Annotated in this window: 47 protein-coding genes and 1 pseudogene (2 of these 48 running past the window's edge); 32 read left to right on the forward strand and 16 right to left on the reverse strand. The window is 62.8% G+C overall.

All coding sequences use genetic code 11. The features are described from left to right. Positions 1–1174, reverse strand: the 5' portion of a protein-coding gene (locus JOY50_RS06940) for a S8/S53 family peptidase (RefSeq protein ID WP_243054977.1). The gene continues 536 nt to the left of window position 1, outside the view; only the first 1174 of its 1710 coding nucleotides appear in the window; the start codon lies at positions 1172–1174; its stop codon lies off the left edge, out of view. A 53-nt stretch (positions 1175–1227) separates the two neighbouring features. Then, positions 1228–2403, reverse strand: a complete 1176-nt coding sequence (locus JOY50_RS06945) for a hypothetical protein (protein WP_132841949.1) — start codon at positions 2401–2403, stop codon at positions 1228–1230. Between the two features lie 124 nt (positions 2404–2527). Between JOY50_RS06945 and JOY50_RS06950 the strand changes: the two genes are divergently transcribed. From JOY50_RS06950 to nuoN, 16 genes are all read left to right on the forward strand, one after another. Continuing rightward, entirely contained in the window at positions 2528–3292 is a 765-nt protein-coding gene (locus tag JOY50_RS06950; RefSeq protein ID WP_243054996.1) for a secretin N-terminal domain-containing protein, read from the forward strand. A 493-nt stretch (positions 3293–3785) separates the two neighbouring features. Then, positions 3786–5111 (forward strand): isocitrate lyase, encoded by a 1326-nt coding sequence (gene aceA, locus JOY50_RS06955; protein ID WP_012273289.1) that lies wholly within the window; start codon positions 3786–3788, stop codon positions 5109–5111. Between the two features lie 270 nt (positions 5112–5381). After that, a complete protein-coding gene (locus JOY50_RS06960) occupies positions 5382–6044 on the forward strand; it encodes a lysoplasmalogenase (RefSeq protein ID WP_243054978.1) in 663 nt (220 codons plus the stop codon). Positions 6045–6426: 382 nt separating this feature from the next. Beyond that, positions 6427–6840: an NADH-quinone oxidoreductase subunit A gene (locus tag JOY50_RS06965; protein ID WP_003251427.1), complete on the forward strand. Its 414-nt coding sequence runs from the start codon at positions 6427–6429 to the stop codon at positions 6838–6840. A 10-nt stretch (positions 6841–6850) separates the two neighbouring features. After that, positions 6851–7528 (forward strand): NADH-quinone oxidoreductase subunit B family protein, encoded by a 678-nt coding sequence (locus tag JOY50_RS06970; protein ID WP_012313769.1) that lies wholly within the window; start codon positions 6851–6853, stop codon positions 7526–7528. A 79-nt stretch (positions 7529–7607) separates the two neighbouring features. Next, the gene (gene nuoC, locus JOY50_RS06975; RefSeq protein WP_016498752.1) at positions 7608–9389 is read left to right on the forward strand and encodes an NADH-quinone oxidoreductase subunit C/D; all 1782 of its coding nucleotides are present in this window, start codon (positions 7608–7610) and stop codon (positions 9387–9389) included. Between the two features lie 2 nt (positions 9390–9391). Further along, entirely contained in the window at positions 9392–9889 is a 498-nt protein-coding gene (nuoE, locus tag JOY50_RS06980) for an NADH-quinone oxidoreductase subunit NuoE (RefSeq protein ID WP_012273294.1), read from the forward strand. Then, entirely contained in the window at positions 9886–11265 is a 1380-nt protein-coding gene (nuoF, locus tag JOY50_RS06985) for an NADH-quinone oxidoreductase subunit NuoF (protein WP_132841955.1), read from the forward strand. Before nuoE ends, nuoF begins: the two co-directional genes overlap by 4 nt. Positions 11266–11398: 133 nt before the next feature. Continuing rightward, entirely contained in the window at positions 11399–14113 is a 2715-nt protein-coding gene (nuoG, locus tag JOY50_RS06990; RefSeq protein ID WP_132841957.1) for an NADH-quinone oxidoreductase subunit NuoG, read from the forward strand. Continuing rightward, positions 14110–15117, forward strand: coding sequence for an NADH-quinone oxidoreductase subunit NuoH (nuoH, locus tag JOY50_RS06995; RefSeq protein ID WP_012273297.1), 1008 nt, complete (start codon positions 14110–14112; stop codon positions 15115–15117). The genes nuoG and nuoH overlap by 4 nt, the downstream gene beginning before the upstream one ends. An 11-nt stretch (positions 15118–15128) precedes the next feature. After that, a complete protein-coding gene (gene nuoI, locus JOY50_RS07000; RefSeq protein ID WP_243054979.1) occupies positions 15129–15677 on the forward strand; it encodes an NADH-quinone oxidoreductase subunit NuoI in 549 nt (182 codons plus the stop codon). 10 nt (positions 15678–15687) lie between these two features. Further along, positions 15688–16188 (forward strand): NADH-quinone oxidoreductase subunit J, encoded by a 501-nt coding sequence (nuoJ, locus tag JOY50_RS07005; protein ID WP_019470483.1) that lies wholly within the window; start codon positions 15688–15690, stop codon positions 16186–16188. A 3-nt stretch (positions 16189–16191) separates the two neighbouring features. Then, complete coding sequence (gene nuoK / locus JOY50_RS07010; protein WP_003251446.1) at positions 16192–16500, forward strand: NADH-quinone oxidoreductase subunit NuoK; 309 nt, start codon at positions 16192–16194, stop codon at positions 16498–16500. Further along, positions 16497–18350, forward strand: coding sequence for an NADH-quinone oxidoreductase subunit L (gene nuoL / locus JOY50_RS07015; protein WP_132841959.1), 1854 nt, complete (start codon positions 16497–16499; stop codon positions 18348–18350). Before nuoK ends, nuoL begins: the two co-directional genes overlap by 4 nt. Before the next feature lie 40 nt (positions 18351–18390). Continuing rightward, positions 18391–19923: an NADH-quinone oxidoreductase subunit M gene (gene nuoM, locus JOY50_RS07020; RefSeq protein ID WP_016498748.1), complete on the forward strand. Its 1533-nt coding sequence runs from the start codon at positions 18391–18393 to the stop codon at positions 19921–19923. A 7-nt stretch (positions 19924–19930) separates the two neighbouring features. Further along, on the forward strand, positions 19931–21400 hold the full coding sequence (gene nuoN / locus JOY50_RS07025; RefSeq protein ID WP_132841961.1) for an NADH-quinone oxidoreductase subunit NuoN: 1470 nt from the start codon (positions 19931–19933) through the stop codon (positions 21398–21400). An 81-nt stretch (positions 21401–21481) separates the two neighbouring features. On the opposite strand, the gene JOY50_RS07030 is transcribed toward nuoN, so the two are convergent. Continuing rightward, positions 21482–21745, reverse strand: coding sequence for an ogr/Delta-like zinc finger family protein (locus tag JOY50_RS07030; RefSeq protein WP_019470481.1), 264 nt, complete (start codon positions 21743–21745; stop codon positions 21482–21484). A 179-nt stretch (positions 21746–21924) separates the two neighbouring features. Here JOY50_RS07030 and JOY50_RS07035 point away from each other — a divergent pair, with 179 nt between their 5' ends. Continuing rightward, positions 21925–22317 carry a helix-turn-helix domain-containing protein gene (locus JOY50_RS07035; protein WP_132841963.1) on the forward strand — a complete coding sequence of 131 codons (393 nt, stop codon included), beginning with the start codon at positions 21925–21927 and terminating at the stop codon, positions 22315–22317. On the opposite strand, the gene JOY50_RS07040 is transcribed toward JOY50_RS07035, so the two are convergent. The 3 genes from JOY50_RS07040 to JOY50_RS07050 are packed head-to-tail and all read right to left on the reverse strand — an operon-like array spanning position 22314 to position 23275. Beyond that, a complete protein-coding gene (locus tag JOY50_RS07040; RefSeq protein ID WP_019470479.1) occupies positions 22314–22676 on the reverse strand; it encodes a hypothetical protein in 363 nt (120 codons plus the stop codon). The two genes, JOY50_RS07035 and JOY50_RS07040, sit on opposite strands and share 4 nt — an antisense overlap. Next, positions 22669–23016 (reverse strand): head completion/stabilization protein, encoded by a 348-nt coding sequence (locus JOY50_RS07045; RefSeq protein WP_132841965.1) that lies wholly within the window; start codon positions 23014–23016, stop codon positions 22669–22671. Before JOY50_RS07045 ends, JOY50_RS07040 begins: the two co-directional genes overlap by 8 nt. Before the next feature lie 10 nt (positions 23017–23026). Next, a complete protein-coding gene (locus tag JOY50_RS07050; protein ID WP_132841967.1) occupies positions 23027–23275 on the reverse strand; it encodes a helix-turn-helix domain-containing protein in 249 nt (82 codons plus the stop codon). 220 nt (positions 23276–23495) lie between these two features. Between JOY50_RS07050 and JOY50_RS07055 the strand changes: the two genes are divergently transcribed. Further along, positions 23496–25568: a TonB-dependent receptor domain-containing protein gene (locus JOY50_RS07055; protein WP_243054980.1), complete on the forward strand. Its 2073-nt coding sequence runs from the start codon at positions 23496–23498 to the stop codon at positions 25566–25568. 154 nt (positions 25569–25722) lie between these two features. On the opposite strand, the gene chrR is transcribed toward JOY50_RS07055, so the two are convergent. Further along, positions 25723–26283, reverse strand: a complete 561-nt coding sequence (gene chrR, locus JOY50_RS07060; RefSeq protein WP_138737528.1) for a class I chromate reductase ChrR — start codon at positions 26281–26283, stop codon at positions 25723–25725. Positions 26284–26439: 156 nt separating this feature from the next. Here chrR and JOY50_RS07065 point away from each other — a divergent pair, with 156 nt between their 5' ends. Beyond that, positions 26440–26658, forward strand: coding sequence for a hypothetical protein (locus JOY50_RS07065; protein ID WP_016488235.1), 219 nt, complete (start codon positions 26440–26442; stop codon positions 26656–26658). On the opposite strand, the gene JOY50_RS07070 is transcribed toward JOY50_RS07065, so the two are convergent. The 4 genes from JOY50_RS07070 to JOY50_RS07085 form a co-directional block, all read right to left on the reverse strand. Continuing rightward, positions 26642–28891 (reverse strand): Orn/Lys/Arg decarboxylase N-terminal domain-containing protein, encoded by a 2250-nt coding sequence (locus tag JOY50_RS07070; RefSeq protein ID WP_243054981.1) that lies wholly within the window; start codon positions 28889–28891, stop codon positions 26642–26644. The two genes, JOY50_RS07065 and JOY50_RS07070, sit on opposite strands and share 17 nt — an antisense overlap. 175 nt (positions 28892–29066) lie before the next feature. Beyond that, positions 29067–29825 carry a DNA polymerase III subunit epsilon gene (dnaQ, locus tag JOY50_RS07075; protein ID WP_132841973.1) on the reverse strand — a complete coding sequence of 253 codons (759 nt, stop codon included), beginning with the start codon at positions 29823–29825 and terminating at the stop codon, positions 29067–29069. 51 nt (positions 29826–29876) lie between these two features. Beyond that, positions 29877–30323 carry a ribonuclease HI gene (gene rnhA, locus JOY50_RS07080; RefSeq protein WP_016488238.1) on the reverse strand — a complete coding sequence of 149 codons (447 nt, stop codon included), beginning with the start codon at positions 30321–30323 and terminating at the stop codon, positions 29877–29879. 15 nt (positions 30324–30338) lie between these two features. Continuing rightward, the gene (locus tag JOY50_RS07085) at positions 30339–31112 is read right to left on the reverse strand and encodes a class I SAM-dependent methyltransferase (RefSeq protein ID WP_243054982.1); all 774 of its coding nucleotides are present in this window, start codon (positions 31110–31112) and stop codon (positions 30339–30341) included. 85 nt (positions 31113–31197) lie between these two features. Between JOY50_RS07085 and gloB the strand changes: the two genes are divergently transcribed. The 8 genes and pseudogenes from gloB to JOY50_RS07125 all read left to right on the forward strand — a co-directional run. Then, on the forward strand, positions 31198–31977 hold the full coding sequence (gene gloB / locus JOY50_RS07090; RefSeq protein WP_132841975.1) for a hydroxyacylglutathione hydrolase: 780 nt from the start codon (positions 31198–31200) through the stop codon (positions 31975–31977). A gap of 100 nt (positions 31978–32077) precedes the next feature. Further along, positions 32078–33508 carry a lytic transglycosylase domain-containing protein gene (locus JOY50_RS07095; protein ID WP_019470470.1) on the forward strand — a complete coding sequence of 477 codons (1431 nt, stop codon included), beginning with the start codon at positions 32078–32080 and terminating at the stop codon, positions 33506–33508. A 218-nt stretch (positions 33509–33726) separates the two neighbouring features. Further along, positions 33727–35556, forward strand: a complete 1830-nt coding sequence (locus JOY50_RS07100; RefSeq protein WP_202877136.1) for an extracellular solute-binding protein — start codon at positions 33727–33729, stop codon at positions 35554–35556. Further along, positions 35553–37388, forward strand: coding sequence for an extracellular solute-binding protein (locus tag JOY50_RS07105; RefSeq protein WP_243054983.1), 1836 nt, complete (start codon positions 35553–35555; stop codon positions 37386–37388). Before JOY50_RS07100 ends, JOY50_RS07105 begins: the two co-directional genes overlap by 4 nt. Before the next feature lies 1 nt (position 37389). Next, positions 37390–38463 (forward strand): microcin C ABC transporter permease YejB, encoded by a 1074-nt coding sequence (locus tag JOY50_RS07110; protein WP_016498730.1) that lies wholly within the window; start codon positions 37390–37392, stop codon positions 38461–38463. 1 nt (position 38464) lies between these two features. Next, positions 38465–39484 (forward strand): ABC transporter permease, encoded by a 1020-nt coding sequence (locus JOY50_RS07115; RefSeq protein ID WP_016488246.1) that lies wholly within the window; start codon positions 38465–38467, stop codon positions 39482–39484. 1 nt (position 39485) lies between these two features. Further along, positions 39486–41096, forward strand: coding sequence for an ABC transporter ATP-binding protein (locus JOY50_RS07120; protein WP_132841977.1), 1611 nt, complete (start codon positions 39486–39488; stop codon positions 41094–41096). 422 nt (positions 41097–41518) lie between these two features. Continuing rightward, positions 41519–41614, forward strand: a pseudogene (locus JOY50_RS07125) (DUF3077 domain-containing protein); the annotation flags it as partial. Positions 41615–41625: 11 nt separating this feature from the next. On the opposite strand, the gene JOY50_RS07130 reads toward JOY50_RS07125, so the two are convergent. Beyond that, positions 41626–42789, reverse strand: a complete 1164-nt coding sequence (locus tag JOY50_RS07130; RefSeq protein WP_132841979.1) for an ATP-binding protein — start codon at positions 42787–42789, stop codon at positions 41626–41628. Between the two features lie 192 nt (positions 42790–42981). Here JOY50_RS07130 and JOY50_RS07135 point away from each other — a divergent pair, with 192 nt between their 5' ends. The 5 genes from JOY50_RS07135 to JOY50_RS07155 all read left to right on the forward strand — a co-directional run bounded on the left by JOY50_RS07135 (position 42982) and on the right by JOY50_RS07155 (position 52011). After that, positions 42982–45912 carry an aminotransferase gene (locus JOY50_RS07135; RefSeq protein ID WP_243054984.1) on the forward strand — a complete coding sequence of 977 codons (2931 nt, stop codon included), beginning with the start codon at positions 42982–42984 and terminating at the stop codon, positions 45910–45912. A gap of 169 nt (positions 45913–46081) precedes the next feature. Further along, the gene (locus JOY50_RS07140) at positions 46082–46987 is read left to right on the forward strand and encodes a LysR family transcriptional regulator (protein WP_019470164.1); all 906 of its coding nucleotides are present in this window, start codon (positions 46082–46084) and stop codon (positions 46985–46987) included. A gap of 115 nt (positions 46988–47102) precedes the next feature. Further along, complete coding sequence (locus tag JOY50_RS07145) at positions 47103–48062, forward strand: hypothetical protein (RefSeq protein ID WP_138737534.1); 960 nt, start codon at positions 47103–47105, stop codon at positions 48060–48062. Next, entirely contained in the window at positions 48059–51244 is a 3186-nt protein-coding gene (locus JOY50_RS07150; protein WP_243054985.1) for a T6SS effector BTH_I2691 family protein, read from the forward strand. The genes JOY50_RS07145 and JOY50_RS07150 overlap by 4 nt, the downstream gene beginning before the upstream one ends. Before the next feature lie 44 nt (positions 51245–51288). Further along, the gene (locus tag JOY50_RS07155) at positions 51289–52011 is read left to right on the forward strand and encodes a DUF6708 domain-containing protein (protein WP_243054986.1); all 723 of its coding nucleotides are present in this window, start codon (positions 51289–51291) and stop codon (positions 52009–52011) included. A gap of 158 nt (positions 52012–52169) precedes the next feature. On the opposite strand, the gene JOY50_RS07160 is transcribed toward JOY50_RS07155, so the two are convergent. The 4 genes from JOY50_RS07160 to kdpB form a co-directional block, all read right to left on the reverse strand. Further along, positions 52170–52865 carry a response regulator gene (locus JOY50_RS07160; RefSeq protein WP_243054987.1) on the reverse strand — a complete coding sequence of 232 codons (696 nt, stop codon included), beginning with the start codon at positions 52863–52865 and terminating at the stop codon, positions 52170–52172. After that, complete coding sequence (locus JOY50_RS07165) at positions 52862–55516, reverse strand: sensor histidine kinase KdpD (RefSeq protein WP_243054988.1); 2655 nt, start codon at positions 55514–55516, stop codon at positions 52862–52864. Before JOY50_RS07165 ends, JOY50_RS07160 begins: the two co-directional genes overlap by 4 nt. Before the next feature lie 159 nt (positions 55517–55675). Further along, complete coding sequence (gene kdpC / locus JOY50_RS07170; RefSeq protein WP_132841991.1) at positions 55676–56227, reverse strand: potassium-transporting ATPase subunit KdpC; 552 nt, start codon at positions 56225–56227, stop codon at positions 55676–55678. Between the two features lie 10 nt (positions 56228–56237). Further along, positions 56238–57671, reverse strand: partial view of a potassium-transporting ATPase subunit KdpB gene (gene kdpB, locus JOY50_RS07175; protein WP_138737537.1) — the 3' portion only. The gene runs 621 nt beyond the window's last position; the window shows 1434 of its 2055 coding nt (coding positions 622–2055); its start codon lies off the right edge, out of view; the stop codon is at positions 56238–56240.

Consider the following 57671-nt stretch of genomic DNA (forward strand, 5'->3'; position numbering starts at 1 on the left):
GCTCTTTGCGCAGCCAGAGGAAGAACTCCTCAAGCAACTCCTCGTAGCCACTCATCGCCAGCCCGGAACGCACCAGCGAATCGACCTCATCACCGTTGACGTCGCGTGCGCCGACCCGGTGGATGCCCCAGCTCCAGTTCAGCACCCGCACGCCATCCTCGACCAGGTTGACCGATGCAGCGATGTTGGCGGTGATACCTGCATCCGAGTTGCGCTCTACAATCACCTCGAAGCCAGGGCTGTGCTTGCCCAGCCCCGGCAAAAAACCCTCACCCTGCGCGGCGAGAATGCCTGCGACATGGCTACCGTGGCTTGTCGGGCGATCACCGTCGCGAGCATACACACACGTCTGACCCTGTTCGCAGCCGCCTCGGTATTGGCTGAACCCCGGGGCGTCAAAGTCCACTTCACGCTCGATTACCCCGACCCGCACGGGCTGCACCGGCAAGCGCGAGGCGCCAATCCGTCGCTGGTAGAAATACAGCGCGTCCATGAAGCGGTTGGCGGCCCATTCATCCGCTTGGTCGATGGCCCTGGTGTCGCGGCCGCTGCCCTCTTCCCCACCCTCCGGGGCGGACTCCTCGACAATTACGGCATCCACGCTGACCTCACTGCCCATGCGCAGGATCATCGCGTCACGCTGCACCAGGTCATCCACCGGCAAGCGCAGCTGATAGACATTCAGCGGCGGTATGGCACCGACAACCTGGGCGCCGTATTTACCGGCAATGCGCCGGGCCTCGCCAAGGCCGTCGTGTTGTTCTTCGATCAACAGGCTGACCAGGTCGACATAGGTAGTCAGGCCATCCATGTTCTTCGCCACTTCGTCAGGCCCTGCGGCGACAACATGACTGCGCTGGCGGGTTAGCCATATCGGGTTGCTGGTGCGGCCATCATATTCCAGCCAAAGGGGCGCGCTGCGCTGGGCTTTTTTCGCCAGGTTCAGGGTAAGCCGGTCACCTTTGCGCTCGATATCGGCTGTTGGCAGTCGCACACCGCCCAGCCATACCTTTGGCACATCTGCACCGAGCCCCTCGGCACGCAGGCACCATTGCTGCCCGCCTTCGCCGAGCAGGTCGCCGCAGCGCTGCAGTTGCTTGATGCGCAGCCCATCAGCTGCTGCCTCTGCACCAAGGCTACAAAGCCACAACAGCAAGAACAGGCCACCCCTCATGCGATCACCCCATGCACTCCCTCTGAGTGCGACTGACGGGACAACTCAAAGGTTCATCTACGGCCAGCAACTGCCTTGTCGCGGGCAAGCCATTCAGCCATGGAAGCATCCTCCAGCGCGTACTCGCCACGATTGGCCTTCCACACCAGCTCCTTGTCGCGCAGAGCATCGAGGGCCTTCTGTACGTTAGGCGTATTGGCGTTGACTTCTGCCTGGGCCTGCTCCAGCTTGCGTCTGATGTCGATCAAGGTCTGCTCTGTGAACGGCGAGAACGGATGTCGGCCTAGCGTGCGCTCGGCCATTACCTCAAGCACCGCCTGCTGCAACGGCGAAAGCTCGTTCCAGGCACTTTCGTAGTCACTCCAGACACCAGCCTGATGGCTGAGCGCCCCAGTGCGCAGCAGATCGCCCAAGTTGCCCGCCTCACCCAGGCCGACGCTGACTTCGGCCAACAGCTTGTTGAGCATTTCCGGGCGACGGCCGACCAGCTCGAAAGCGGACGCCAGGTCCTCTACCTTGAACTGATTGCTATCGGCCAGGCGCCGGTTCCACAAACCCGTGATGAATTCGACATATTCACGCCCCAGTAACGGGAACGGCGTGATGGTGGCACCAAAGAACGGCTGCTTGCTCTTAAGTACCAGGTTGGCCAGCTTGTCGCGGCTGGAGCCTGTGAACACCAGGCGCAAGCCGTCCGGACAGTCGCCACGGTTGAGGTGGTCACGCGCGGCTTTCAGCCCGAACATGGCATTGAGGCCATCTTCGCTGTTAAGGGCGTGCTGAGCCTCGTCGATGATCAGCACTACCATCTGCCCTGACACTTGATGCAGCACGGAAAGTGCCTGCGCCAAGGTAGTACCCGCAGGCAGTTGCGGGCGGGTGAAATCCCAGCTCAGGGTGCGCAGCAGGTTTATTTTTTCGATACCAGCCTTTTTCGCGGTCCTGGCCAGCGCACCTTCGAAACTGGCCAGCGCAGTGCCGATGGCGCCACTGATGAGCTGCGCCGGGGCCGCGTTGCGGTCCGACCACAGGTCCACGTAAACCGGTCGCCAGCCGCGCCGTACGCATTCCGGTATCAAGTCGTTGTTGAGGAAGGTGCTCTTGCCCGTGCGCCGAGGCGCGGCCAGGAACATGCCAGCGCTGTAATCGATCAGCGACTCGCCTGCCAGGTCTTGGGCCAGAGCGTTGGCCAGTTGATCACGGCGCAGGAGCGGGCGAACAGGAGACATGTCATTATCCTCAATTATCTTGCCTACTATAATTTATAGCCTACAAGATAAATAAGGATAATACGACCTTCTGAACAGCGCCGGCGTGATCCAGATCCGGCAGGAAGCCGGCAAATTTGCCATCATGTTCATTCCACCTGCGGAGATCATGGACATGCCGCTACGCCCCCTTTTCACCTCCCTGCTGCTGCTTGCCAGCCTCGCCGCCCAGGCTGCCACCGAAGTGGTGCCGCTGCAGCACCGCGCCAGCGCCGAACTGCTGCCTGCCGCGCAGGCATTCATCGGCAAAGACGGCACGGTGAACGCCTTCGAGAACAAGCTGATCGTCAACGCCAGCCCCGAACGCATCGGCGACCTGCGCGCCTTGCTGCAACAGCTGGACACCGCTCCCAAGCGCCTGCTGATCAGCGTGGACAACAACGACAGCAACTTCCAGGACAACCGCGGCAACGCACGCGTCATCCACTACGGCACCAGCAACCGTGACGGCGGCATGCAGCAGGTTCAGGCCAGCGAAGGCCAGCCCGCGCTCATTCAGGTTGGCCAGAGCATCCCGATTACCAGCACCAGCACTGACGGCTATGGGCGCATAGAGAGCAACACCGAATACCGCAACGTGACCCAGGGCTTCTACGTCACGCCAAGCTTGAGCGGTGACACGGTTCGTCTGCAAATCAGCACCAATAATGACCGCATCAGCCAGGAACGTGCAGATGTAGTGAAAGTGCAAAGTACCGACACGACAGTCACCGGAAAGCTCGGCGAATGGATCACCCTGGCAGGCTACAACCAGCAGAGCCAAGCCGAGCGGAGCGCGTCAAGCCGCAGTTACAGCACCCAGCGCGGTGAAAACATGACTTTGCGGGTAAAAGTCGACCTTCTCGACTGATCCCAGGCAATTCAAGGCCTCGACCAAAGGCCTTGAAACTGACTGACAAGTCGCATTAGACCAAAGATGTAGTAAGCGAAAAAAACCACTACAAAACATTTGACAGGGTCTTTTTCCCAAGGGCATGATGGCCTCGCTCCCGCTAATCAGGGGCCCTGGCAAGGGCCTTCGAGGCGTGCTCCTCCCACCCCTGGAGGCGCCTCGTGTCTATACGGCCCACAAGGCGGTTCGACGGGATTGCGACTGCAACGAAGAAGTTGTCCCGAGGGACGGAAGCGCATCACCGCAGTACTGGCAATCGCGTAGCACCGCAGCAAGGCAACCACGAGCCGACCTGCCGGAGCACACCTTCGCCTGGCCTGCCCACCCTTCCTCCTTCGAGCCTTCGCGTTCGCCGCCGCACTCCTTAGAACAGGACAGCCGCCAAGCGCCCTGATCTGCACCCGAGCATCAGCACAATTAACCCAAGATCGATGCGACGAGGTTTATTTCCATGGCACTGACACGCGAACAGCAAATTGCAGCCCTCGAGAAAGATTGGGCCGAGAACCCGCGCTGGAAAGGCGTGACCCGTACCTACACCGCCGCTGATGTCGTTCGCCTGCGTGGCTCCCTGCAGCCAGAGCACACCCTGGCCCGCCAAGGTGCAGAAAAACTGTGGAAGCTGGTCACCCAAGGTGCCCACCCGTCCTTCCGCCCAGAAAAAGATTTCGTCAACTGCATGGGCGCCCTGACCGGTGGCCAGGCAGTACAGCAGGTAAAGGCTGGCATCCAGGCCATCTACCTGTCCGGCTGGCAGGTTGCCGCCGACAACAACTCGGCCGAGTCGATGTACCCTGACCAGTCACTGTACCCGGTTGACTCGGTACCGACCGTGGTCAAGCGCATCAACAACTCGTTCCGCCGCGCCGACCAGATCCAGTGGAAAGCCGGCAAGAACCCGGGCGACGAAGGCTACATCGACTACTTCGCGCCGATCGTCGCTGACGCCGAAGCCGGTTTCGGTGGCGTACTGAACGCCTACGAGCTGATGAAGAACATGATCGAAGCAGGCGCCGCTGGCGTGCACTTCGAAGACCAGCTGGCCTCGGTCAAAAAATGCGGCCACATGGGCGGCAAGGTCCTGGTACCGACCCAGGAAGCCGTACAGAAGCTGGTGGCCGCGCGCCTGGCAGCTGACGTGTCGGGCGTACCGACCATCATCCTGGCCCGTACCGACGCCAACGCCGCCGACCTGCTGACCAGCGACTGCGACCCGTACGACCAGCCGTTTGTGATTGGCGAGCGTACCCGTGAAGGCTTCTACAAGGTCCGCGCCGGCCTCGACCAGGCCATCTCCCGCGGCCTGGCCTACGCGCCATACGCCGACCTGATCTGGTGCGAAACCGCCAAGCCGGACCTGGACGAAGCCCGTCGCTTCGCCGAAGCGATCAAGAAGGAGTACCCGGACCAGATCCTGTCGTACAACTGCTCGCCTTCCTTCAACTGGAAGAAGAACCTGGACGACGCCACCATCGCCAAATTCCAGCGCGAGCTGTCGGCCATGGGCTACAAGCACCAGTTCATCACCCTGGCGGGCATCCACAACATGTGGCACGGCATGTTCAACCTGGCACACGACTACGCCCGCAACGACATGACCGCCTACGTGAAGCTGCAAGAGCAGGAGTTCGCTGACGCCAGCAAAGGCTACACCTTCGTGGCGCACCAGCAGGAAGTGGGTACCGGTTACTTCGATGACATGACCACCGTGATCCAGGGTGGCGCATCGTCGGTAACGGCCCTGACCGGTTCGACCGAGGAGGAGCAGTTCCACTGATAGTGGGCTGCTGTTGAACGAAGGCCCGGGGCTTGTGAAAGCTCCGGGCTTTCTTTTTGACGTGCCTTTGAAAATGCGCCTGGGCTGAGAGGTTTTCGCCACAGCATCTTCAGCGCCCGCGAGACCGAGCGCCGCACGGGCGGCGCTCGATCTCACAGGCGCCGTATTCTTTTCGGCTAGCCCATAACAGCCCTAATACAACCCAAGGCATCACCAGCAAACCCCACAATCAGGTCTATGCTTGAGGCAGCACAGCAGCAAGGACCGCCCATGCCTCGTCCAAGCCACCTGATGATTCTGGCCCTGGCCGCCGCCGCCCTCTATATATATGCACTGGCCAGCGACAATACCCTGCTCGCCCTGCTGGCCAAACCCGTTCCCGTCCTGGCGCTTGTCGCCTGGCTGCGCGGCGCCCCGGCCACACCTTATCGCAAGTGGATCTCGATCGGCCTGGGCTTCTCTGTACTCGGCGACATACTGCTGGCCATCCCCGCCGACCTGTTCGTGTTCGGCCTGGCCGCCTTCCTCTGTGCCCACCTGGCTTACCTGCGCGGCTATTGCGGCATTACCCTGCGCCCCGCCCTGCCCGCACTGATCTGCAGCGCCATCACCGGCATCGCGCTGTTCGGCGTACTGGCCAGCCACGGCCTCGGCCCGTTGCTGATCCCTGTCGCGTTGTACGCCCTGGCCATCAGCGCCATGCTCTGGCGCGCCCTGGCCTGTGGTGGGCTGGCCGCAATCGGCGCCGGCCTGTTCGTGCTCTCCGACAGCATGATCGGCATCGACCGCTTCGTCAGCCCGTTCGCCGCCGCTCCGTACCTGATCATCCTCACCTACTGGCTCGGCCAGTGGGCGATTGCTGCATCAGCCAGTCACCGATCAACCGATAAAGTATTGACCCAGAGCGGTGCGCGCACCGTCGGAAGCTGTTAGAACAGGAGTCTTTCGCATTTGCAAGTAGGGGGGAGTCGCCAGATGAACTTTACAAGGCACAGAACAGCCAAATTATATAGCACCAGGTCAAATGATATTAATTATCATTCCGAAAGTTGTAATTCGTTACCAGTCGCAAGAAACATAATTAACAAAACCGCACGCAATGCCCGAATATCAAGGCTTTCAGCCATTTACGAGTGCCTTTTGTTCTTAATCCTACGAATAAATTTGCGACAGAAATTTTACTTGCTACGGGTTTACCCATAAAATCAGCGCGATTGATTCAGCTGCGACATTTGGTCACTGCACCTGCGACACCACGTCGCCGCTCTACTTATTTCAGACTGCAGAGCTGGGTCTCTGTATAAGGATCTCTAGCATGTCCGATTCGGCAGGACTCATCGCCCACAACTGGGGCTTTGCCATCTTCCTCCTGGGTGTCGTCGGCCTGTGTGCCTTCATGCTCGGCCTGTCCAGCCTGCTCGGTAGCAAGGCCTGGGGTCGCGCCAAGAACGAACCCTTCGAATCCGGCATGCTGCCCGTCGGCAGCGCCCGCCTGCGCCTGTCCGCCAAATTCTATCTGGTCGCGATGCTGTTCGTGATCTTCGATATCGAAGCCCTCTTTCTCTTTGCATGGTCTGTGTCCGTCCGCGAAAGCGGCTGGACCGGGTTCGTCGAAGCTCTCGTTTTCATAGCAATTCTGTTGGCAGGTCTTGTCTACCTATGGCGCGTCGGTGCTCTTGATTGGGCTCCCGAAGGTCGCCGCAAGCGGCAAGCGAAGCTGAAACAATGAGGCTTTGGCAATGCAATACAATCTCACCAGAATCGATCCGGATGCGCCTAACGAGCAGTACCCGGTAGGTGAACGGGAAACCGTCACCGACCAACTGCTAGAGGACCAGGTCCACAAGAACATCTACATGGGGAAACTCGAAGATGTGCTGCGTGGCGCGGTCAACTGGGGTCGCAAGAACTCCCTCTGGCCGTACAACTTCGGCCTGTCCTGCTGCTACGTGGAAATGACCACGGCCTTCACGGCGCCCCACGACATCGCCCGCTTCGGCGCCGAAGTCATCCGGGCCTCGCCGCGTCAGGCCGACTTCATGGTCATCGCCGGTACCTGCTTCATCAAGATGGCGCCGATCATTCAGCGCCTGTACGAGCAGATGCTCGAGCCGAAGTGGGTCATCTCCATGGGCTCGTGCGCCAACTCCGGTGGCATGTACGACATCTACTCGGTCGTTCAGGGGGTCGACAAGTTCCTCCCCGTGGACGTCTATGTGCCTGGCTGCCCGCCACGCCCTGAGGCTTTCCTGCAAGGCTTGATGCTGTTGCAGGAGTCGATCGGCCAAGAACGACGCCCGCTTTCCTGGGTTGTTGGTGATCAAGGTATTTACCGTGCCGAGATGCCAGCCCAGAAAGACCTGCGTCGTGAGCAGCGCATTGCAGTAACCAACCTGCGCAGCCCCGACGAAGTCTGATCCAGCGACCTGCCGCCCGCTCCCCCTGGAGCCGGCGGCCTGGCTTCATTCTTAACGTTGACCCAAAGCGACCGAGACCATGACAGCGGACAACGCTATTTTCATTCCGCCCTACAAGGCTGACGACCAGGATGTGGTCGTCGAACTGAACAACCGTTTTGGCGCCGAAGCATTCGTCGCCCAGGAAACCCGCACCGGCATGCCTGTGCTGTGGGTCAAACGCGCCCAGCTCAAAGAGGTGCTCAGCTTCCTGCGCGGTGTCGCCAAGCCTTACAGCATGCTGTACGACCTGCACGGCGTCGACGAACGCCTGCGTACCCAGCGCCGTGGCCTGCCGGCCGCCGACTTCAGCGTGTTCTACCACCTGCTGTCGATCGAGCGTAACAGCGACGTGATGATCAAGGTGTCGCTGAGCGAAGGCGACCTGAACCTGCCGACCGTGACCGGTATCTGGCCAAACGCCAACTGGTACGAACGCGAAGTGTGGGACATGTTCGGCATCGACTTTGCCGGCCACCCGCACCTCAGCCGCATCATGATGCCGCCCACCTGGGAAGGCCACCCGCTGCGCAAGGACTACCCGGCCCGTGCCACCGAGTTCGACCCCTACAGCCTGACCCTGGCCAAGCAACAGCTTGAAGAAGAGTCGGCGCGCTTCAACCCGGAAGCCTGGGGCATGAAGCGTCAGGGCGCCAACGAGGACTACATGTTCCTCAACCTCGGCCCCAACCACCCTTCGGCGCACGGTGCGTTCCGTATCGTCCTGCAGCTGGACGGTGAAGAGATCGTCGACTGCGTACCGGACATCGGTTACCACCACCGTGGCGCCGAGAAAATGGCCGAGCGCCAGTCCTGGCACAGCTTCATCCCCTACACCGACCGTATCGACTACCTCGGCGGGGTAATGAACAACCTGCCGTACGTGCTGGCGGTGGAAAAGCTGGCGGGCATCAAGGTGCCGCAGAAGGTCGACGTGATTCGCGTGATGCTGGCCGAGTTCTTCCGCATCACCAGCCACCTGCTGTTCCTGGGTACCTACATCCAGGACGTGGGCGCCATGACCCCGGTGTTCTTCACCTTCACCGACCGCCAGCGCGCCTACACCGTAATCGAAGCGATCACCGGTTTCCGCCTGCACCCGGCCTGGTACCGCATTGGTGGCGTCGCCCACGACCTGCCGCGCGGCTGGGAGAAACTGGTCAAGGACTTCGTAGACTGGCTGCCCAAGCGCCTCGACGAGTACACCAAGGCTGCCCTGCAGAACAGCATCCTCAAGGGCCGTACCATTGGCGTTGCCGCGTACAACACCAAGGAAGCCCTGGAATGGGGCACCACCGGTGCCGGCCTGCGCTCCACCGGTTGCGATTTCGACCTGCGCAAAGCCCGCCCCTACTCCGGCTACGAGAACTTCGAGTTTGAAGTACCGCTGGCCCACAACGGCGATGCCTATGATCGCTGCATGGTCCGTGTCGAGGAGATGCGCCAGAGTATCCGCATCATCGACCAGTGCCTGCGCAACATGCCGGAAGGCCCGTACAAGGCGGATCACCCGCTGACCACGCCGCCACCGAAAGAGCGCACCCTGCAGCACATCGAGACCCTCATCACGCACTTCCTGCAAGTCTCGTGGGGCCCGGTCATGCCGGCCAACGAGTCGTTCCAGATGATCGAGGCGACCAAGGGCATCAACAGTTACTACCTGACGAGCGATGGCGGCACCATGAGCTACCGCACCCGGATCCGTACCCCGAGCTACCCGCACCTGCAGCAGATCCCTTCGGTGATCAAAGGCAGCATGGTCGCCGACCTCATTGCGTACCTGGGCAGTATCGACTTCGTTATGGCTGACGTGGACCGCTAAGCATGAACAGCACGCTTATCCAGACAGACCGTTTCGCCCTGAGCGAAACAGAGCGCTCGGCCATCGAGCACGAAATGCATCACTACGAGGACCCGCGAGCGGCGTCCATCGAAGCCCTGAAGATCGTCCAGAAGGAACGTGGCTGGGTGCCGGACGGCGCCATCCACGCCATCGGCGAGGTACTGGGCATCCCGGCCAGCGACGTCGAGGGTGTAGCCACCTTCTACAGCCAGATCTTCCGCCAGCCGGTTGGCCGCCACATCATTCGCGTGTGCGACAGCATGGTCTGCTACATCGGCGGCCATGAATCGGTCGTCAGCCAGATCCAGAGCGAGCTGGGCATCGGCCTCGGCCAGACCACCGCCGACGGCCGCTTCACCCTGCTGCCGGTGTGCTGCCTGGGCAACTGCGACAAGGCCCCGGCGCTGATGATCGACGACGACACCTTTGGCGACGTGCAGCCCGCTGGCGTCACCAAGCTGCTGGAGGGTTACGTATGACCATTACTTCCTTCGGCCCGGCCAACCGCATTGCGCGCACCGCCGAAACCCACCCGCTGACCTGGCGCCTGCGTGACGACGGCGAGCCGGTATGGCTTGCCGAGTACCAGGCCAAGAACGGCTACGCTGCTGCCCGCAAGGCGCTGGGCGAGATGTCGCAAGACGACATCGTGCAGACCGTGAAGGACTCCGGCCTCAAGGGCCGCGGTGGCGCAGGCTTCCCCACTGGCGTGAAGTGGGGCCTGATGCCCAAAGACGAATCCATGAACATCCGCTACCTGCTGTGCAACGCGGACGAAATGGAGCCCAACACCTGGAAGGACCGCATGCTGATGGAGCAACAGCCCCATCTGTTGGTCGAGGGCATGCTGATCAGCGCCCGCGCCCTGAAGGCCTACCGTGGCTACATCTTCCTGCGTGGCGAATACACCACTGCTGCGAAAAACCTCAACCGCGCCATTGATGAAGCCAAGGCCGCCGGCCTGCTGGGCAAGAACATTCTGGGCTCCGGTTTTGATTTCGAGCTGTTCGTGCACACCGGTGCCGGCCGCTACATCTGCGGTGAAGAAACCGCACTGATCAACTCGCTGGAAGGCCGCCGCGCCAACCCGCGCTCCAAGCCGCCCTTCCCTGCCGCCGTGGGCGTATGGGGCAAGCCGACTTGCGTGAACAACGTCGAAACCCTGTGCAACGTGCCGGCCATCGTCGCCAACGGCAACGACTGGTACAAGTCGCTGGCCCGCGAAGGCAGCGAAGACCACGGCACCAAGCTGATGGGCTTCTCTGGCAAGGTGAAGAACCCGGGCCTGTGGGAGCTGCCGTTCGGCGTCACCGCCCGCGAGCTGTTCGAAGACTACGCCGGTGGCATGCGCGACGGCTTCAAGCTCAAGTGCTGGCAGCCAGGCGGCGCCGGTACCGGCTTCCTGCTGCCCGAGCACCTCGACGCGCAAATGTACGCCGGCGGCATCGCCAAGGTCGGCACCCGTATGGGTACTGGCCTGGCCATGGCGGTAGACGACAGCGTCAACATGGTCTCGCTGCTGCGCAACATGGAAGAGTTCTTCGCCCGCGAGTCGTGCGGCTGGTGCACGCCATGCCGTGACGGCCTGCCGTGGAGCGTGAAGATGCTGCGCGCACTGGAAAACGGCCAAGGCCGTGCCGAAGACATCGAGACGCTTCTGGGGCTGGTCAACTTCCTCGGCCCAGGCCGTACCTTCTGTGCTCACGCACCGGGTGCCGTCGAGCCGCTGGGCAGTGCCATCAAATACTTCCGGTCCGAGTTCGAGGCCGGTGTCGCCCCAGCATCCGCTGGTGACACCCTGCGCCCAAACCTGGCCAAGCCAATCCAGGCCGGGCCGATCGTGGTCGGCGCATAACAAGATGATTAGGCGGGTGGTCCGTGCCACTCGCCAGCTTGCCGACAGGCCCGATTCATTCGCGGCGTGTCGCAAGCCCACCGATTTCCATTAGCCACGCCCGCTCACGCGGGCCAACGAAGAACTTTGAACAATGGCCACTATCCACGTAGACGGCAAAGCGCTCGAAGTCAACGGTGCAGACAACCTGTTACAGGCATGTCTGTCGCTAGGCCTCGACATCCCTTATTTCTGCTGGCACCCGGCGCTTGGTAGCGTTGGCGCCTGCCGGCAGTGCGCGGTCAAGCAGTACACCGACGAGAACGACACCCGTGGTCGTATCGTCATGTCCTGCATGACCCCTGCCTCCGACGGCACCTGGATTTCCATCGAAGATGACGAGTCCAAGGCGTTTCGCGCAAGCGTCGTCGAATGGCTGATGACCAACCACCCGCACGACTGCCCGGTGTGCGAGGAAGGCGGTCACTGCCACCTGCAAGACATGACGGTAATGACCGGCCACAACGAGCGCCGCTACCGTTTCACCAAGCGTACCCACCAGAACCAGGACCTCGGCCCGTTCATCGCCCATGAGATGAACCGCTGCATCGCCTGCTACCGCTGCGTGCGCTACTACAAGGACTACGCCGGCGGTACCGACCTGGGCGTATACGGCGCTCACGACAACGTGTACTTCGGCCGCGTCGAAGACGGTGTGCTGGAAAGCGAATTTTCCGGCAACCTGACCGAGGTATGCCCGACCGGTGTGTTCACCGACAAGACCCACTCCGAGCGCTACAACCGTAAGTGGGACATGCAGTTTGCCCCAAGCATCTGCCATGGCTGCTCCAGCGGCTGCAACATCAGCCCGGGCGAGCGTTACGGCGAACTGCGCCGGATCGAAAACCGCTTCAACGGCTCGGTCAACCAGTACTTCCTGTGCGACCGTGGCCGCTTCGGTTACGGCTACGTCAACCGCAAGGATCGCCCACGCCAGCCACACCTGGCCGACGGCACCAAGCTGGGCCTGGACGCCGCCCTGGACAAGGCCGCCGACCTGCTGCGCGGCCGTACCATCGTCGGTATCGGCTCGCCACGCGCCAGCCTCGAAAGCAACTACGGCCTGCGTGAGCTGGTCGGCGCCGAGTACTTCTACTCCGGCATGGAAGCAGGCGAACTGGCCCGCGTGCGCCTGGCCCTGAACGTGCTGAACAACAGCCCGCTGCCGGTACCAACCCTGCGCGACATCGAAGACCACGACGCCGTGTTCGTGCTTGGTGAAGACCTGACCCAGACCGCTGCCCGCGTCGCCTTGGCCGTGCGCCAGGCCACCAAAGGCAAGGCCGAAGCCATGGCCGAAGCGATGAAAGTGCAGCCGTGGCTCGACGCGGCTGTGAAGAACATCGGCCAGCACGCGCTGTACCCGCTGTTCATCGCCTCCCTGGCTGAAACCAAGCTGGACGACGTCGCCGAAGAATGCGTGCACGCCGCCCCGGCCGACCTGGCCCGCATCGGTTTCGCCGTGGCCCATGCCATCGACCCGAGCGCACCTGCGGTTGCCGGCCTGGACGACGAAGCCAAGGCCCTGGCCCAGCGCATCGCCGACTCCTTGGTCGCTGCCAAGCGCCCACTGGTCGTTGCCGGTACTTCCCTGGCCGACCCGGCGCTGATCGAAGCCGCCGCCAACATCGCCAAGGCCCTGAAGCTGCGCGAGAAGAACGGCTCGCTGAGCCTGGTGGTGCCTGAGGCCAACAGCATCGGCCTGGCCATGCTCGGTGGCGAGTCCGTCGATGCCGCGCTGGACGCGGTCATCAGCGGCAAGGCCGACGCCATCGTCGTGCTGGAAAACGACCTGTACGCCCGCGTACCGGCCGCCAAGGTCGACGCTGCCCTGGCTGCAGCCAAGGTGGTGATCGTTGCCGACCACTCCAAAACCGCCACGGTCGACCGTGCCCACCTGGTACTGCCAGCGGCCTCGTTCGCCGAAGGCGACGGTACCCTGGTCAGCCAGGAAGGCCGTGCCCAGCGCTTCTTCCAGGTGTTCGACCCGCAGTACCTGGACAGCAGCATCCTGATTCACGAAGGCTGGCGCTGGATGCACGCCCTGCGTGCCACCCTGCTGAACAAGCCGGTCGACTGGACCCAGCTGGACCACGTTACCAGCGCCTGCGCCGAAGCCGTCCCGCAACTGGCCGGCATCGTCAACGCTGCGCCAAGCGCCGCGTTCCGCATCAAGGGCATGAAGCTGGCCCGCGAGCCGCTGCGCTATTCCGGCCGTACCGCCATGCGCGCCAACATCAGCGTGCACGAACCGCGCACCCCGCAAGACAAGGACACCGCGTTCGCCTTCTCCATGGAAGGTTACTCGGGCTCCGCCGAACCGCGCCAGCAGGTGCCGTTCGCCTGGTCGCCGGGCTGGAACTCGCCGCAAGCCTGGAACAAGTTCCAGGACGAGGTCGGTGGCCACCTGCGTGCCGGTGACCCGGGCGTACGCCTGATCGAATCGCAAGGCGACCGCCTGAGCTGGTTCAACGCCATTCCGGGTGCCTTCAACCCGACCCGTGGCACCTGGACTGCCGTGCCGTTCTTCCACCTGTTCGGCAGCGAAGAAAGCTCGTCGCGCGCCGCCCCGGTGCAAGAGCGCATCCCGGCTGCCTACGTGGCCCTGGCCAAGTCCGAAGCCGACCGCCTGGGTGTTAACGACGGTGCCCTGCTGAGCCTGAACGTTGCGGGTGTGGCCCTGCGCCTGCCGCTGCGTATCAATGAAGAGCTGGGCGCTGGCCTGGTCGCGCTGCCGAAAGGCCTGGCCGGCATTCCGCCTGCCATCTTCGGTGCATCCGTCGAAGGCCTGCAGGAGGCAGCACAATGAGCTGGTTCACCCCCGAAGTGATCGATGTGATCATCCAGGTCGTCAAGGCTATCGTGGTGCTGCTGGCCGTAGTGGTCTGCGGCGCCCTGCTCAGCTTCGTCGAGCGCCGCCTGCTGGGCTGGTGGCAGGACCGCTACGGTCCTAACCGTGTCGGCCCGTTCGGCATGTTCCAGATCGCCGCCGACATGCTGAAGATGTTCTTCAAGGAAGACTGGAACCCGCCCTTCGTCGACAAGATGATCTTCACCCTGGCACCGGTCGTGGCCATGAGCGCCCTGCTGATCGGCTTCTCGATCATCCCGATCACACCGGGCTGGGGCGTTGCCGACCTGAACATCGGCCTGCTGTTCTTCTTCGCCATGGCCGGCCTGTCGGTCTACGCGGTGCTGTTCGCCGGCTGGTCGTCGAACAACAAGTACGCCCTGCTGGGCAGCTTGCGTGCTTCGGCACAGACCGTGTCGTACGAAGTGTTCCTGGGCCTGGCGCTGATGGGCGTAGTGGTGCAGGTAGGCTCGTTCAACATGCGCGACATCGTCGAGTACCAGGCGCAGAACCTGTGGTTCATCATTCCGCAGTTCTTCGGCTTCTGCACCTTCTTCATCGCTGGCGTCGCCGTGACTCACCGTCACCCGTTCGACCAGCCAGAAGCGGAACAGGAACTGGCCGACGGCTACCACATCGAGTATGCCGGCATGAAATGGGGCATGTTCTTCGTCGGTGAGTACATCGGCATCATCCTCATCTCGGCGCTGCTGGTAACCCTGTTCTTCGGTGGCTGGCACGGCCCGTTCGGCATCCTGCCGCAAGTGCCGTTCCTGTGGTTCGCCCTGAAGACCGCGTTCTTCATCATGCTGTTCATCCTGCTGCGCGCCTCTATCCCGCGCCCACGCTATGACCAGGTGATGGACTTCAGCTGGAAGTTCTGCCTGCCGCTGACCCTGATCAATTTGCTGGTGACCGCTGCGATCGTGCTCTACAACACGCCAGCCGTCGCGGCCCAGTGAGGATTTGACCCATGTTCAAGTATATCGGCGACATCGTTAAGGGCACCGGCACACAGCTGCGCAGCCTGGCAATGGTGTTCTCCCACGGGTTCCGCAAGCGCGACACCCTGCAGTACCCCGAAGAACCCGTGTACCTGCCGCCGCGTTACCGCGGCCGCATCGTCCTCACCCGCGACCCCGATGGCGAGGAGCGCTGCGTAGCGTGCAACCTCTGCGCGGTGGCCTGCCCGGTTGGCTGCATCTCGCTGCAGAAGGCCGAGGCCGAGGATGGACGCTGGTACCCGGAATTCTTCCGCATCAACTTCTCGCGTTGCATTTTCTGCGGCCTGTGTGAAGAAGCGTGCCCGACCACCGCGATCCAGCTGACTCCGGATTTCGAAATGGCCGAGTTCAAGCGTCAGGACCTGGTGTACGAGAAAGAAGATCTGCTGATCTCCGGCCCCGGCAAAAACCCTGACTACAACTTCTACCGTGTTGCGGGTATGGCAATCGCTGGCAAGCCGAAAGGCGCTGCGCAGAACGAAGCCGAACCGATCAACGTGAAGAGCTTGCTCCCATAAGGACAGAAAGATGGAATTCGCTTTCTACTTCGCATCCGGGATTGCCGTGGTCTCCACCCTTCGGGTGGTGACCGGCACAAACCCCGTGCACGCCTTGCTTTACCTGATCATTTCGCTGATTTCCGTGGCCATGATCTTCTTCGCCCTGGGTGCGCCGTTCGCCGGTGCCCTGGAAGTGATCGCCTACGCCGGCGCCATCATGGTGCTGTTCGTGTTCGTGGTGATGATGCTCAACCTGGGGCCGGCTTCGGTCGCCCAGGAGCGCGGCTGGCTCAAGCCTGGCATCTGGGCAGGGCCGGTAATCCTCGGCACCCTGCTGCTGCTGGAACTGCTGTACGTGCTGTTCGTCGCCCCAAGCGGCGCGGGCATCAGCGGTACCACCGTGGGCCCGAAAGAAGTGGGCATCAGCCTGTTCGGGCCGTACCTGCTGGTGGTCGAACTGGCCTCGATGCTGCTGCTGGCTGCAGCCGTCACCGCCTTCCACCTGGGCCGCAACGAGGCGAAGGAGTAAATCATGGGTGCTATCCCTCTCGAGCATGGCCTGGCGGTCGCCGGTATCCTGTTCTGCTTAGGTCTGGTTGGCCTGATGGTCCGCCGCAACATCCTCTTCGTGCTCATGAGCCTGGAAGTCATGATGAACGCCTCTGCCCTGGCGTTCGTCGTCGCCGGGGCCCGTTGGGTCCAGCCCGACGGCCAGGTGATGTTCATTCTGGTGATCAGCCTGGCAGCCGCCGAGGCCAGCATTGGCCTGGCCATCCTGCTGCAGCTGTATCGCCGCTTCCACACTCTCGACATCGATGCTGCCAGTGAGATGCGCGGATGAACCTTCTCTTCCTGACTTTCGTCTTCCCCCTCGTCGGCTTCCTGCTGCTGTCGTTCTCGCGCGGGCGGTTCTCGGAGAACCTGTCCGCCCTGATCGGCGTCGGCTCGGTGGGCCTGTCGGCGGCTACCGCCGCCTACGTCATCTGGCAGTTCAATGTCGCGCCACCTGAAGGCGGCGCGTACAGCCAACTGCTGTGGCAGTGGATGTCGGTGGACGGCTTTGCGCCGAACTTCACCCTGTACCTGGACGGCCTGTCGGTCACCATGCTCGGCGTGGTTACCGGTGTCGGCTTCCTGATCCACCTGTTTGCGTCCTGGTATATGCGTGGCGAAGCCGGCTACTCGCGCTTCTTCTCGTACACCAACCTGTTCATCGCCAGCATGCTGTTCCTGATCCTCGGCGATAACCTGCTGTTCATCTACTTCGGCTGGGAAGGCGTAGGCCTGTGCTCGTACCTGCTGATCGGTTTCTACTACAGCAACCGCAACAACGGTAACGCGGCACTGAAGGCGTTCATCGTCACCCGCATCGGCGACGTGTTCCTGGCCATCGGCCTGTTCATCCTGTTCGCCCAGCTGGGTACCCTGAACGTGCAGGAACTGCTGGTGCTGGCACCGCAGAAGTTCCAGGCTGGCGACACCTGGATGGTGCTGGCAACGCTGATGCTGCTGGGCGGTGCGGTCGGTAAATCGGCCCAGCTGCCACTGCAGACCTGGCTGGCCGACGCAATGGCAGGCCCAACCCCGGTTTCGGCACTGATCCACGCTGCAACCATGGTGACCGCGGGCGTGTACCTGATCGCCCGTACCAATGGCCTGTTCCTGCTGGCGCCGGACATCCTGCACCTTGTAGGTGTTGTCGGTGGCGTGACCTTGGTACTGGCCGGCTTCGCCGCGCTGGTACAGACCGACATCAAGCGTATCCTCGCCTACTCGACCATGAGCCAGATCGGCTACATGTTCCTGGCCCTGGGCGTTGGCGCCTGGGACGCGGCGATCTTCCACCTGATGACCCACGCCTTCTTCAAGGCCCTGCTGTTCCTTGCTTCCGGTGCGGTGATCGTTGCCTGCCACCACGAGCAGAACATCTTCAAGATGGGCGGCCTGTGGAAGAAACTGCCACTGGCCTACGCCAGCTTTGTGGTCGGTGGTGCTGCCCTGGCCGCCCTGCCGATCGTGACCGTGGGCTTCTACTCCAAGGACGAGATCCTCTGGGAAGCCTTCGCCAGTGGCAACACCGGCCTGCTGTACGCCGGCCTGGTCGGTGCGTTCATGACTTCGCTGTACACCTTCCGCCTGATCTTTATCGCCTTCCACGGCGAAGCCAAGACCGAAGCGCACGCCGGCCACGGCATCAGCCACTGGCTGCCGCTGGGCGTGCTGATCGTGCTATCGACCTTCGTCGGCGCCTGGATCACCCCGCCGCTGGCAGGCGTGCTGCCTCAAAGCGCCGGCCACGCCGGTGGCGAAGCCAAGCACGCGCTGGAGATTACCTCGGGTGCCATCGCCATCGCCGGTATCCTGCTGTCGGCCCTGCTGTTCCTGGGCAAGCGCAGCTTCGTCAGCGCAGTCGCCAACAGCGGCATCGGCCGCGTCCTGTCGGCCTGGTGGTTCGCCGCCTGGGGCTTCGACTGGATCTACGACAAGCTTTTCGTCAAACCGTACCTGCTGATCTGCCACATCCTGCGCAAGGACCCGGTAGACCGCAGCATCGGCCTGATTCCTCGGATGGCGCGTGGCGGTCATGTCGCCATGAGCAAGACCGAGACTGGCCAACTGCGCTGGTACACCGCCTCTATCGCCGTGGGTGCCGTGCTGGTGCTCGGTGCCGTGTTAGTGGCTGCGGTATGACAATGAATCTTGCGACTTTGCCAAAGGAAACCAACCCGTCATGATTTTGCCTTGGCTGATCCTGATCCCCTTCATCGGCGGCTTCCTGTGCTGGCTGGGTGAGCGCTTCGGCGCCACCTTGCCGCGCTGGATCGCGCTGCTGACCATGTCCCTGCTGCTCGGCATCGGCCTGTGGCTGTGGGCTACCGGCGACTACACCCTCGCCCCCGCTCCGGGCGCAGAGCCTGCCTGGGCCCTGGAATACAAACTCCAGTGGATCCAGCGCTTCGGCATCAGCATCCACCTGGCCCTCGACGGCCTGTCGCTGCTGATGATCCTGCTCACCGGCCTGCTCGGTGTGCTGTCGGTACTGTGTTCCTGGAAAGAGATCCAGCGCCACGTCGGCTTCTTCCACCTCAACCTGATGTGGATCCTGGGCGGCGTGGTCGGTGTGTTCCTGGCCCTGGACCTGTTCCTGTTCTTCTTCTTCTGGGAAATGATGCTGGTGCCGATGTACTTCCTCATCGCGCTCTGGGGTCACAGCTCGGCAGACGGCAAGAAGACCCGGATCTACGCGGCGACCAAGTTCTTCATCTTCACCCAGGCCAGCGGCCTGATCATGCTGGTGGCGATCCTGGGCCTGGTGCTGGTCAACTACAACACCACCGGCGTGCTCACCTTCAACTACAGCGACCTGCTCAAGGCCGAACTGCCAGCCGGTGTCGAGTACGTGCTGATGCTGGGCTTCTTCATCGCCTTCGCGGTGAAGCTGCCGGTGGTGCCGTTCCACTCCTGGCTGCCTGATGCTCACGCCCAGGCACCGACTGCAGGCTCCGTGGACCTGGCGGGTATCTTGCTGAAGACCGCGGCCTACGGCCTGCTGCGCTTCGCCCTGCCGCTGTTCCCGAACGCCTCGGCCGAGTTCGCGCCCATCGCCATGACCCTGGGCCTGATCGGTATCTTCTACGGTGCCTTCCTGGCCTTTGCGCAGACCGACATCAAACGCCTGATCGCCTTCTCCAGCGTCTCGCACATGGGCTTCGTGCTGATCGGTATCTACTCCGGCAGCCAGCAAGCCCTGCAAGGCGCGGTGATCCAGATGCTGGCCCACGGCCTGTCGGCTGCGGCATTGTTCATCCTGTCCGGCCAGCTGTATGAGCGCCTGCACACCCGTGACATGCGTCAGATGGGCGGCCTGTGGCACCGCATCGCCTACCTCCCGGCGATCAGCCTGTTCTTCGCCGCAGCGTCGCTGGGCCTGCCGGGTACCGGTAACTTCGTCGGCGAGTTCCTGATCCTGATAGGCAGCTTCGCGCACGTACCATGGATCACCGTGATCGCCACCACCGGCCTGGTATTCGGTTCGGTCTACTCGCTGATCATGATCCACCGCGCCTACTTCGGCCCAGCCAAGGCCGACACCGTGCTGGCCGGCATGGACGGTCGCGAACTGATCATGGTGCTGGGCCTGGCGGTACTGCTGATCCTGCTGGGCGTGTATCCGCAGCCGTTCCTCGACACCTCTGCCGCCACCATGAGTGGTGTGCAGCAGTGGCTCGGTTCCGCTTTCACTCAACTCGCTTCGGCCCGGTAAGAGCGCTATGGAATTCACCACTCAACACTTCATCGCATTGGCGCCGATGCTGATCACCACCATCACCACGGTGGTGGTGATGCTGGCGATCGCCTGGAAGCGCAACCACTCGCAGACCTTCCTGCTGTCCACCGTGGGCCTGAACCTGGCCCTGCTGTCGATCCTGCCGGCGCTGAAGGTAGCGCCGCTGGCGGTTACCCCGCTGATCACCATCGACAAGTTCGCCTGCCTGTACATGGCGATCATCCTGGTGGCAACGCTGGCGTGCGTCACATTGGCCCACGCCTACCTCGGCGAAGGCTCCAAGGGCTTCCCGGGCAACCGTGAAGAACTGTACCTGCTGCTGCTGATGTCGGCCCTCGGTGGCCTGGTGCTGGTCAGCGCCAACCACCTGGCCGGGCTGTTCATCGGCCTGGAGCTGCTGTCGGTACCGGTCTACGGCCTGGTGGCTTACGCCTTCTTCAACAAGCGATCACTGGAAGCCGGCATCAAGTACATGGTGCTGTCGGCCGCAGGCTCGGCCTTCCTGCTGTTCGGCATGGCCCTGCTGTACGCGGATGCCGGCAGCCTGAGCTTCGACCAGATCGGCAAAGCCCTGGCAACCACCAGCATGCCAAGCCTGGTGGCCCAGCTGGGCCTGGGCATGATGCTGGTCGGCCTGGCCTTCAAGCTGTCGCTGGTACCGTTCCACCTGTGGACCCCGGACGTGTACGAAGGCGCTCCGGCACCGGTCGCCGCGTTCCTGGCAACCGCCAGCAAAGTGGCAGTATTCGCCGTGGTCGTGCGCCTGTTCATGCTCTCCCCTGCTGCCAGCAGCGGCGCGCTGAGCACCGTGCTGGCGGTGATTGCCGTGGCCTCGATCCTGGTCGGCAACCTGTTGGCGCTGACCCAGAGCAACCTCAAGCGCCTGCTGGGTTACTCGTCCATCGCCCACTTCGGCTACCTGGTCATCGCGCTGGTTGCCAGCAAGGGCCTGGCCCTGGAAGCCATGGGCGTGTACCTGGTCACCTACGTGATCACCAGCCTCGGCGCCTTCGGCGTGATCACCCTGATGTCCTCGCCTTACGGCGGCCGTGACGCCGATGCGCTGTACGAGTACCGCGGCCTGTTCTGGCGCCGCCCGTACCTGACCGCCGTACTGACCGTGATGATGCTGTCGCTGGCCGGCATCCCGCTGACCGCAGGCTTCATCGGCAAGTTCTACATCATCGCCACCGGCGTCGAGTCGCACCTGTGGTGGCTGGTCGGTGCGCTGGTGATCGGTAGCGCCATCGGCGTTTACTACTACCTGCGCGTCATGGTCACCCTGTACCTGGTCGAGCCTAACCTGCGTCGCCACGACGCCCCACTGAAGTGGGAACAGCGCACCGGTGGCGTCATGCTGCTGGCCATCGCCATTCTTGCCTTTGTGCTCGGCGTATACCCGCAACCGCTGCTGGAGCTGGTCCAGCAAGCCGGCCTGCAACTGATCGGCTGATCGCCTCGGCAATACAAAACACCCCGCTTATGCGGGGTGTTTTTTTATCTGCACGTTTATTTGCCTGCCCCCTATGAAGCCTCACTCAACCGGGCTGGCCTGGCCTGCCCCAGGCAAGGCGGCCTTGCGCAAATCGCCATTGGCCGAAGGCAGATACACTTCCGGATTGGGCATCCCGCTGGGGGAAAGTTCATGGGTCATTTCGAATTCGGCGCGTACAGACCAGCCGCACGCTTCGGTGGTGCATTGCAAATAAGCGATACGCAAGAAAATATGGCGCCCTTCGCTAGTGCGTATGCGCATCCGGCTATGGCAATGCGGGCAAACCAGCTTGTAAGTACTCACGGCAAGTACCTGCTAGCATTGCCCGGGCCAACCTGTGTGTCAGTATTGGCTGCAACTGTGGGTGTATTCTTCAATTTGATGGTTCTCATTGCAGAAGTGCTCCTTAAAACGCAGGGCTGTATTCATAACGAGTAGTTTAAGCCCATGGAATATCATTAAACCAGTCATGGATATTTGTTATGAGTACTCACGTACTTGCTGCGGTGCTCACGCGCCTTAAGCTTCTCACTGGTGCCCAGACTGATGCCGAGCTGTCTCGTGCGTTGTCGGTCAGCCCGCAGACGCTGAGCAGCTGGAAAGTTCGCGATAGCGTCCCATACTCACTTTGCATAGAAATCGCCAGACAGCATGGGTGCTCCCTGGACTGGTTGCTGTTGGGCGAAGGGGAACAATGCCCGGTATGCCAAAGTGAGCCAGGCTGGGAGTTCGACATGCTCGACCGGCTGCGCACGTTGTCCCCGGTTGATCGCCATGCCATCCTGCTGCACATCAAGGACAAGCAACGCATCCAGCAGCTGGAACAGCAATTGAACGAACTGACCAGCCACCTGCCCGAAGCCGCCAGCGGCTAACCTCGGCGGCGCCAGCGCTGGATGAGTTCGCGCGGGTCAAGCGTATCCAGCCAGACCATGACCTTGAGGCTGATGGGGATCACCACCACGGCAGCGACGAATGCCGCCATGCCACGGGTCAACAAGGGCGCCAATGACGAAACCAGCGGCTCGAACAGGTGCCCCACACCCACGGTCACGAACACCAGCAACAGCTTCTTGCCCAGCGTCAGGCGCCTGGTCGCACTGGTGATCAAGCGGTCGCGCGCCGCGCCCACCAGCAAAGCCCCCAGCAGCGCGGCAAACAACACACTGCCATCCACGCTCAGCAGCTCAATCAGCCCCGGGGCCCAGCGGTCGACAACAAATTCCTCATGCATGAGCCGCCCCCCGACGCACAGGGCGCAGATATGAGCTTGCACCGAGGCTGTACATGACCGCGGCTTCGACAAAGCGGATGTAGCACACCCGCAAAGCGCGCCCTTGGTCATGCCCGGCCACATCCTCCAGGCGCTTGTAGCCCCGCTCTCGCAACACCGCGCGCCAGCGCGCAAATTCCCGCGCTGCATCGATGGCGGCACAACGTGCGGCGACTTCCAGGGCGGCCTCACTGACCGGCCATGTCAGGTTCAGGCGCTCACGCAGCCTGCCAAGGTCCACCCGTGGCCAGAACGGGTCATGGCTGTCGGCATAACGCGGTAACCGAAGGTCGTTGCTCATACCTCACCCCTCATTGCTCGGCCAGCATGCCGTAGCGAATGGCCTTGATTACCGCCGCCACCCGTGTAGGCACGTCGAACTTGCGCAAGATATTGGACACGTGGAAGTTCACCGTCGACTCCTTGCATTCAAGGATCCGGCCTATCTCCCAGGAGCTCTTGCCATAGGCACACCACAACAGCACTTGCCGTTCACGGGGCGTCAGGCGAACCGGGGCGTCCGCCGAGGGTTGCTGCGGGTGTCGTGCGTTGTCAGTCATGCTTGTACTCCACGGGTGATTGAGCGAGGCATCTCTGCCGGTCTGCAGCCACCTTACGAAGCGCATGCCGCCTCGCTCCACCGGTGCGGCTTGTAAAGAACTTTCGTACAAAAGCGTCTGACGAAAGCCATGCAAGATTTGCTGACTTTCTTCGTGCTCCAAGCGGCATTTCGCTCGTCTCAACGCCGTTGTCCATTCGTCTTTCGCCTGGAGTCGTACAATGCGTTCGGTTTTTCCCCCATCGTCGTGCCTTGGCCTGCTGGCTGCCTTTGCTGCCACCCAGCCCGCCCTGGCGGCATCCGCGGTCGAATTGGACCAGGTGCTGATCACCGATGCGGAGCAGAACGACCTGACAGCCGCCAGCGAGCGCCTGCGCGAGGTACCTGGTGCCAGCAACCTGGTGGACATGCAACGCGCCGGGCAAGGCCGGGTGGCCAGCAACCAGGACGTGCTGGCCTACCAGCCCGGCGTATTCGCCCAATCGGCGGGCAACGATGGCATCAAACTGTCGATCCGCGGCTCGGGCATCAACCGCGCGCCGGGTGCCCACGGCTCCGGGGTTTACACGATGTTCGACGGCCTGCCACTGACGGGCCCGGGCGGTACGCCCTACGAACTGTTCGAGCCGCTGTGGCTGAGCCGCGCCGAAGTACTGCGCGGTGCCAATGGTTTCGACCAGGGTGCCCTGGCGCTGGGCGGCGCGATCAACTACGTCACCCACACCGGCTACGACGCCCCGCCGCTGCAGGTGCGCTACGAGGTCGGCAGCCGCGGTTACCAGCACCGGCATATCAGCTCCGGTCAGGTGCTGGGCAATCTCGACTACTACGTGGCCCTGACGGACTCGGAATATGACGGCTACCAGGCGCACAGCAGCGGCAGTGCCAAGGGCATTGCTGCCAATGTCGGCTACCGCTTCAACCCGAACCTGGAAACCCGCTTCTACCTGCGCTACCGGGAGACAGAAAACGAACTGGCCGGGCGCCTGACCAAAGACCAGATCAAGCACCACCCGCGTGCGGCCAACCCGGCCTATCTGGCCCGCGACGACAGCCGCCCGCAACCAGGCAGCACCTGGGTGGGCAACAAGACCACCTTCTACCTCGACGACGATGCGCGCCTGGAAGCCGGCCTGGTCTACCACGACTACCCGATGGACCTGCGCGAAGGCCCCATGCGCCTGAAGGTGGCCTATACCGATGTCAGCGGCACGCTGAACTATTTGCGCCGCGACACGCTGCTTGGTCACGAAAGCAAGACCACCATCGGCTGGCGCACCACCAAGCACCTGCCCAACAGTGGCGCTTCACAATTTACCCGCAATGGCGATGTATTCGGCGCGCGCACCCGTGACTTCAGCTACCAGGGCTCGGACACCGTGCTGCATGCCGGCAACGACCTGGAGCTGGCCCCCAACCTGTGGCTGACCACCGGCCTGGCAATGATCTACACCCGCCGCGAAAGTGACGTGACCTACCCGACCGAGGGCGGCAAGGTGAGCATGCATGACTGGGACTATGCACCACGCCTGGGGCTGCGCTACGACATCCGCCCGGACCTGCAGGTGTACGGCAACCTCAGCCGCTCGGTAGAGCCGCCACACCCGTGGTCGCTGATCTGGAGCGCACCCAGCACGGGCGGCAAGCAGATCCAGCCGATCGAGATGCAGAACCAGACCGCCACTACCCTGGAGCTGGGCGCGCGTGGCGACTCGGCGTTTGGCCGCTGGGACCTTGCCTGGTACTACTCGCAAGTGCGCCACGAACTGCTGGCCGTGGAAGTGGTGCCTAACTTCACCTCGGAGTTCAACGCCAGCGCTACCGTGCACCAGGGCGTGGAGGCCGGCCTCGACAGCACGCTGTGGGAACGCGCCGGTACCGGCAAGCTGAGCTTGCGCCAGGCCTACACCTTCAGCGACTTCCACTACCGTGATGACGACACGTTTGGCGACAACCGCCTGCCCGGCATCCCCATGCACTACTACCAGGCCGAACTGCGCTATGACTGGCCGAGCGGCTTCTACGCCGGGGTCAACACGCAGATGGCGTCGAAGGTGCAGGTGGACTATGCCAACAGCTATCACGCCGATGAATATGCCTTGCTCGGTGCGCGCCTGGGTTGGAATTCACCCAAACAGGACTGGCAGACATGGCTGGACCTGCGCAACCTGACCAACAAGCGGTATGCGGCGACGGTGACGCCTACCTACAACGATGCCGGCCAGGACAACGCCCGTTCGACGCCGGGCGAAGGGTTTGGCGTTTACGCCGGCGTTTCCTACAGCTTCCGCTAGAGCCTGCGACACGCCAGCCTGTAGGAGCGGCCTTGTGTCGCGAAGGGTCGCAGAGCGACCCCATGATTTCAGCGGTTATGCAGAAATTGCCGGGACCGCGTTGCGGCCCTTCGCGCCACAAGGCCGCTCCTACAGGGATGTCTACTTCAGGCAATCAAACCGCCCTGTTCAACTTCACCCACGAGGCAAACTTGTCGACAAACGCCTGCAAGAACGGCCGGGTCTTGTCGTTGAGCTTGCCCGAGTCCTCGAACAGGCTTGCCGCCCCGCCAATGTAGGCCTCAGGCATTTGCATGCACGGCATGTCCAGAAACACCAGCGACTGGCGCACGGCATGGTTGGCGCCAAAGCCGCCAATGGCTCCGGGCGATACACTCACCACCGCCGTCGGTTTGCCACTCCAGGCACTTTGCCCGTACGGCCGCGAGCCCACATCGATGGCATTTTTCAGGCAGCCCGGCACCGATCGGTTGTATTCTGGCGTAACAAACAGCACTGCATCACTGCGGCGGATCTCCTCGCGAAAACGCTTCCACGCCTGCGGCGGCGCTTCGGCCTCGACGTCCTCGTTGTACAACGGCAAATCGCCAATTTCGACGATCTTCAGGGCAATGCTGGACGGCGCCAGCTCCGAAAGTGCGCGGGCGACCTTGCGGTTGTACGACTCCTTGCGCAAGCTACCCACGACAACCGCTACCGAATACACCTGGCTCATGGCATTTCCAACCTTTGCTGGGTAAAGGGACGTTGTAGTTATAGATGACCGTTCCTCGGCGCTTTGGTTTTTTTTCCGCAGGGTGAAAACTTCCGAGACAGTTGCACGGTCTATGCCTTCAGACATTTTCTACGTAATTCAGAGGTTTCCACCCAAATGGCAGCAGTAATGGTCGGCCAATTCCACGCCCGTGACGCCGAAGGCCGTATCTACCCCGTGCACGAGTTCCAGGAATCCACCCTGCAACTTGACGGCAGCACGCTGGGCGCCCCCATCACCACCTACCGCCTGGCCATCGGTGACAAGGTCAACCACCTCGGTGAAAACCGCTTCGAACTGGCGCGTAGCGGCGTCGAGATCATTCGCATTCCGTGATGCAGTCCACGGTGTAACGGCCACTCTCGTTCTGCAAGCCGTGCACGTCGGCGACAAAACCGGGGAAGCCCTGGTTGAATGCCCGGGCGAAAGCCAGGTAGTCGAGTATCGAGCGGGTCGCCTCGGTGAACCGCTCGCCCGGCATGATCAACGGAATACCGGGCGGATACGGCACCAGCATCACTGCCGCCACGCGCCCCAGCAGCGCTTCTATCGGCACCGCCTCCACTTCGCCACGCACCATCTGGTCATAGGCACGGGCCGGGCTCACGGCCACCTCCGGCAAGCGCGTGAACAGCCGCTTCAGTTGCTTGGCCGTGGCATTGGCGCGGTAGCAGTCATGCAACTGCTGGCACAGGTCGCGCAGCCCCATCCTCTGGTAGCGTGAAGCATCAGCTGCCACCACGCTCGGCAGGCAACTGCTCAGGGCCGTGTTGCCATCGTAGTGGCGTTTGAACTCCAGCAACTCCGTAAGCAAAGTGCTCCACTTGCCTTTGGTAATGCCCATGGAGAACAGTACCAGGAAGCTGTACAGGCCGGTTTTCTCCACTACCAGCCCCCGCTCCCAGAGAAACTTGCTGACCACCGCCGCCGGAATGCCATGCTCGCCCAGCACACCACCCGTACTCAGGCCCGGCATTACCAAGGTCACCTTGAGCGGGTCGAGCAGCACATAGTCGGCCACCACTTCGCCAAAGCCATGCCACTGCGCACCCGGTTGCAGTAGCCAGTCCTGCGCGGCCAGGCGCTGGATACCTTCGGTACTCGGCGGCTGCCAGATGCTGAACCACCAGTCATCCGCAGCAATGTGCTCGCGCAAATTGGCCAGGGCACGGCGAAAACTCAACGCTTCGTCGAACATCTCTTGCAGCAGTGAATGCCCCGCAGGGCCTTCCATCATGGTGGAGGCCACATCCAGTGAGGCGAGGATGCTGTACTGCGGCGAGGTCGAGATATGCATCATGAACGCTTCGTTGAAGCGGTCCCGGTCCAGTGGGCGCCTGGCCCCGTCCTGCACATGGATCATCGAGGCCTGGCTGAACGCGGCCAGCAGTTTGTGTGTGGAATGGGTACTGAACACCAGCGGGCTGTCTGCCGTGCAGGCAGTGCCCATGGCATAGCGCCCAGTGAAGAAGTCATGAAACGCCGCATAGGCGAACCAGGCTTCGTCGAAGTGCAGCACCTCGACACTGGCACCCAGGCTCTGCTTTATCATCCCGGCGTGGTAACACAGCCCGTCGTAGGTGGAGTTGGTCACCACCGCCAGCTTGATGCGCCGCCCACGATCACGGGCAAGGGGGTTGGCCTGGATCTTCGCGTCGATTGCCTCGGGGCTGAATTCGCTGAGCGGGATCGGGCCGATGATGCCCAGTTCATTGCGCTCCGGGCACAGGTACAGCGGGATGGCGCCGGTCATGATGATTGCGTGCACCACCGACTTGTGGCAGTTACGGTCTACCAGCACCAGGTCGTCGCGGCCGACCATGGCGTGCCAGACGATCTTGTTGGCTGTGGAAGTGCCATTGATGACGAAGAAGGTGTGGTCCGCGCCAAAGTTGCGCGCCGCCCTGGCTTCGGCTTCGGCCAAGGGGCCTGTGTGGTCGAGCAGCGAGCCCAGTTCCGGCACGGAAACGGACAGGTCCGAGCGCAGGGTGTTTTCCCCGAAGAACTGGTGAAAAGCCTGGCCCACCGGGCTTTTATGGTAAGCCACGCCGCCGCCGTGGCCAGGGGTGTGCCAGGAATAGTTGGACTGCGCGGTATGCTGCACCAGTGCCTTGAAGAACGGCGGCAGCAAGCCATCCAGGTAGGTGTGTGCGGCACGCGCCACCTGGCGGGCGAGAAACGGCACGGTGTCTTCGAACAGGTAAAGAATGCCGCGCAGCTGGTTGAGCTCGCTCATGGCTTCGGCGGGGGCGTTTTCCAGGGTTACCTGCTCGCCCAGGGCGAAGATCGGCAGGTTGGGTGCGCGCAGGCGGGCCAGGCGGATCAGCTCGGCCATGTTCTGCAGCAGGTGGGTGTTCTCGCCAACGCCTTCGGCAGCGATCAGCATGCAGGCCAGGCCGTGGTGGGTGGCGGCAACCAGCCGGGCCTCAGCGTGGTCAGCGGCGGCGAGAATGGCAAAGCCATCCTGGCGCAGTTCTTCGGCGATGCCCCGCACGCGCTCGCCGGCGACACTGTCGGCCTTGATGGCGCGGTGGACGATGAGGATCGGGAACTTGAGGTCCTTGTACATCAGGTGGCTACCTCCTAAGGACATTGCGTCCATTTCAGGGTAGTTGAACCTGTGTTCTCAGGGCCGGCCTCTTCGCGGGCACGCCCGCTCCCACAGAGAACCCCACTGCACTCAAGCCTTGCGCAGTACCTGTGGGAGCGGGCGTGCCCGCGAAGAGGCCGGTACAGGCTAAAAATCAGCCAGCCGCTGCCTCGGTAAGGGCCTGCCACATGGAGGGCCCGCCCGCCGACTTGGCGATAGCAGCCAGCCGCTCGGCATGCGCCTCCAGTTCCTCGGCATTGGCCATGATCACACGCCCCGGCGTACGCCCGACAATCCGGCGGATCTCGCTACCACCACCTCCCTGCCCATCACCCTCGGCATCTGCGCCATGGCCAGCCAGCGACAGGCTGGTCTGGCCACCGGTCATCGCCAGGTAGACGTCAGCCAGCAGTTCCGAGTCGAGCAATGCGCCGTGCAGCTCACGGCCCGAGTTATCGATGTCGTAGCGTTTGCACAGCGCATCCAGGCTGTTGCGCTGCCCCGGGTGGCGCGAACGCGCCAGCAACAGGGTATCGAGAATGGTGCAATGCTGCGAAATGTCAGCGCGATGCTGCTGGCCCAGCAAGGCAAATTCGTTGTTGATGAAGCCAACGTCAAACGCCGCGTTGTGGATGACCAGCGTGGCGCCCTGGATGAATTCGAAGAATTCCTCGGCTACATCGCCAAAGCGTGGCTTGCCGACCAGGAAGGTGTCGGTGATGCCGTGGACGTTGATAGCGCCCTCGTCACTCTCGCGGTCCGGCTGCAGGTAGACGTGGAAGTGCCGCCCGGTCAGGCGCCGGCCGATCACTTCGACACAGCCGATCTCGATGATCCGGTGGCCTTCGCTGACCGGCATACCCGTGGTTTCGGTATCGAGAATGACAAACCGTTTATCTTGCTGCTGCTCCACGCGGGGCGCTCCAACTTGCATCAGTTACAAAGGCCGCGATTGTACCCCAGCTCAACGCTGGGCGCGCACCTCATCGACCCCACGGTTGGCCAGCTGGTCGGCGCGTTCGTTGCCGGGGTGGCCGATATGGCCGCGCACCCACTTCCAGCTCACCTTGTGGCGGTTGACCTGCTCATCGAGCTGCTGCCACAGGTCGGCATTCTTCACCGGCTCTTTGGCAGCGGTCTTCCAGCCGCGCTTCTTCCAGTTGACCATCCACTCGTTGATGCCCTTCATCACGTACTGCGAGTCAGTGGTCAGCACCACATCGCACTCACGCTTGAGCGACATCAGGCCCTGGATGGCCGCCATCAGCTCCATGCGGTTGTTGGTGGTTTCACGTTCGCCGCCCCACAGTTCCTTCTCGACGCCCTTGTAGATCATCAGGACCCCCCAGCCACCCGGGCCAGGATTGCCTTTGCAGGCACCATCGGTAAACATTTCGACGCTATCGCTCATGTACCACTCTTGAATTCAGTGCTTGTCAGTTTCAGGGTTGGCCGCCGTGCGGTTCACCTTGGCCAGCGGCAGCGGCAGCAACTTGCCCATCGGCTCGCGGCGCTCCGGGCGCAACGGCCGCAGGCCCACCACCATCTTGCGGGCCACCAGCAGGTACACCCCGCCACCGGAGGTCTGCCAGCCGCCGGCTACCCGTTCCCAGCCCGCCAGACGCTGCTGCCAGGCCGGTGAGGCAAGCGGCGGACGATAGCACCCGAAGCGGCGTTTCTCCAGCGCGAAGCCCAGCAGGTTGAGCCAGTCGCCTACCCGCGACGGCGAGATGCAGCGCGCCTTGCGCAGGGCGCCGTGGCTGAAGAAATGGCGCATGCCCCAACTGCTCCACGGGTTGATCCCGACGATCAGCAGGTGCCCGCCCGGGCGCACGGCGCTGGCAGCCTCGCGCAGCAAGCCATGGGGCGACAGGCTGAAATCCAGGCCATGTTGCAGCACCACCACATCGGCGGCGTGCTCGCTTAGCGGCCAGGCCTGCTCTTCACAGGCAATCTCTACCCCCGGCAGCGGCGCCCCAAGGCGCACGTTGCGCTGCACCTGGGGGGCGCTGGGCGGCGGCTCCGCGCAGGGGCCGTAGTGCACGAGATAACCCCCGAAGAAGCGCCCGAGCTCTTCTTCCAGCAATTTTTCCTCTTCCTTGAGCATCATTTGGCCGATCGGGCCATTGAACCACTCACGGGCCAGGCTGATCAGCTCGACCCAGTCCGGGTCGGCCTGGGCAAAGGCTTGGTCGGTCATTGCGCTCTCCCTCGAAGGTTCTCCCACCGCGCCATCGCGGCTAAGATGCCTTCATGTGCCACGCTTGGCGAATCGGATCCGCACCATGATACAGATCGATGCTCTCCCCGCTTTCTCCGACAACTACATCTGGTTGTTACAGGATACTGCCAAACGCCGCTGCGCGGTGGTCGACCCGGGTGACGCCGGCCCAGTGGAAGGCTGGCTGTCGGCCAACCCCGACTGGGTGCTCAGCGACATCCTGATTACCCACCACCACAACGACCATGTCGGCGGCGTCGAACGGCTCAAGCAACTGACCAACGCACGGGTCTGCGGCCCGGCCCACGAGCGTATTCCCTGCCGCGACCTGGCCCTGGACGAAGGCGACGAGGTGACGGTGCTGGGCGTGACGTTCCAGGTACTGGCGGTGCCTGGCCACACCTTGGGGCATATCGCGTTCTTCAGCGACCAACCGGCAACGCCAGTGCTGTTCAGTGGCGACACCCTGTTCGCCGCCGGTTGCGGGCGCATGTTCGAGGGTACACCCGAACAGATGCAACCGGCCCTCGCCCGCCTAGCGGCGCTGCCGCCGCAAACCGAAGTGTACTGCGCCCACGAGTACACCCTCAGCAACCTGCGCTTTGCCAAGGCGGTGGAACCCACCAACCTGCACGTTCTGCAGCGGTTCGAGGACGTTACCCGGTTGCGCGCCGACAATCGCATCACCTTGCCATCAACGATCGGCCTGGAACGCCTGACCAACCCCTTTCTGCGTACCTCTGAAACATTAGTTAAACAAAAAGCAGACGAATGGAAGGGACATCCAAACGACTCGCAGGTCACTGTTTTTGCTGCCTTGAGGTCTTGGAAGGACACCTTCTGATAACCTCAAGATATATCGCAATCGATGGTCAAAGGTTGACCAGGCCCGGAGCGGTTTCTAGAATCGCCGAAATTTTTCGCCCGGATACCTGTCTCAGCCGATGTCTTCCCGTAGCCGCAGAACCTCTCATTCCGTCGCCCTGACGCGCCTGGCCCAAATCAGTGCGCTGGCTCTGGCCGCCACCCTGGTGGGCTGCCAGAGCACCCGTCAGCTTGACGAATCCGAAAGCGTTCGCGCGCACAACTACCAGGCGCGGATCAAGCACAAGCCTGCACCGCTGCTGGTCAAGCCGGCCGAGCAGGCGCCGCAGGACGTCTGGGAGCGCATGCGCCAGGGCTTTGCCCTGCAGGACAGCATCGACGTCAACCCGCGCATCGAGCAGCAGCGCCTGTGGTTCGCCAGCAACCCCACCTTCATCGAAAGCGCCGGCGAGCGCGGCAGCCTCTACCTGCACTACATTGTCGAGCGTCTTGAAGAGCGCGACATGCCGCTGGAGCTAGCCCTGCTGCCCGCCATCGAAAGCGCCTACAACCCGATGGCCTATTCACGCGCCAGCGCTGCCGGCATGTGGCAGTTCATGCCAGCGACAGGTCGCCACTTCAACCTGCGCCAGACCAACTTCTACGATGGCCGCCGCGATATCACCGCATCGACCAACGCAGCACTGGACTACCTGACCCGCCTGCACGACATGTTCAACGGCGACTGGCTGCTGGCCCTGGCCGCGTACAACGCCGGCGAAGGCACGGTCAGCCGCGCCATGGAGCGCAACGAAAGGCTCGGCTTGCCAACCGACTACTGGAACCTGCCGCTGCCCCAGGAAACCCGTGACTATGTGCCCAAGCTGCTGGCCCTGTCGCAGGTGGTGCTCACGCCTGCAGCCTATGGCGTCAACCTGAACCCGATTGCCAACGAACCCTACTTCGAAGCGGTAGCCATCAATGATCGCCTGGACCTGTCGCGGGTGGCGGCCTTTGCCAACATCGACGAAGACGAGCTGATCCAGCTCAACCCGGCCTTCAAGAAGCGCATGACCGTGGACGGCCCCCAGCAATTGCTGGTGCCAACCGCCAAGGCGCAGCTGCTCAGCGACAGCCTGTCCAACCTCAAGCCCGAGCAACTGGTCAGCCTGCAACCGAACAAAGCCGTGTTCGCCCGCGCCGTGGCCGAAGCCAAGGCACCGGTTGCAGCGCGCAGCTACCGGGTCAAGCGCGGCGACAACCTGGGCGCCATCGCCAAAGCCAACCGCGTGTCGGTCAAGGACATCAAGCGCTGGAACCGCCTGTCCGGCAACAGCCTGCGCGCAGGCCAGGTGCTGGCCCTGCGCGGTGGCAATGGGCCGAGCGCTGCCGGCAACCGGGTAGCGGCATCCGGCAAGCGCTCCACCCAGTACAAGGTACGCAAGGGCGACTCGCTGTACCTAGTGGCCAAGCGCTTCAACGTGGAAATGCAGCACCTCAAGCGCTGGAACCCACGCAGCGGCCACGCCCTCAAGCCAGGCCAGACCCTGACCGTCTACCTCTCGCATTGATGTAAAACCCGGGGCCGCTGCGCGCCCCATCGCCGGCAAGCCGGCTCCCACAGGTACTGCACATGGCTTGAAGCCGATGCAGTCGGGGTGGGAGCTGGCTTACCGGCGATGGGCCGCGCAGCGGCCCTTTGCAATCCTCTGGCCGCACTCTTTTTCCAACCCCACCAAGCTGTTACTGTACCCGATCAAAGCCCAACGCCTCTGGATCGGATGCCGACTTGATACGTCCCCTCCTGCTGTCACTCAGCCTGGCCTTGAGCTTTCCCGCAGCCGCGATGGTGAGCGAAAGCCACGGATACGCGCAGTTCGGCACGCTCAAGTACCCGGCCACATTCACCCATTTCGACTGGGTCAACCCGCAAGCGCCCAAGGGCGGCACCTTGCGCGCCATGGCTTTTGGCACCTTCGATACCCTCAACCCCTACACCTTCAAGGGGTCGAGCCCGATCACCACGCCCAATTTCCAGCAGTACGGCATCAACGAGCTGAACGAGCCGCTTATGGTCGGCACCGGCCAGTACGACCCGTCGGGTGACGAGCCGACCTCCAGCTACGGCCTGATCGCCCGTACGGTCGAGTACAGCGAGGACCGCAGCTGGGTGGTGTTCAACCTGCGCCCAGAAGCCCGCTGGCATGACGGCCAACCGATCACTTCGGCAGACGTGGCCTTTTCCTACCGCACGCTGCTCAAGGACGGCCACCCGATCTACCGCACCAACCTGCAGGAAGTGCAGCGGGTAGACATCCTCGGCCCGCTGCGCATCCGTTTCGTGTTCAAGCGCGCCGGCAACCCGCTGCTGATCCTGCGCCTGGGCGAGATGCCGGTGCTGCCCAAGCACTATTGGCAAACGCGCGACTTCAAGGCCACGACCTTCGAGCCCCCACTGGGCAGCGGCCCCTACCGCATCACCCAGGTACAACCTGGGCGCCGGCTGGTGTTTGAACGGGTGAAGAACTACTGGGGCAAAGACCTGGCGGTCAACCGTGGCAAGTACAACTTCAAGCGCGTGGAATACGAGTTCTACCGCGACGCCACAGTGGCCTTCGAAGCGTTCAAGGCTGGCGAATTCGACATCTATATCGAGCACCAGGCGAAGAACTGGGCCAACGGCTACAACTTCCCGGCGGTGCGCCGTGGCGAGGTGATCAAGGCCCAGATCCCGCACCGCATCCCCACGCAAACCCAGGGCCTGTTCATGAACAGCCGCCGGGCCACCTTCAGCGACCCACGGGTACGCCAGGCGCTGGGGCTGATGCTCGACTTCGAGTGGACCAACCGCGCCCTGTTCAGCAGCGCTTACCGCCGCTCGACCAGTTACTACCCTAACAGCGAGTTCGCCGCCAGCGGCCTGCCCACCGGCAAGGAGTGGCTGTTACTGGCGCCGTTCCGCGACCAGTTGCCGGCCAAGCTGTTCAGCGAACCCTACAAGGTCAGCCACACCGATGGCCGCGGCATCAGCCGCCAGACCCTGCGCCAGGCCTTGGGCCTGCTTGCCGAGGCTGGCTGGAAGCTGAACGGCCAGCGCCTGGTCGACAGCAAGGGCCAGCAGCTGCGTATGGAACTGCTGTTGGTAAACCCCAACCTTGAACGCATCCTGCAACCTTATGTCGAAAATCTGTCCAGCATCGGCATCGATGCACGCTTGCGCACCGTGGACCGTGCCCAGTACAAACAACGTCTGGACCAGTTCGATTTCGACATGATTCTGATGACCTTGAACCAGACCCTGAGCCCCGGCCTGGAACAGTGGCTGTACTTCCATTCCAGCCAGGCCGCCACCAAGGGCAGCAAGAACTATGCTGGGGTCAAGGACCCGGTGGTCGACCACCTGCTCGACACCCTGCTGGCCGCACGCAGCCGCGACGACCAGGTCGCCGCCGCCCGCGCCCTGGACCGCGTGCTCTCATGGCAGTACTACATGATCCCCAACTGGTACCTCGACAACCATCGCCTGGCCTACCGCAACCGGTTCGCCTTCGTCACCACACCGCCCTATACCCTTGGGCTGAACAGCTGGTGGATCAAGACTTCGGAGAAAGCCCAATGACGCCAACGCACCGTCTGCGCCGGCTGGCATGCAGCCTGTTGCTCGCCTGCCTGAGCCTTCCCACCCTGGCCGCACCGCAGCACGCACTCACCCTGTACGACGAGCCACCCAAGTACCCTGCCGATTTCAAGCACTTCGACTACGTCAACCCCGACGCGCCCAAGGGCGGCACCTTCCGCCAGTCCAGCTTCGGCGGCTTCGACAGCCTCAACCCGTTCATCAACAAAGGCGTGTCGGCCGAGAACATCGGCAGCATCTACGACACCCTGATGCGCCAGAGCCAGGACGAGCCGTTCACCGAATACGGCCTGGTGGCCGGCAAGATCGAGAAGGCCCCGGACAACAGCTGGGTGCGCTTCTACCTGCGCCCCGAAGCCCGCTTCCACGACGGCCACCCGATGCGTGCCGAGGACGTGGTGTTCACCTTCAATGCCCTGATCAAGGACGGTGCGCCGCTGTACCGCCAGTACTACGCCGACGTCGCCGAAGTGGTCGCCGAAGACCCGCTGAAGGTGCTGTTCAGGTTCAAGCACAAGGGCAACCGCGAGCTGCCACTGATTCTCGGCCAGCTGCCAGTCCTGCCCAAGCACTGGTACGAAAACCGCGACTTCAACCGCGGCAACCTGGAAATCCCCCTGGGCAGCGGCCCGTACAAGGTCGCCGAGGTCAAGGCCGGCCGCTCGGTGCGCTACGAGCGGGTCAAGGACTACTGGGCCAAGGACTTGCCGATCAACCGTGGCTTCTACAATTTCGACGTCATGACCTTCGATTCCTACCGCGACACCACCGTCGCCCTGGAAGCACTAAAGGCCGGGGCGTTCGACTATGCGCTGGAGGTCAGCGCGAAGAACTGGGCCACCGCCTACAACGTGCCCGCCGTGCGCGAAGGCCGCCTGATCAAGGAAGAGCTGCCCAACGGCAACCCCACCGGCATGCAGGGTTTCATCTTCAACATCCGCCGCCCGGTGTTCCAGGACGTGCGTGTGCGCCAGGCGCTGAGCCTGCTGCTGGACTATGAGTGGACCAACAAGCAGCTGTTCAACGGTGCCTACACCCGCACCGGCAGCTACTTCGACAACTCGGAAATGGCCGCCCATGGCCTGCCCAGCCCAGATGAGTTGAAGATCCTCGAGCCACTGCGTGGCAAGGTCCCCGAGCAGGTGTTCTCCGAGCCCTTCAAGAACCCGGTCAGCGACGGCAGCGGCATGATCCGCGAGCAGCAGCGCCAGGCCTACAAGCTGCTGCAGGAAGCCGGCTGGAAAATCGTTGACGACAAGATGGTCGACGCCCAAGGCAAACCGGTGACCATCGAGTTCCTGCTGGCGCAGACCGAGTTCGAACGCATTCTGCTGCCGTTCAAGCGCAACCTCGCCGACCTCGGCATCAACCTGAGCATCCGCCGGGTGGACGTTTCCCAGTACATCACCCGCCTGCGTTCACGTGACTACGACATGATCGTCGGCGGCTACCCGCAGTCCAACTCGCCGGGCAACGAGCAGCGCGAATTCTGGTCCAGTGCCGCCGCCGACAACCCCGGCAGCCGCAACTTCATCGGCCTGCGCGATCCGGCCATCGACCAGTTGGTGGAACAACTGATCAACGCCGACTCTCGCCAGAGCCTGATCGACCACTGCCGTGCCCTCGACCGCGTGTTGCTGTGGGGCTACTACGTGATCCCAAACTGGCACATCAAGACCTGGCGCGTGGCCTACTGGAACCACATCGGCCACCCGAAAGTGTCGCCCAAGTACGACATCGGCATCGACACCTGGTGGATCAAGCCCGGGGTGACCCCGGCGGTCAGCGAAGCCCCTGCGGACGAGGCCAACTAACATGCTGGCCTACATCCTGCGCCGCCTGCTTCTGATCATCCCGACCCTGTTCGGTATCCTTGTCATCAACTTCATCATCGTCCAGGCCGCCCCCGGTGGCCCGGTCGAGCAGATGATCGCCAAGCTCGAAGGCTTCGAAGGCGCCACCAGCCGCATTGCCGGTGGCGGCGCCGAGGTTTCCGTGGCCGGCTCCAACTACCGCGGCGCACAGGGCCTGGACCCGGCACTGATCGCCGAAATCGAGCGCATGTACGGCTTCGACAAGTCGCCGCCCGAACGCCTGTGGATCATGATCAAGAACTACGCCCAGCTGGACTTCGGCGACAGCTTCTTCCGCGATGCCAAGGTGATCGACCTGATCGTCGAGAAGATGCCGGTTTCGATCTCGCTGGGGCTGTGGAGCACGCTGATCATGTACCTGGTGTCGATCCCGCTGGGGATCGCCAAGGCAGTGCGCCACGGCAGCCACTTTGACGTGTGGACCAGCTCGGCGATCATCGTCGGCTATGCGATACCGGCGTTCCTGTTCGCCATCCTGCTGATCGTGCTGTTCGCCGGGGGCAGCTACTTCGACTGGTTCCCGCTGCGTGGTCTCACCTCCAACAACTTCGACGAACTGAGCACCACCGGCAAGGTGCTGGACTACTTCTGGCACCTGGTGCTGCCGATCACCGCGCTGGTCATCGGCAACTTCGCCACCATGACCCTGCTGACCAAGAACAGCTTCCTCGACGAGATCAACAAGCAATATGTGGTCACCGCCAAGGCCAAGGGCCTAAGCAGGCCGCGGGTGCTGTACGGCCACGTGTTCCGCAACGCCATGCTGCTGGTGATAGCCGGCTTCCCGTCGGCGTTCATCGGCATCTTCTTCACAGGCTCATTGCTGATCGAGGTCATCTTCAGCCTCGACGGCCTGGGCCTGATGAGTTTCGAAGCGGCCATTAACCGCGACTACCCGGTGGTCTTCGGCACCCTGTTCATCTTCACCCTGCTGGGGCTGGTGGTGAAACTGATCGGCGACCTGACCTACACCCTGGTCGATCCACGCATCGACTTCGCCAGCCGGGAGCACTGACATGGCCTTGTCCCCCCTCAACCGCCGGCGCTTCGAGCGTTTCAAGGCCAACCGCCGTGGCTGGTGGTCGCTGTGGCTGTTCCTGATCCTGTTCGGCCTGAGCCTGGGCGCGGAGTTGATCGCCAACGACAAGCCCGTGGCCGTGCGTTACGACGGCGAATGGTATTTCCCGGCGTTCAAGCGCTACCCGGAAACCACCTTCGGCGGCGAGTTCCCGCTGGAGGCCAACTACAAGAGCCCGTACATCCGCGAACTGCTGGCCAAGAAAGACAGCTTTGTGCTGTGGGCGCCAATCCCGTTCAGCTACCAGAGCATCAACTACGACCTGCGCGTGCCCGCCCCGGCGCCGCCCTCCACGGACAACTGGCTGGGCACCGACGACCAGGGCCGCGACGTGCTGGCGCGGGTGATCTACGGCTTCCGCATTTCGGTACTGTTCGCCCTCACCCTGACCGTGGCCAGCTCCATCGTCGGCGTCATCGCCGGCGCCTTGCAAGGCTTCTATGGCGGCTGGGTCGACCTGGCGGGGCAGCGCTTTCTGGAAATATGGTCGGGCCTGCCGGTGCTGTACCTGCTGATCATCCTGGCCAGCTTCGTGCAGCCCAACTTCTGGTGGCTGCTGGGCATCATGCTGCTGTTCTCGTGGATGAGCCTGGTGGATGTGGTGCGCGCCGAGTTTCTGCGTGGGCGTAACCTGGAATACGTGCGCGCCGCCCGTGCCTTGGGCATGCGCAACGGCGCGATCATGTACCGGCACATCCTGCCCAACGCCATGATCTCGACCATGACCTTCATGCCGTTCATTCTCACCGGCGCCATCGGCACACTCACCGCCCTGGACTTTCTCGGCTTCGGCCTGCCCGCCGGTTCGCCATCGCTGGGCGAACTGGTGGCGCAGGGCAAGTCCAACCTGCAAGCGCCGTGGCTGGGCATCAGCGCCTTTGCCGTGCTGGCGCTGATGCTGAGCCTGTTGGTGTTCATAGGCGAGTCCGCCCGCGATGCCTTCGACCCGAGGAAGTGACATGAGTGAACAGAACCTGATCGAAGTGCGGGACCTGGCCGTGGAGTTTGTGACCGGGGACCAGGTCAACCGGGTGGTGGACGGCATCAGCTTTGACATCCGCAAAGGCGAGACGCTGGCGCTAGTGGGCGAAAGTGGCTCGGGCAAATCGGTCACCGCGCACTCGATCTTGCGCCTGCTGCCCTATCCCCTGGCGCGCCACCCCAGCGGCAGTATCGGCTACGAAGGCAAGGACCTGCTGCAGCAGAACGAGAAGACCCTGCAACGCATTCGCGGCAACCGCATTGCGATGATCTTCCAGGAGCCGATGACCTCGCTCAACCCGCTGCACTGCATCGAGAAGCAGATCAACGAAATCCTTCTGCTGCACAAGGGCCTGACGGGCAAGGAAGCGACCGCACGTACCCTGGAACTGCTGGACCTGGTCGGCATTCCCGAGCCGCACAAGCGCTTGAAGGCCCTGCCCCACGAGCTGTCGGGCGGGCAGCGCCAGCGGGTGATGATCGCCATGGCGCTGGCCAACGAGCCGGAACTGCTGATTGCAGATGAGCCGACCACGGCGCTAGACGTGACCGTGCAGTTGAAGATTCTCGACCTGCTCAAGGAACTGCAGGCGCGCTTGGGCATGGCGCTGCTGCTGATCAGCCATGACCTGAACCTGGTGCGTCGCATCGCCCACCGCGTGTGCGTGATGCAACGCGGGCAAATTGTAGAGCAAGCCGAATGCGCCACGCTGTTCAGCTCGCCACAGCACCACTACACCCAAATGCTTATAAATGCCGAGCCCAGCGGGCTGCCGGCGCACAACCCGGTGGGCGCGCCATTACTGGAGGTGGATGACCTCAAGGTGTGGTTCCCGATCAAGAAGGGGCTGCTGCGGCGCACGGTCGACCATGTGAAGGCCGTGGACGGGGTCAACTTCAGCTTGCCGCAAGGGCAGACACTGGGGATTGTCGGGGAGTCCGGGTCGGGCAAGTCCACGCTCGGCCTGGCGATCCTGCGGCTGATCTCCAGCCAGGGTGGCATCCGCTTCCATGGGCAAGACCTGCAAGGGCTGAACCAGAAGGCTGTACGGCCGCTGCGTCGGGAAATGCAGGTGGTGTTTCAGGACCCGTTTGGCAGCCTGAGCCCGCGCATGTGCGTGGCGGACATTGTGGGTGAAGGGCTGCGCATTCACGGCATTGGCACCGCACAGGAACAGGAAGCAGCGATTATTGCTGCCCTGGAGGAAGTAGGCCTGGACCCGCGCACGCGCCATCGCTACCCCCATGAGTTTTCCGGCGGGCAACGCCAGCGCATCGCCATTGCCCGGGCGCTGGTGCTGAAGCCAGCGCTGATTCTGCTGGACGAACCCACGTCCGCGCTGGACCGCACCGTACAGCGGCAGGTGGTGGAATTGCTGCGTAACCTGCAGCATAAGTACAACCTGACGTACTTGTTCATCAGCCATGACCTGGCGGTGGTCAAGGCGCTGAGTCACCAGCTGATGGTGATCAAGCATGGGCAAGTGGTGGAGCAAGGGGATGCGCAGGCGATCTTCCATGCGCCGCAGCATCCGTATACACGGCAGTTGCTGGAGGCGGCATTTTTGGAGGTGGATGCCGTTAGTTAGCTTTTGGGGGCTGCTGCGCAGCCCATCGCAGGCAAGCCATCCCACAGGGATAGCGCATGGCTTGAAGCCAGCACGGTCGAGGTGGGAGCTGGCTTGCCGGCGATGGGCCGCAAACCGGCCCGCTTCTGTGGGGTAAATCAGATTTACCCCCTTCCTTGTAGTCCATTTCCCAAACATACTCCTGCCGCGTGTTTTCCGTTGCGGCTGCTCTGGCCGGGCTCTAGTCTCGATTGGTCGCTGAAGATCAGCGATACAGCGTTGACAGGCTGTGATGGTTAATTCACGCAGGCAGTCTCCGCTTCATGGTGACTGTACGTGTGGGCACGCTTGCGTGCGCCGGAACTTTTGCGTGATTAACCACCGGTCTGTCAACCCACGTACAGCTGCCACCCGACTGTTTGACAGCAGACAGGCGGCGGCATCGCGAGCTGACCATCACCGGTCTGATGGATGAAAAGCCGATGATGATCTGGGCTGCCCACTACCTGAGTGCGATGGCAAAAGCGCTGATGGATGAGCATCGTGCCAATCAATGGCGTCTCAACAGTTCCTGCCGCTCGCGCCAGATTTCCTGCACGAAGGGGTCAGTCACCCCATAGACTCCGTGCCCACGACGCATGATCAGGTTGGCCGCCAGCAACTCGTTGGCAACCGGCTGTATCTCTTCAACCCGAACTTCGCGCCCCACGACTTTCGAATATTCGGCTGCCGCCTCATTGGAAAACACGCCACGCACATCACCTTCGGCCGATGCAATCCGGGCAAAAATCGCTTCAGCCAGAACGCCCAGCTCTTCTACCTTCATTAGCTCCAGGTCGGCAGCAGCCGAACGCAAAGTGGCTGCGATCACTGGCAGCAAATCATCCGGCCCAGCACTCGACGCTGGCGAATGGATCAGCTGGCGAAGTGCACGGATGAATTCCTCTGGCCTGCTACCCAGCGTTTTGAATGCGAGTGCAGCAACATTCAGCGACGGTAAGTTGTCCAGCCCATCATTCGCGAGCCGCTTGAGCCAGAATTCGACATAGTCCCTGCCTAGTACCGGATAGGGCACATTGGTAGCGCCGGCAAAAGCCTGGTTACGTCGAGCGGTCAATTCGTTGACCATTGCCCGGTGAGAGCCGGTACCGATAAACAGGAAATACCCTGGTGTGTTCGGTCGCGGGTTGATGGCATCACGTGCAGCCTTCAATGCCAGCATCATCTGCTGCCCGGCCTCGGTGGTAATCGCTTGCTGTACCTCATCGACAACCAGCACGACGTCCGCCCGGGCTTGGTCGACGACTTCAGTTAGCGCTTCTGCCAGCGTCACGCCACCTTCGGTGCCCAAGGTATCGAGGTTGAACCCAAACTTGAGCCCGGCCATTTCGACTGCCGCACCGCGCAAGGTTTTCAGTTTCTGCAAGAACGCCGAGCCTGGGTTCTGCAGATCAACAAGGGCTTTACGCACAGCTGCAAGGACAAGTGCCACAGGACTGGTCTGGGTATCACTCCAGAGATCGACGTAGATCACCAGCGCACCCATTTCCTCCAATGCTGGGATCAAGTCGTTCTTCAGGAAGGTGGTTTTGCCAGTCCGGCGCAGCCCCGAGAAGAACAAACCAGATCGCAGCCCGATATCCAGAGTGGAGGGTTTCAGCAGCTGCCTGGCCATGTCGGCAGCCAGTTCGCGGCGTGGAAATAGATCGAACATGGCTTTATCCAGAATTATTGAATACCAATAATTATTGGCAGAGAATAATTTTATGTAAAGTCACGCAGGCTGCCATGCAGACACGATCAAGCGCGCGATAATCAATTTTACTGACAACAATCGTCTTCCATCATCAGTCAGATCAGGCATAAATTCTCCACCGTCCACTCCCAGCAGCAACGGTAGAGCCTCATGTCCAGCCCACAACATTCGTCCGCCTCCCCTGTCCTGACCACGCTGATCAGCCGCTCCGGCCTGCCCAGCCCTTCACTCAGCGAGGCGCAGGCACACACCGTATTGCAGGCGCACTATGGTCTGGACGGTGACCTGACGCCACTGGGCAGCCAACAGGACGTCAACTTCCGCGTCGACACGCCACAAGCCCGCTATGTGCTCAAAGCCTGCCACGGCAGCTATGCCCAGCTTGAGCTTGAAGCACAACATGCCGCCCTGGCCTACCTGCGCGAACAGGACCTGCCGGTACCCGCCTTGCGACCCGCCAGCAACGGCGAAGGTTTGCTGGCACTGGACATGGACGGGCACCCCCTGCGCCTGCGCCTGCTCGATTACATCGAAGGCCAGCCACTGACCCGCCTCAAGCATATGGAGCCCCGCCTGATGGCTGAACTGGGCGGGCTCTGTGCGAAGCTGGACAAGGCCCTGGCCGATTTCGACCACCCAGGTCTTGCACGCACCCTGCAATGGGACCCGCAACACGCCCAGGCCCTGATCGTACATCTGCTGCCGGTGCTACAGGACAGCGAGCAGCGCGCCCGCATCGAACACGCCACCCGCCATGCCCGCGAGCGCCTGATGCCGCTGGTTGATCACTTGCCGAGTCAGGCCGTGCACCTGGACATTACCGACGACAACACCGTGTGGGCCCGTGATGCCCAGCGCCAGTGGCAACTGCAAGGCGTGATCGATTTCGGTGACCTGCTGCGCACCTGGCGCATCGCCGACCTGTCGGTGACCTGCGCTGCGCTGTTGCACCACGCCGAGGGCGACCCACTGCGCATCCTGCCAGCCGTGCACGCCTATCAGGCGCTCAACCCGCTGACCGAGGCCGAACTACGTGCCCTGTGGCCGTTGGTGCTGAACCGCGCCGCCGTACTGGTGCTGAGCAGCGAACAACAGCTCGCCGTCGACCCGGGCAACCAGTACACCCGCGATAACATTGCCCACGAATGGGAAATTTTCGACACTGCCACCGCCGTGCCCATTGCCCTGATGGAGGCGGCCATCCTGCAGGCTGCGGGCCTGCAACCCAAGGCGCCGGACTTCAACGGTTGCGCCCCCCTGCTCCCCGAGCTGGCCGGGCAGCCTGTAACACGGGTGGACTTGGGGGTACTCAGTACACACTGCGAGGCCGGCAACTGGGAGCAACCCGGCTTCGACCAGCGTTTGCTGACTTCGCAAGCCGCTCCGGCCTGCAGCCTGCACGGGCAATATCGCCTGTCGCAAACCCACATCGACCGCCCCGAAGAGCCCGCCACCTGCGCCCTCGGCGTTGAGCTGCACGTGCCCAACGGTAGCCTGGTGCAAGCGCCAGCACCCGGCACCTGGCAGCGCCACGGCGACGGCCGTGGCTGCCTGCGCACCGCGCACTGGGCTTTGTGGCTGCAGGGCCTGGAAAACGTACCGGCAGACGGCCAGGCCATGGAAAAAGGCCAGTCCCTGGGCAGCAGCTGTGGTTTCCTCAGCGTGCAGTTGTGCCTGGACATCGGCATCCAACCGCCGTTCTTCGCCACCCCATCACACGCTGCCGCCTGGCTGACCCTGTGCCCGTCGCCAGCCGCGCTGCTGGGCTTCGATTGCGATGCCGAGCCGCTACCCGATCCGCAAGCCCTGCTGGCCCGCCGCGACGCCAGCTTCGCCCGCTCGCAGAAACACTACTACGCGCAGCCGCCACACATCGAACGCGGCTGGCGCAACTACCTGATCGACATGCAGGGCCGATCGTACCTGGACATGCTCAACAACGTCGCGGTGCTGGGCCATGGCCACCCGCGCATGGTCGCCGAGTCGGCGCGGCAATGGTCGCTGCTGAACACCAACTCGCGCTTTCACTACGCCGCCATTACCGAGTTCTCCGAGCGCCTGCTAGACCTGGCGCCCGAAGGTTTCGACCGGGTGTTCATGGTCAACAGCGGCACCGAAGCCAACGACCTGGCGATTCGCCTGGCCTGGGCCTACAGCGGCGGGCGTGACCTGCTCAGCGTGCTGGAGGCCTATCACGGCTGGTCGGTGGCCACCGACGCCATCTCCACGTCCATCGCCGACAACCCGCAAGCCCTGGAAACCCGCCCGGACTGGGTACACCCGGTCGAAGCACCGAACACCTTCCGCGGTCGTTTCCGCGGTGCTGACAGCGCCGCCGACTACCTGCAGGACGTCGACGCCAAACTGGCGGACCTGGATGCGCGTGGCCGCCAGCTGGCGGGCATCATCTGCGAGCCGGTGTACGGCAATGCCGGCGGTATCTCGTTGCCGGCCGGCTACCTGCGCGACGCCTATGCCAAGGTACGCGCCCGTGGCGGGGTGTGCATCGCCGACGAAGTGCAGGTGGGTTATGGCCGCCTGGGCGAATACTTCTGGGGCTTCGAGGAACAAGGCGTAGTGCCCGACATCATCACCATGGCCAAGGGCATGGGCAACGGCCAGCCGCTGGGCGTGGTCATCACCCGCCGCGAAATCGCCGAGGCGCTGGAGGCTGAGGGTTACTTCTTCTCCTCGGCCGGTGGCAGCCCGGTCAGCTGCCGCATCGGCATGGCGGTGCTGGACGTGATGCAGGAAGAAGGCCTGTGGGACAACGCCCGCGACACCGGGCGCTACTTCAAGGCCCGCCTGCAGGCGCTGGTCGACAAGCACCCGCTGGCCGGGGCAGCACATGGCTCGGGCTTCTACCTGGGGCTGGAGCTGGTGCGCGACCGCACAACCCTGGAGCCGGCCACCGAAGAAACCATGACGCTGTGCAATCGCCTGCGTGACCTGGGCATCTTCATGCAGCCGACCGGCGACTACCTGAACATCCTCAAGATCAAGCCACCGATGTGCACCACCCGGGCGAGCGTGGACTACTTTGTCGACAGCATTGACCGGGTGCTGGACGAAGGGCTGTAGGGATTTGGGTGAGGCTGGAGCGTTGGCCCTTGGAAGTTCGTCGCCTGTGAGATCGAGCGCCCCGCGGGCGGCGCTCGATCTCACAAACACCGATTACTTCAAGCCCTACCCTTGGCAATTCCATCCATTACTATTCGCTCACAACGCCCCAACATCAGGTTCACCGAACATGGCCTTCTCCAGCGACTCCCTGGCAATTTTCCTCGCGGTGCTGGATGCCGGCTCGTTCTCCGCTGCCGCGCGCAAGCTGGGCCGTGTGCCTTCGGCCGTAAGCATGGCAATCGCCCAACTGGAAGCGGAGCTGGACCTGCCGCTGTTCGACCGGGCCACACGCAAAGCCTTGCCCACCAGCGCCGCCCTGGCGCTGGAGCCCCAGGCCAGGCAGGTGATCTGCCAGCTCAACCTGCTGGATGCCCAGGCCCTGCAATTGCACAAAGGCCTGGAAAAGCGCCTGACCATCGCCATGGCGCCCGAGCTGCAGACCGGCCGCTGGAGCCAGCCACTGGAAACCCTCGCCCAGGAATTTCCCAGCCTGGAAATCGAGGTGCGCTCCGCCACCCAGACCGAAGCCATTCGCCTGCTACACGACGGCAGTGTGCAACTGGCACTGGTGTTCGAGCGGCCCGGCATCGACGAGCGCGAGTCGTTCCTCGAAGCTGGCAGCCAACTGCTGGTGGCCGTCGCCTCACCACGCCATCCGGCCGGGCAGAACAGCGGCACACCACTGCCTGAAGAGGCCTTTGCCGAACAACGGCAGATCATCGTGGCCTCGGGCAAGGCCACCGGGTCCGACCCACGCATGGTGCTGTCGCGGCGCATCTGGCTGACCGACAGCTACCTGGCCACGCTGGACCTGGTGCAGTCCGGGCTAGGCTGGGCCTACCTGCCGCAGCCGCTGGTTGAACCACTGATTGCTTCCGGTGCACTGGCCGAGGTGCGCTTTGACAACATGGCCAGCCGCCTGCGCTTGTGGGTGGACATCATCTGGATCAAGTCGCGCCCATTGGGCCTGGGCGCCAGACGTTACCTGGATGTCATGCGCCAATGCTTTGAAACAGAATCCCCAAGGTCCTGAGCCGCCCCATCCGAAAACGAAAAGTCCTACAGCACGTTAGGAAGCCGATAACTCCCTACAGAATTGATTCCTCGTTAGATTTTTGCTCGCCATCAAGAAGACAAAGGAACTTCTCATGTCGAGCCAGTCCGCACAGGGCTACCTGCAATGGGTCGATCGCTTCGCGACCCAGCTGCGCCAACCAGAAGAGGCCCTGTATCTGCTACTGGACCCGTTTGCGGGGTGCACGCCCGAGCACCCGTTAAGCATTGCATCGCTCACCGAGACGCTGGGTGACGATGCGGTAGTGCGCGTCGATAGCCGCGGGCTAGTCCAGGACCCTCAATACTGGCCAGCCCTGGTTCAGCTTGCCAAACCCGGTGCAGCGCCCACAGCCCTTGCTGCACTCAGCGCGACCTGCGGCGCACGTGAGGCAACGGCCACCTGGCACTATGTGTGTGGCTGGCTAGTCAGCGAGCAACCCGCCGACCTCATCGCCCGACACATCAGCCAGCAATGCCATGTACTGCACCAACCGCCGCCGCACGGCATCACCGCCTGGTTCGAGCCTGTACGCCTGGTGTTGCTGCGCGCAACCATGCGCAACGCGGCCCAAGTCCTTGGGCCCATTCGTAGCTGGCTGCACCCCGATGGCTGTGGCAGTTGCGCGGTGTTCGAACGGCAACCGCCGGCTGGCGAGCTGGTCGTCCCTGATGCGGCAAGGGCTACCCAGCACGTCGCGCCGCAGATCATTCAACTGCTCGGCGCTTGGCGTCGCCTGAATGCCGTGCAGCAAACCGGCGCCCCCTGGCAATTCACAGGCCCATCAGGCTTGCCGGAAAACGCGCCCGTTCATGCCATGAATCTGCTCCTCAAGGCCTTCAGGCAGGGCCTTCGCGACCGTGCCGATATCCAGTGCATGTGCCTGCACATGGTCATGGTCCACCCATTGCTCCTTCAACATCCCGCCATCCAGCACGACGTGGCACAGGCAGCGGCCGGCATACAACGCCTGGCATCGCGTTTCGCCTGCTACGACGACCGCGCCTGGTCGCACATCGTGGCCGCCCTGCCGCAGGCAAGGAGTTATTCATGAGCACCAGCAAAGCCGTCCACATTGCCATGCAGGAAGAGATACCCAACACATACGGCAGCTGCAATGCCTGCGAACGCTCCGGCCTGCCAATCATGCTGCTGCGCGAGGCCTACGCCCCTCGCCCTGATACAGGGCGCCCCTATCGCCTGGCGGACGACAGCGAAATCACCTTCCACCCAATGCACACCGACCAATTGCGCCTGCTGCGCCAGGGTTATGTCTACGTGCTGCTCGACCAGGAAATCTGGCAGGCCTACGAGGTGGCGGCAGAAGGCACCTTGCAGCGTTTCCCTGTGTCGCAGATGCCCTTGGGGCCGCCCAAGTCATTGCCCAAGGTATGCGCCACCGAAGGCCACGATGTGATCGCCTCATTCATCAACATCAACACCTCGCTCTACCGCAAAGCCTGGGTCGCCTTCGCCAACGATCCCTGGCCCCTTGCCGTACTCGACCGTTATCGCAAAGGTATTGCCGATGGTGATCCGGGCACCCTCGCCCGCTTCGTCGAGGTAGACCTGGAGACCGCGCGCAACAACCCTGCCAGCATCGGCATTGCCATGACCGACAGTTTCCGCTTCGGCATGGAAAATGTGCTGGAGTTCTCTACGTTTTCTTCTGCCAGGTTTACCAGCGTTCATGGCTTTTACAGCCGCCTGGGCCGCGGGGATCAAACCCGCAACCATGTGCGCAAGGTCATCCTGCAGGAACAGCTACCCGACGGCGTGCTGGCGCTGACCCTGCCCGACCCGGTCGGGATGGTGATGGAGCTCAATGCGCAGCGCACGGGCTGGGTGCAGGCCATGCAGGAGTGGCGTGCCCAACCCCAGCGCCACTTCGAGTATTTCACCTCGCAAGCGTTACTGGGCATCCGCGAACTGCATGCCGCCACCGCTGCTGCTCAGGGGCCCGAGGACGCACAGCGCGAGGCCCGGCGGGTCCAGCAATGGAACAAAAGCCCGTTAGGGGTCAAAACACACTTCCCTCCGGTGGACCTGCAAGCACAGAGCGAACGGGACATCGCGCGCAGGCAAGAGGGGGCCCGCAAGCGGCTGGAAGAGCGTTACGACGAGCGCGCCCGTGCCGACTTCCAGGCGGATTACGACCGCGAGCTGAAAAACTGGCAGTCGATGGTCGACCAGGTAGGCAAGCTGTACGCGCACCACTACGCCAAACGTAGTTTTCAGCAGATTGGCTACTTCGACTATGACGCGAAAGACCCTGCTTCGGTCGAGCACTTCATACAGATGATGGCCGCCTGCCTGGCCGGCGGGCCCACCGAAGCGCTACCCACGCAAGGCCAGCCGCTCGGGATGACCCAGCATATCTGGCAGCAGCTTCTGGAAGACGACCGTAGCCTGCTTTACCAAGCGTTGCTGGCCAAGAACCAGAAGCTGATGCAGCAGGTGGCCAGCGGGCAGTCCGGGGATGATTTCGGCAAGGTGTACGACATCATCAAAAGTATCGCCGGCACCGCCGATGGCCAGCTGTTGATGATCAAGCCGATACAGGATGCCGTTGGCCAGTTGCTGGCCGCGACCAACAGCGCTGGGAATGCACTCAGCCAGCACATCAGTGAACGTTCCAGGACGCTGATCGGCCACGTACATCGTTCGGCATTTGCGCTGTTCGCCGGGCAGCAGGTGACGCCGCTGCGCGTGTCGCTGACAGTGGGCGAATACATGAGCCTGCTCAATGAAGCGGTGCAGGCACGGACCGATGCGTTTCTGCAGCAGGTAGACAAGCAATTCCGTGATCCCTTGGGCCGCAAGGTACGCGCCATGGTGCTGAGTGGCGCGATCAACATTGCGGCAGCGGGCAACCGTAACCAGATGATCGAGGTGGTGCTCTGGGCGTTTGAAAGTGCCGAGAGTTTGCAGGCGCGGTTGGTGCAGTTACGGGAAGGTGCGGCCGGTGGCGTCGGGGAGCTGGTAAGGAGTGTGGTGATTGGTACGGGTACGCTGCGTGCGCAGGTTACTGATGGATTGAAAGTCAGCTCGATGGCCGCGCAAAGCGTGGCTAGCGATGCCATGCGCAGCTTGCGGGATGGATTAGCCAGTGGTGCAAGTGTCCAACTGCTGTTTGCCCTGGGGGGCCTATGGTTCCATCAGGACAGCCTGCGCAACAACTATCGAACGTTGCAGGAAACGCATCAGCACAACCCGGAGGCGCTTGCGGCAATCTGGTCTTCGTCGCTTGGTTTACTGGGTACTAGTGTAGAAACGGCAGGGCTTCTCGTTGCGCAGATACGTCCGGAGATTCCGTGGCCAGGAACAGTGACAACGACCTCCCTGGGTACCGGTATGGCCAGATTTGGGGCCGGTATTGCGGCGATTGCTGGCGTCATGGATGGGGCTCAATACAGGTTTGCAAGCCTGAGATCCAAGAAGACAGGAGATAACGCTGCGACTCAGTTGTACCAGCTCGCAAGTGCCAGTTCATTTGGGGCCGCAGCATTTGGAGTCTGGGCCGCTTTTGGATATAGCGCTTTGCTTGGCCCAATAGGCCTAAGCATGACGTTGGGCATGGCAGCCTATCTGCTCGCAACTTCGGCCAAGCGGAAAGAATCATTACCAACGGAGCTTTGGGCCAGAAATGCTAGGTGGGGACTACCTCAATCACGTCGCCAATGGGTAACCGAAACTGATATGGACGCGGCCATTGGAGCCCTCAATGCGGCCATCATCGGTTTGCATGCGGAGGTCTCGACCCAGATCCAATTTGATATAAACCACGCCATTCACCGAGAAGTTGCATCCACGATGTTTACTGACGACGGAAATGCGGTGCCCGCAAGTTTCAGCCTCGACTACTTCATGCGCATTCCACACTTTAATCAGCACCTCTCGCATTATCAGTGGAGTCTAATTCTGCATCACGGAGCCAGAGGCTGCGAAATAGCTAATTTGTCAGCCGACAGTTCGTCACCGTTAATACTGCGCGCTGAAAACAAAGAACCCAGGCACCTCTTCTCAAGGGCTTCCCCTATGCAGCCAGTTATAAAGCTAGATGAATTAACTGGAACACTCAGCATCCAGGGAACGCTCCCACTGTCCGACTACCACACTCTCCAGGCCGTTGAGTTAACGCTAAGCTACTGGCCGGATAGACATGACCAATCCGCATGCGCTCGAATCGTTCTCAAGGAAAATAATATCCGCTCCAACACAGGCGACAGTCAATGAGCGGTCCAATACTGATACCACCCTGCCCTGGGTGGAAAGAAGACTTGCCGTCGCCTTTCGATGCACCGGTTCTGGAACCGCACCTGGGCACTCACGCGCCAAACCATCAAGATGATATTTGCCTCGAAATCTCTCGTTCAGCAATGGCATGGCGTGGTGTCGTTTCGGCACTGACATTAATCTATCTGATTTCGATCTTGGTTGATCTTCCTTGGATGATCTTCCATACGGACCCAACAGACATTGAGAGCATACTCCTACTCGTTGGTATGTACTCACTATTCTCATGGAGCATCATCATTCTGTTCCGGGCGGATCTGGCAGCTCCCCGAGACCTGCCCATCCGTTTCAACCGGGCCCGCAAAAAAATTTACGCCTACAACTTCAAGCGTCAATGGTGGAACCCTTTCGACAAAGGGAAAATCGTGGTGGTCAGTTACGACTGGTCACAAGTTCGCGCCGAGCGCTGGTCGCAGAATGGCTCGCTGCCAAACGGCGGATTGATTTTCAAATGGGGTGTCACATTGTCCATCATCGCACCGGGCACGAACAACGTTATTGACCGTTTCCCTCTTGTAACGATGGGCGCCGACCAGCACGCCTGGGCCTATATCTGCACGTATATGCAGGAAGGCCCCTCGGCACTGCCCCCACCCGGTGAGCCCAAGGACCACAACGATGTACTCTGGTGTGAGTTCGCCCTGCGCCTGGCACCCCGAGTAGTGTGGCCCACGGAAATGGATCTGGAGTCGAGAACAGCGCCCTGAACCTACTCTGGCCCCTAGGCAAGCCGGCACCCGCAGGTACTGCGCATAACTTGAGGGCGATGCGGTCAATGTGGGAGCGGGCATGCCCGCGAACACCGGCGCAGCCGGTGCCATGCATCGCGCTGGATTCTTCACGGGCACGCCCGCTCCCACAGGGATTATGTGGTCGGCGCCACCAACCTGTACCCCACCCCTGCCTCGGTGATGATGAACCGTGGCGCCGTGGGGTCATCGCCCAGCTTCTGCCGCAGATGGCCCACCACGATCCGAAGGTAGTGGGTATTCTCCACATGGGTAGGCCCCCAGACATCCTTGAGCAGTTGCTGCTGGGTAATCACCCGCCCGGGGTGCCCGGCCAATAGCGTCAGCAAGGCATATTCCTTGCGCGTCAACGCCACCTCCACACCGTCCAGGGTTACCCGGCGAAAGGCAAAATCCACGGTCAGCGGCCCAAAGCTGGCTGCCACTTCCGAGCCCCCGGCCTGTGGCACCTGGCGTAGCAAGGCCCGCACCCGCGCCAGAAATTCCTGGATGCCAAACGGTTTGGTCACGTAATCGTTGGCCCCGCCGTCCAGCGCATCCACCTTCTGCACCTCACTGGCGCGCACCGACAGCACCATCACCGGCACCGCGCTCCATTCGCGCAACTCACGCAGCACCTGCTGGCCGTCCATGTCCGGCAGCCCCAGGTCAAGCACCACCAGGTCCGGCTTGCCCAGCGCAGCCTGGGCCAGCCCTTCAGTACCAGTGGCCGCCTCAAGCACCTTGTAGCCTTGCGAGGCCAGGCTGATGCGTAAAAACTTGCGGATCTGCGGTTCATCGTCGATGACCAACAGGGTGGCGGACTGGCTCATGGCGTTTCGCTTTCGGCTTCAGGTTGAGGGGGTAGCGGCAAGCATAGAGTGATGCCGGTGCCCTGGCCATCGATGCCTTCGCCCACCAGAATCTGCCCGCCATGGGCGCCGATCATGCCCTGGCAGATTGCCAGGCCCAGGCCTGTGCCCTGCCCGCCGCGGTCCCCCCGGGCAGCGGTATAGAACATGTCGAAGATCTTCTCGCGGTCGGCTACGGGAATGCCGGGGCCCTGGTCGCTGACGGTAAAGCACAACTGCTCATCATGCACGGCCACCTGCAGCTCAAGCCGACCATTGGCCGGGGAAAAGCGTGCGGCGTTTTCCAGCACGTTGACCAACGCCTGTTCGATCAGCGCCGCATGCACGAACAGCAACGGCAGCTCGGCCGGCACATCGGTGTGCACCCGCAGCGGCGCCAGCACAACGCGCAGGCGGTTGAGCGCACTGCCGACGATGTCGGCCGGGGCTACCCAGTCGCGGGCCAGCTTGAGACCACCATGGCCCAGGCGGGTCATGTCCAGCAGGTTCTGGATATAGCGGTCCAGGCGTTCGGCCTCGTTGCGGGTGCCCTCCAGCAACTCGCGGCGGTCCTCGGCCGGTATCGCTTCGCCCAGCGCCAGCAGGCTGTCGATGCTGCCGCGCATGGCAGTCAACGGCGTGCGCAGGTCGTGGGACACGGAAGCCAGCAAAGCGCTGCGCAGCTGCTCGGTTTCGCCGTGCAGGCGCGCGGCCTCCAGTTGTTCGGCCAAACGTGCGCGGGCCAGGGCCTGAGCCAGTGGCTGGCCAAGGGCCGTGAGCAGGCGCCGGCGTGGGTCGTTGAGCGGCTGCCCGTTGCGCGGGCGCACACCCAGCAGCGCCAGCGGCTGCTCGTCCACCGCCAGCGGCCACCACCACCAACGGCCGTTGGGCAGGGTGTCGCTGCCGTGGCCGGCAGCCTGGCCGTGCTGCCAGGCCCAATCGGCGGCAGCCCGTTCGGTGTCGCTGAAGGCGTGGGCTTCGCCGCTGGCCACCTGCAGCTGGCCTTCGGCGTTGCGCTCCAGCAGGCACACCTGCATGTCTTGCCAGCCGTCCAGATGCTGGCCGGCGGCATTGAACACGGCCTGGCGGTCGGTGGCCACGGTCAGCCGGCGCGACAGGTCGAGCAGCTGGCTGGTCTGCGCCTGGGTTTCGCGCAGAGCCTGCAACTGGCGGCGCTGGCGTGCCGCCAGGTTGCCGGTAAGCGCGGCCATCAGCAGGAAGAACACCAGGGTCAGCACGTCTTCTTCGCGCTGGATGCTGAACGAGAAATTGGGTGGAATAAACAGAAAATCATAAGTCAGGAACGATAGCGCTGCGCAGGCCAGCGCAGGCCCCAGGCTGCTGCGCACCGCCACCAGCAACACCGCAGCCAGAAACACCAGCGAGATGTTGGGCAGCGCCAGCACACTCGACACCGCCCAGGCCAGCCCCGCCGCCATGACCGTGGCCAGCAGCGCCAGCAGGTAGTGGCGCCAGACCCATACCCGCCGCACCGCCGACCGCGGTGCTTGCGGCTGCACGTCGCGGTCCAGCACGTTGATTTCCAGCCCATGGCTTTCGCGCAACAGCCGCGCGGCCACACCGGCACCGAACAGGCGACGGCGCAGGCGGTCGCGGGACTGCCCCACCAGCACCAGGCTGGCCCGCCGCTCGGCGGCATGCTGGATCAACGTGCGCGCCACTTCGCCAGCCCTTAGCAGCACCACCTCGCCGCCCAGGCGCTCGGCCAGTTGCTGCGCGGCCTGCAAGCGGTGACGCGCGGTTTCGTCGCGCAGGCGGCCGTTGTCCACATGCACCAGGCTCCAGGGCAGGTGGCGGCGCTGCGCCACGCGGCTGGCATGGCGTACCAGGCGCTCGGCCTGGTCGTCGCCGTCCACGCCCACCAGAAGGCGCCCGCGCAAGGCCGGGGCCTCTTGGCCACGCTGGCGATAACCATGGGCAAGGTCGGCATCGACCTGCGCGGCGGCAGTTTGCATGGCCAGTTCGCGCAAGGCGGTAAGGTTGGTTTGCGAGAAAAATGCATCAATGGCTGCGCGTGCCTGCTCCGGCACATACACCTTGCCTTCGCGCAGGCGCTCGAGCAGTTCGCGTGGAGGCAGGTCGATCAGCACCAGTTCGAAGGCTTCCTGCAGCACCCAGTCCGGCAGGGTTTCACGCACGTGTACGCCCGTGATGTCGCGCACCTTGTCGTTCAGGCTTTCCAGGTGCTGGACGTTGACCGTGGTGTACACGTCGATGCCGGCGGCCAGCAGTTCCTGCACGTCCTGCCAGCGCTTGGCGTGGCGGCTGCCGGGGGCGTTGGTGTGGGCCAGTTCGTCGACCAGGACCAAGGCCGGCGCGGCCTGGAGCAGGCCGTCGAGGTCCATTTCCTCAAGGGTGACGCCACGGTACTGGCTGCGCAGCAAAGGCTGCTGCTGAAGGCCGGCGAGCAGCGCTTCGGTTTCAGCGCGGCCGTGGGTTTCCACCACCCCAGCCTGCACTTGCACACCCTGACGTTGCTGGGCGTGGGCGGCCTGGAGCATGGCGAAGGTCTTGCCGACGCCGGGGGCGGCACCAAGGAACACCTTCAGCCGCCCCCGTCCGTTGCGCGGGAGGTTAGCCAACAGCGCATCTGCGCGGGCGGAATCACTCATGTTTCATCCTTAGGATTTGCGACAGTCGACCAACACCAGGCCTGCTTCGCAGGCCTTCGCGGGCTTGCCCGCTCCTACAGGTTGAATGCGAAACTCAGTAGGTTCGCTGTACCTGTGGGAGCGGGCAAGCCCGCGAAGGGCCGCAAAGCGGCCCCAATATCAGTGGCTCAATTGCTCAAGCGCCTTGTTCAACGCCAGCACATTGACCACCGGTGGGCCGATCAATGGGTGGAGGGTGGCCTCTTCCTGCAAGGCTTGCAAGCGCTCCACCGGCAGTTTCCGCGCCGCCGCCACACGTGGGATCTGATAGGCAACGGCCTCCGGTGGCAGGTGTGGGTCGAGGCCGCTGCCCGAGGTGGTCAGCAACGCCTGCGGCACCGGCCCTTGCTGCGCCTGATACAGCGCAGCCGCCTCACCCTTTACCCGCTCGGCCAGCGCCGGGTTGCTTGGCGAAAGGTTGCTGGCACTGCTGGCCACCGTGGCATAGGCACCTGCCGAAGGCCGGGCATGGAACCAGCCATCGCCCTTGAATTCCTGGGCGATCAATGCCGAACCGCGCACCTGGCCCTGGTCATCCCGCACCAGGCTGCCATTGGCCTGTGCCGGAAAAACAACCTGGGCGATGCCGGTCACCGCCAGCGGATACAGTGCGCCGGTCACCAGCGTCATCAACAGGGCCAGGCTCAATGCCGGGCGTACATAAGCATTCATGGTGGCCTCCTCAGACCAGATTCAGGGCATTGAGCAGCAGGTCGATCAGCTTGATCCCGGCAAACGGCACCACGATGCCGCCCAGCCCGTAGATCAGCAGGTTGCGCCGCAACAGGTGCGCCGCACTGGCCGCCTGCACGCGCACGCCACGAAGCGCCAGCGGGATCAGCACGATGATGATCAGCGCGTTGAACACGATGGCCGACAGGATCGCGCTCTGCGGGCTGGCCAGGTGCATCAGGTTGAGCACGCCCAGCTGCGGGTAGATGGCCGCAAACAGCGCCGGCAGGATGGCGAAGTACTTGGCCACGTCGTTGGCAATGGAGAACGTGGTCAGCGCACCGCGGGTCACCAGCAACTCCTTGCCGACCTGTACTACATCCAGCAGCTTGGTCGGGTCGCTGTCCAGGTCGACCATGTTGGCCGCCTCGCGCGCGGCCTGGGTGCCGTCGTTCATGGCCATGCCCACATCGGCCTGGGCCAGTGCCGGGGCGTCGTTGGCGCCGTCGCCGCACATGGCCACCAGGCGACCGTCGTTCTGTTCCTGGCGAATGCGCGCCAGCTTCTTCTCGGGCGTGGCCTCGGCCAGTACGTCATCCACCCCCGCTTCGGCGGCGATGGCAGCGGCAGTCAACGGGTTGTCGCCGGTCACCATCACCGTGCGGATGCCCAGCTTGCGCAGTTCGGCGAAGCGCTCGCGGATGCCGGGTTTGACCACGTCCTTGAGGTGGATGACGCCAAGCAGGCGCTTGTCGATACACACCAGCAGTGGTGTGCCGCCACTCTGGGCAATACGTTCCACTTCGCGGGCCAGCGCCGGGGGCATTTCCAGGCGTTGCATGCCGACGAACGCCAGCACGGCATCTACCGCGCCCTTGCGGTAGCGGTGCTGCTGGTAGTCGATGCCCGACAGGCGCGTTTCGGCGCTGAAGGCCACGGCTTCGAACTGACCGGCGGGAGGCTCGACGAAGTCGTGCAACTGGCGCAGGTACTCGACAATCGACTTGCCCTCGGCGGTATCGTCAGCCAGAGAGGCCAGCAAGGCGCCCTCCCCCAGTTCCTTGGCAGCGATGCCCGGTGCTGCATGCAGCGCACTGCAGCGGCGGTTGCCGAAGGTGATGGTGCCGGTCTTGTCGAGCATCAGAGTATGCACGTCACCGGCGGCCTCCACCGCACGGCCCGACCGGGCAATGACATTCAGCCGCACCAGCCGGTCCATGCCGGCGATGCCGATGGCCGACAGCAGCCCGCCGATGGTGGTGGGAATCAGCGTCACCAACAGCGCAGCCAGGAAGATCAGCGGCAGGCTGCCACCCACAAAGTGGGCGAACGGCTGCAAGGTCACCACCACGATCAGGAAGATCAGCGTCAGGCCGATCAGCAGGATGTCGAGGGCGATCTCGTTGGGAGTCTTCTGTCGCTTGGCACCTTCGACCAGCGCGAT

Source organism: Pseudomonas sp. BP01, assembly GCF_022760795.1.
GTDB lineage: Bacteria > Pseudomonadota > Gammaproteobacteria > Pseudomonadales > Pseudomonadaceae > Aquipseudomonas > Aquipseudomonas putida_Q.

Coding starts and splice junctions, on each gene's coding strand:
- JOY50_RS06945 (WP_132841949.1), bottom strand. CDS start 2,403: ATGTCTCCTGTTCGCCCGCTCCTGCGCCGTGATCAACTGGCCAACGCT.
- JOY50_RS06950 (WP_243054996.1), top strand. CDS start 2,528: ATGTTCATTCCACCTGCGGAGATCATGGACATGCCGCTACGCCCCCTT.
- aceA (WP_012273289.1), top strand. CDS start 3,786: ATGGCACTGACACGCGAACAGCAAATTGCAGCCCTCGAGAAAGATTGG.
- JOY50_RS06960 (WP_243054978.1), top strand. CDS start 5,382: ATGCCTCGTCCAAGCCACCTGATGATTCTGGCCCTGGCCGCCGCCGCC.
- JOY50_RS06965 (WP_003251427.1), top strand. CDS start 6,427: ATGTCCGATTCGGCAGGACTCATCGCCCACAACTGGGGCTTTGCCATC.
- JOY50_RS06970 (WP_012313769.1), top strand. CDS start 6,851: ATGCAATACAATCTCACCAGAATCGATCCGGATGCGCCTAACGAGCAG.
- nuoC (WP_016498752.1), top strand. CDS start 7,608: ATGACAGCGGACAACGCTATTTTCATTCCGCCCTACAAGGCTGACGAC.
- nuoE (WP_012273294.1), top strand. CDS start 9,392: ATGAACAGCACGCTTATCCAGACAGACCGTTTCGCCCTGAGCGAAACA.
- nuoF (WP_132841955.1), top strand. CDS start 9,886: ATGACCATTACTTCCTTCGGCCCGGCCAACCGCATTGCGCGCACCGCC.
- nuoG (WP_132841957.1), top strand. CDS start 11,399: ATGGCCACTATCCACGTAGACGGCAAAGCGCTCGAAGTCAACGGTGCA.
- nuoH (WP_012273297.1), top strand. CDS start 14,110: ATGAGCTGGTTCACCCCCGAAGTGATCGATGTGATCATCCAGGTCGTC.
- nuoI (WP_243054979.1), top strand. CDS start 15,129: ATGTTCAAGTATATCGGCGACATCGTTAAGGGCACCGGCACACAGCTG.
- nuoJ (WP_019470483.1), top strand. CDS start 15,688: ATGGAATTCGCTTTCTACTTCGCATCCGGGATTGCCGTGGTCTCCACC.
- nuoK (WP_003251446.1), top strand. CDS start 16,192: ATGGGTGCTATCCCTCTCGAGCATGGCCTGGCGGTCGCCGGTATCCTG.
- nuoL (WP_132841959.1), top strand. CDS start 16,497: ATGAACCTTCTCTTCCTGACTTTCGTCTTCCCCCTCGTCGGCTTCCTG.
- nuoM (WP_016498748.1), top strand. CDS start 18,391: ATGATTTTGCCTTGGCTGATCCTGATCCCCTTCATCGGCGGCTTCCTG.
- nuoN (WP_132841961.1), top strand. CDS start 19,931: ATGGAATTCACCACTCAACACTTCATCGCATTGGCGCCGATGCTGATC.
- JOY50_RS07035 (WP_132841963.1), top strand. CDS start 21,925: ATGAGTACTCACGTACTTGCTGCGGTGCTCACGCGCCTTAAGCTTCTC.
- JOY50_RS07040 (WP_019470479.1), bottom strand. CDS start 22,676: ATGCATGAGGAATTTGTTGTCGACCGCTGGGCCCCGGGGCTGATTGAG.
- JOY50_RS07045 (WP_132841965.1), bottom strand. CDS start 23,016: ATGAGCAACGACCTTCGGTTACCGCGTTATGCCGACAGCCATGACCCG.
- JOY50_RS07050 (WP_132841967.1), bottom strand. CDS start 23,275: ATGACTGACAACGCACGACACCCGCAGCAACCCTCGGCGGACGCCCCG.
- JOY50_RS07055 (WP_243054980.1), top strand. CDS start 23,496: ATGCGTTCGGTTTTTCCCCCATCGTCGTGCCTTGGCCTGCTGGCTGCC.
- chrR (WP_138737528.1), bottom strand. CDS start 26,283: ATGAGCCAGGTGTATTCGGTAGCGGTTGTCGTGGGTAGCTTGCGCAAG.
- JOY50_RS07065 (WP_016488235.1), top strand. CDS start 26,440: ATGGCAGCAGTAATGGTCGGCCAATTCCACGCCCGTGACGCCGAAGGC.
- JOY50_RS07070 (WP_243054981.1), bottom strand. CDS start 28,891: ATGTACAAGGACCTCAAGTTCCCGATCCTCATCGTCCACCGCGCCATC.
- rnhA (WP_016488238.1), bottom strand. CDS start 30,323: ATGAGCGATAGCGTCGAAATGTTTACCGATGGTGCCTGCAAAGGCAAT.
- JOY50_RS07085 (WP_243054982.1), bottom strand. CDS start 31,112: ATGACCGACCAAGCCTTTGCCCAGGCCGACCCGGACTGGGTCGAGCTG.
- gloB (WP_132841975.1), top strand. CDS start 31,198: ATGATACAGATCGATGCTCTCCCCGCTTTCTCCGACAACTACATCTGG.
- JOY50_RS07095 (WP_019470470.1), top strand. CDS start 32,078: ATGTCTTCCCGTAGCCGCAGAACCTCTCATTCCGTCGCCCTGACGCGC.
- JOY50_RS07105 (WP_243054983.1), top strand. CDS start 35,553: ATGACGCCAACGCACCGTCTGCGCCGGCTGGCATGCAGCCTGTTGCTC.
- JOY50_RS07110 (WP_016498730.1), top strand. CDS start 37,390: ATGCTGGCCTACATCCTGCGCCGCCTGCTTCTGATCATCCCGACCCTG.
- JOY50_RS07115 (WP_016488246.1), top strand. CDS start 38,465: ATGGCCTTGTCCCCCCTCAACCGCCGGCGCTTCGAGCGTTTCAAGGCC.
- JOY50_RS07120 (WP_132841977.1), top strand. CDS start 39,486: ATGAGTGAACAGAACCTGATCGAAGTGCGGGACCTGGCCGTGGAGTTT.
- JOY50_RS07130 (WP_132841979.1), bottom strand. CDS start 42,789: ATGTTCGATCTATTTCCACGCCGCGAACTGGCTGCCGACATGGCCAGG.
- JOY50_RS07135 (WP_243054984.1), top strand. CDS start 42,982: ATGTCCAGCCCACAACATTCGTCCGCCTCCCCTGTCCTGACCACGCTG.
- JOY50_RS07140 (WP_019470164.1), top strand. CDS start 46,082: ATGGCCTTCTCCAGCGACTCCCTGGCAATTTTCCTCGCGGTGCTGGAT.
- JOY50_RS07145 (WP_138737534.1), top strand. CDS start 47,103: ATGTCGAGCCAGTCCGCACAGGGCTACCTGCAATGGGTCGATCGCTTC.
- JOY50_RS07150 (WP_243054985.1), top strand. CDS start 48,059: ATGAGCACCAGCAAAGCCGTCCACATTGCCATGCAGGAAGAGATACCC.
- JOY50_RS07160 (WP_243054987.1), bottom strand. CDS start 52,865: ATGAGCCAGTCCGCCACCCTGTTGGTCATCGACGATGAACCGCAGATC.
- JOY50_RS07165 (WP_243054988.1), bottom strand. CDS start 55,516: ATGAGTGATTCCGCCCGCGCAGATGCGCTGTTGGCTAACCTCCCGCGC.
- kdpC (WP_132841991.1), bottom strand. CDS start 56,227: ATGAATGCTTATGTACGCCCGGCATTGAGCCTGGCCCTGTTGATGACG.